A 57,267-nucleotide genomic window follows, 5' to 3' on the forward strand; every position below is an offset into this window, starting at 1 on the left:
TTGGCGGCACCGGCATGCTGGGCGGCCAGGTGGCCACCGAACTCGTGAGCCGCGGGAAACAGGTGCGGGCCCTGGTGCGGCCCGGGTCCGATGCCTCGAAGCTTGAGGTTGCAGGCATCGGGATAGCCCGCGGGGACATGATGGATCCCGAATCGCTCAACCGGGCCATGGCCGGAGTGGATGCCGTGGTCACTTCCGCCGCGGGGTACACGAGGCACAGCAAGGGCGACACACCTGAGATCGACACTGTTGGCAACTCCAACCTGGCGGAGGCGGCAAGCCGCGCCGGTGTCCGGCGGTTAGTGCTCACCAGCATCCTCACCTGTGACCAGAGCACCGGGGTCCCCCACTTTTGGCACAAAAAGCTGATGGAGGACCGGCTCGAGCAGCTTGGCGTGCCGTTCGTGGCGCTGCGGCCAGGTGCGTTCCTGGACCAGGTCACCCGGTTTGGCGGTGATCCAGTGGCCAAGCACAAGGTCATGTGGTGCGGTTCTCCCGGGATCCCGCTGACTTTCGTGCTGACTCCGGATCTGGCTGGTTACCTTGCCGATGCGGTGGACGCGCCCGGAGTGGACGGGCAGCGGATCGACATCGGGTGGGACCGGCCCATCGGCATGCGGGACTTCGCGGAGATTGCCGGCCGGATGACCGGCAATAGCATCCGGGTCCGCTCCGTACCCATGCCCGTCCTGCGCGCTGCAGGTTTCGTTCTGGGCCCGGTCAACCCGATGGTCAAGGACCTGGCGGCCATGATCGCCTGGTTCCAGAGCGGCCGCTACGTGGCTGACCCCACGCGGCAGCGGGAAGTCTTCGGCGCCCCGCCCACCGCCGAAGACGCTATCCGGCGGCTCATCGGCATCCTCGGCCATCCGGTCAAAGCCTGACGAGGACCCGGGGAAACCTGCCGTTCCACACAGCAACGCGAGGCCACCTTCGTGACCTCGCGCCGACTGCTGATGTTCTTGACTTAGCCCGCTGAGATCACGTGGGTGGCGTGGTCGTAGCGGAAGGTGACCGGGCCGCCGTCGTGCTCAAACGGAATATTGGCGCCGGGGGACGCCCCGCCCGCGCCATAATTGACCTCCCAGGAACGGTTGAGGGCCGCCTTGAACTCGTAGCTGCCCGCGGGCAGGCTGGGCACGGCCAGTTTCCAGACGAGGTCGGCCGGGTCCAGGGTGAGCTGGGCCTGGTTACACGCCGGTTCCCAGTCCGTTGCACAGCCCAGTTCCGTGTTCATGCTCCCCGCGGCGGCAACCGCCGAGGGCTGCTGCGACGCATATACAGCACTGATCACATGCGTGCTGTTGTCATAGCGGAACGTCACCGGGCCGCCCGGGTGGTCAAGTGCGATGTCGGCTCCGCCGGCCGAGCCGCCGGCTCCGTAGCTCACATCCCAGGTGCCATTGAGCGCTGCCTTGTACTCGTACTGCCCCTTGGGCAGGTCCACGGTCAGGCGCCAGATGTTATCGGCGGGGTCCAGGGTCATCATTGCCTGTTCGCAGGCTGGCTGCCATGCTTCCGCACACCCCATCAGCTGGTTCATGGATCCGGCCACCGTGACCGAGCCCGGTTGCGGAGCATCGCCCACGGTCACCGTGCGAACCTCGCTGACCACGCTGTAGCCGTGGCCGGCCATGGAGGCGCGGTACTGCACCAGGGTGCCGTCTGCCAGTTCCGACACGTCATCCGTGGCCGAGTAGACGGGGGAGGAATCGTCCGTGCCCACCGCCGTCCACCCGCCGCCGGCAACGCTGCGCTCGAAGGCCACCACGTGGCTGGCCTTCTCCGGGTCGGCGGTGGCGCTGAGTTCCACAGAGCCCTGGACGCTGCTGCCCTCCGTCGGCTTTTGGAGGGTGAGGAGCGGGGCGGGAACACTTGCGGTCCGGGCCTGGCTTGTGGCAGTGTGCCCGCCGTTGTCCAGCACGGTGGCACGGTACTCGACGCCAGTGCCGGCATCCAGGTCCGCCACATCATGGAACACCTGGTATGGGGCCGTGTCGTCGGTGCCGATCGGGTGCCAGTCTCCGCCTGCCTTCTTCGCTTCGAAGGTGACCTGGTAGAACGAGGAACCGCCGACGTCGGCCGTTACCTTCAGGCGCCCGTTGTCACCGGGCGCCGCGGCCGGCTCCTGGAGGGCGACGGCGGGGGCGGCCTTGGAGTGCGGAATCCGGCCGGAGGACTGGTACACAACGGCGGACAGCGGCGGGACGGTGACCGTGAGCTTGCCGTCTGCCGAGGTCTTTGCCGCCTCTGCCGCGTTACCGTACACGCGGGTGTAGTTTCGCTTGGTGATGTAGGTGGGAACCTCCGCCGTCTGCGCCTGTTCGCTGTTGTTCAGTGCTACCACATACTCGCGCTGGTCCTCTGCATCGGTCCGGGAGAAGGCGTAGATGCCCGGGCCCCCGGACGCGTAGCGGTGCTGGTGGGCACCGTCCCGCAGGGCGGGGTGCTCCTTCGTCAGGGCGGCAAGCTCGCTGATCTTCACGTAAAGCGGGTGGCTGGTGTTGAAGTTGTCCGTCGCGTGGGTGGCGTCGGTTCCCAGCAGGTTGTCGTCGAGGTATTCAGGAACCTGGCTGGCGAACAGGGTCTGCCGGGCATCCTGGTCCCCGCCGGGGCCGGTGAAGCCCTGCTCATCGCCGTAGTAAATCACCGGGTTGCCGCGGGAGAAGTACATAAGCTCGTGGGCCAGCTGGTCACGCGCCACCTGTTCGGCGTCGGCTGAGCCGGGATTATCGGAGGCGATGAAGCTGCCAATGCGGCCCATGTCGTGGTTGCCCAGGAAGGTGGGCAGTTGGTAGACGTTGGAATCGGCGTCGGTGTACCAGTCGTCCCCCGCGAAGAAGGTTTCCAGGTACCGTGTGTCCTGGCTCTTCGAGGCGAAGTTGCGGGCGGCGTCCTGGAAGGGGAAGTCCAGTACTGACTGCATCTGGTTGCGGGTGGTGAACTGCGAGGTGAAGCTCTTGGTGGTATCAAAGACCTCGCCGAACATAAAGAACTCGTCCTTGCCCTGTTCCTTGGCATAGTTCAGGACATCGGGGCCGAAATCCTGCCAGAACTCGTTGTTGACGTGCTTCATGGTGTCGATCCGGAAGCCGTCCACACCGAAGTCGGCGATCCAGGTTTTGTAGATGTCCTTCATGCCGTCCACCACGGTGGGGTGCTCGGTGAAGAGGTCATCGAGGCCGAAGAAGTCGCCGTAGTAGGCGTCCTCACCGGCAAAGGTGGTGTCACCTCTGTTGTGGTAGAGGCTGGGATCGTTCAGCCAGGCCGGAACCTTGAGCTCCTCTTCGCCGGGCTCAAGGACCGGTGTGTAGGGAAAAGAAGTGGCTTCGTCGAGCTTCGGGAAGTTCCCGGTCCCTGCGTAGTCGCGGTCATCGAACTCTTCGCCGGACGCTGTTTTGTACGGGACCGCATCCTTGGAAACGTAGCCTTTGCGGGCACCTTCCTGATAGCCGATGACGTCCGCTGTGTGGTTGGTGATGATGTCGAAGTACACCTTCATGCCCCGGGCGTGCGCCTCATCAATGAGCGCTTTCAGTTCGGCGTTGGTGCCCAGGTGCGGATCGATCTGGGTGAAATCCGTGATCCAGTAGCCGTGGTAGCCGGCGGACTTGTCTTCCGGCTGGACGGCCTTGTTCTTGAAGCTGGGTGTAAGCCAGATGGACGTGGTGCCCAGCCCTTGGACGTAGTCGATCTTGTCCAGGAGGCCTGCAAGGTCCCCGCCGTTGTAGAAGCCCTTTTTGGTGGGATCAAACCCCGACACCATAGGGTCGGAGCCCAACCCTCCCTGGTCGTTGGCGGTGCTGCCGTTGCTGAACCGGTCAGCCATCACAAAATAGAAGTTTTCGTCGGTGACCGGGGCGCGGAGGGAATGAAGGGCCGATGCCGGGCCGGGATCTTTTGGGCCAGGGGCGGCGGTCGCTGGAAGAACGGCCGCGGATATTGCGACTGCTGCAGCGAGGAGGCCCGCTGCCGCGCGGGCCGGGGGTGTGGTGTGGACTGCTGTTGTTCGGGCGCGTGGGGGCACGCTGGGTGCGGTGCGGAATACCAAGGGGTGAGACCTTCCTGGAGAGCGGCGTTGCTGTACAGGCTTGCGGTGCGCAAGGTTCTGCGGCGGGGAGACCGGTTCGCAGTGCAGAAGGCTGCGCTGTGAACCACGTCACAACTGTAAGCGCTTGCACCGGATAACTCCAGCGTTTAGGTAACACTCCTGGGAATGAGGATCCGCCCCTCAACCAACGCATGCGCGGGCTCAACCGGCCCGTAAATGGACGTTCCCCCTCATGGATGAGGGCGACGGTCCCAAGATCAGCCGGCAGGGACCAGGGCGGTGGGCGAGGGCGCCTGCACGTCGTGAATCATAGGGCCTGGCAGGCCGCTGATCGGGTCCAGGGCAAAGGTCGCGATGTTGTCTGAGCGTTCATGGGCTACGTGAAGCCATTTTCCCCGGACCAGATGATGGCGTGGCCAGTCACCGCCGCTGGCTATGTCCTTCACCGGCAGGAGTTCACTGCCGCCCGCGCTGACCTCCAAGGTGCTGATGATGTTGGTGCCGCGGACGCCGGCATAGGCGTAGTTGCCATCCTGGCTGAGGCAGATCTCGGCGGCGGAGTCGCCGGACTGTCTGCCGCCGGAAGTGGCCGGGCCCCGGAATACCAGCTCAAAGGTGCCCGCTTCCGGCCTGACCACGAAGACCTCCACTGAATACTCGGAGACCACAAAGACGTTGCCAGTGGAATGCTGCACTAGGTGGCGCGGGCCGCTGCCAAACGGGAGGGCCACTTCATGGTCCACCACGAGGCCGGTACCGGGGACGTAGTTCCAGATCCGAAGAGTGTCGTGGCCTAGGTCAGTGGTCATGATCCGCCCGTCCTGAAGCATCAGGCTGGCGTGGGCCCGGCTTTGCCGCGGCTCGCCGGGGTCGACGATGGCGTGCGGATCAGCCGACGGTGCCGCTGGGAACCGCCCCGTTATCCCGCCGTCGGAATCCAGCTCATAAAGGAGGACCTGGCCGTCGCCCCAGCAGGCGGCGGTTACGAATCGGCCCTGCGGGTCGGCGGCAACGTGGCAGGTGGCCTCACCGGCGGGCTGCGCTTCCCCCTTGGGCTCAAGGCCAAAGTCTCCGGTCCGGCGGTAGGCCTGGATCATCTTGCGCTGCTCGGCCACGGCGTAAACGACGGGCAACGTGGGATGCACAGCAACGAACGACGGCGACTGCGCCTTTACGGCCGTGCCCAGCCACTCAAGGCTGCCGTCCTGGTGTGCGCGGAGCGCACCGATGCCCTCGGCGCGGCCACCTCCGTCGGGGGTGTACGTGCCGGTCCAGATGATGGTGTTGTCCGTGGCGGAGGTCATGGTTACATCCTGCCAATAATTTTGCTTCCTTCGCGTGCAACCCGGGCTCCGATAGCATGGAATTTCCAGTCACGGCGGAAGGAAGTGGGTCCGGTTACCGCTGTATCAGCTGCGGGTTCACCCTTCCACTGCTGTCCGGTCCGCTTGGCCTAGATACGTGCGGGGTGCCCATCGGCTCGCCGAAAGGGTGTCCCATGCCAGTCCCTGAATCGCCAACTGCTTCCCTTACTTTTGCGGCAGTCGCTTCTACCTTGCGGAGTGCCGGCTGCGTTTTCGCCGAGGAGGAAGCGCAACTGCTCTTCGCCGAGGCTTCCGGCCCGGCGCAACTGGCCGACTGTGTCCGGCGCCGTGCCGCCGGTTTGCCGCTGGAGTACATCCTGGGCTGGGCAGAGTTCGCGGGCCGGCGCATCAAGGTGGGGCCGGGTGTCTTTGTTCCCCGCCGCCGAACGGAACTCCTGGTCAAGGAGGCGGCGTCCATTCTCAACGCCGCTGGTGTTTCAGCCTCCGCTGTGGTGCTTGACCTCTGCTGTGGTTCAGGGGCGGTGGTCGCCATCAGGAGCATGCCGCCGGAAGCCCGGCTTCACGAGTCACGCCTTTCCCTTGACGGCGGTACTGACGGTCTTGACGTCCACGGGCGGGTGGCCGCCGCTGCCCGTAAATGGCTTGATCCTGCCGGTCATGTCCTTATCGAGACGAGCGGGCAGCAGGCAGCAGGTACAGCTTCGGTTCTCTCAGCTGCCGGGTTCGCTGTCAGGACCGCCCGCTCCGAGCAACTGGACGGCACGGTTGTTGTCGGCACGGTTGTTGCCGGGACGGAGCCCAGGTAGTTCCCGGGTCTTCCCTGCGCGGCACGCGACTGCTGACCCTTCATTCCCTGGGGTGGGGTGGTGGTGGGGGTTTGAAGTAGTGGTTTTGTTGGGGTTTTTGGGTGGGGTCGATGTGGGGTGGCGGGATGAAGGTTGGGGTGCCGTGGGTGGTGGTCATGGTCCATTGTTCTTTGTGGATGAGGTGGTGGTGGTGTGTGCATAGGAGTGTGCCGTTGTTTGTGGTGGTGTGTCCGCCGTGTGACCAGTAGGTGATGTGGTGGGCTTCGCACCAGGGTGCCGGGATGGTGCAGTTGGGGAAGGTGCAGCCTTGGTCGCGGGCGGTGATGGCGAGGCGTTGGGCGGGGGTGAAGAGGCGGGTTTTGCGGCCGAGGTCGAGGATTGGGGTTACCCGCAAATCGTGGACAGTTGATCAGGCGGCTTGTGCCGGCTGAGGTTTATTGCTGGTGAGGAACTGTTCGTGTTCCACTGGCGTGGTGTAGCCCAGGGCTGAGTGGAGCCGTGAGCGGTTGTAGAACTCCTCGATCCAGCGTCCGGTTTCCCGGATCGCGTCCTGCCTGGTTGCCCACCGGCGCCGGTCGTAGAACTCGGTCTTCAGGGTGGACCAGAACGATTCCTGCATCGCGTTGTCCCAGCACACGCCTGTCCGCCCGACGGACTGCCTGATGCCCAGTCCGGAGCAGACGGCGTTGAGCTGGGACGAGGTGTACTGAGTGCCCCGGTCGGCATGGAACACGACCCCGGCCGGGCCGCCACCGCGCAGGATGTAGGCCATCCGCAGCGCCCGCTCCACCAGGCTGGTGGTTTGGACCGAGTCCATTGCCCATCCGATCACGCGCCGGGAACAGGCATCCCTGACAGCACACAAGTACACCCAGCCTTCACCGGTGCGCAGGTAGGTGATGTCCGAGATCCACACCGTATCCAAGGCCCCGGTATCCCACTTCCTGGCCACCAGATCCGGGATCGAATGCACCCGCGCGTCACCGATCGGCGCTACCGGCCGGAACCCGCCGCGGCGAGATCCCTTCCAGACCCTGCCGGCGCATAGAGGCGGCCACACTCTTCCGGTCAACGCCGGTCCCGTTCCTGGCCAACGCGGCCTGCACCCGCGGCGCCCCATAGGTCCCGTACGATTCGGCGTGAGCCCTCCGTACCATGGCGTCAAACTCCGCCCGCTCTGCGATCCTCGCCGGTGACTCTGACTCACGGCGCCGGCGCCAGGCGTAGAACCCGGAGCGGGACACCCGCAAAAGCCTGGCCATCCGCTGGACCGGGTAATTAGCCTTCTCGGCCTCCATCAGCTCGAAGCATTCCGATTCTGCTGCTTGGAGGCGAAGAAGGCTGCGGCTTTTCCCAGGAACTCGTTATCCATCCGCAACTGCGCGTTTTCCCGGCGCAAACGCTCCAGCTCAGACTTCTCCGTCTCAGCCGCCGCGAACTCCTCAGGAGCCGCCAACCGGGCCCGTTCCTGGGCAACCCACCGGCCCAGCAACTGCTCACCCAGGCCCAACTCCCGGGCCACCGGCGCGACCGGTCTGCCCGTATCGATGACAAGGCGCGCAGCCTCCCGCCGATACTCCGGAGTGAATTTACGTCGTGTCGTGCTCACAAGAACACCTTCCCGCAGAATCCCAGGATCCCGCTACTTCAGGTGTCCACCAACAGAGGTTAACCCCAGGATTTCGCCGTGGGTTCCGAGGAGGGCGGGGATGATGTCGGCGTCGCAGGCGATTTTGCGGAGGGTCGAAGCGGCGACGGGGCCGGTGAACACGAACGCCCCGGTCCCGGCCCCTGTGCCTGTGCCTGTGGGGGTTCGTGTGCCGGTGCCGGTGTCTGTGTCTGTGTTTGTCCTGGGGCCGGCGCCGGCGCCGGCGCCGTTGTCGTTGTCGTTGCCGGAGTCGGGGAGGTGGGGGAAGAGGTCCTGGTAGTTGATGGTGGCGATGATCTGGGGCCGGTTGCCGCCGGTGGTGGGCAGGTTGTTGGTGGTGAGGGCTGCTTTGACGGCGGAGACGAGCCCGTCGAGTTGTTGCTGCGGGCGGGTCCGCCGTTCCAGGTTCCGTTCCTGGCCCACGTCCCGGTCCGGGTCCGGGTTTGTGCCGTTGCTGGTGGTGCTGGCACTGGTGTTGGGGGTGGTGGTGCGGGGGTTGGTGGCGGTGTTCATGACGGTGAGGAGGTGTTCGTATTGGTCGGTGGTGGCGAAGATTTCGAGGTGGTGCAGGCCGTGGCGGGGTTTGCGGATGAACGCGCCCTGGGTGTGGCGGAGGGCTTCTTCGGTGGGTTCGGTGCCGTCGGCGTCGATGGTGTCGGTCCAGCGTTGGGCCAGGCGGGTGAGGAAGTCGGGGTCGGCGGCAGCTGCGGTGGTGGTGAGGTGGTGTTCGATCCGGTCCAGGGTTTCGGTGCTGGTGTGGTGCTTTAGCCGGTCCAGGGTGGCGGTGATGATGGTCGCGGCGTGCGAGGAGACCACCGGTCCGGCCGGCAGGTCTGGTTCGGTGGAGGTCTCTGCAGGGTTCCCGGTGCGGGTGTTGGTGGGGGTCAGGGCGGCGGCCAGGTGCTCGTGTGCCGGTGGGGTGGGTTCGCCGGCGAGGGTGGTGCCGGGCAGTGCCTGGTGGGCAAGGGCGAGGCGGCGGCGGGCTTCCCGGATGGGGATCCGGAGCCGGAGCCGGAGGAACTCGGCGGTGTTCCTGCACCCATCATCGGCCGGGGATGTCACTACAGGGGATGTCACCGGGCTGCCCAGCTCCGCGCGTGTGGGCTGAGCGGTGGGCGCGGGCCAGTTGGCGTCTGTTTCGTTCAGGGTCTCGACACCGTTAGCGTCCCAGCCGGTCACCCACCCCCGGCCGGTACTGCCCGGTCGACCCGTCCTGCCCTGGCCGGCCCGGGCGGCGGCAGCGGCGGTAATTGCTTGGGTGCGGGTCCGGTCTACGGTGGAGGCGGCGATCAGCTGCAGGTACTCCACGGTACGGGACAGGGTTTCGACCTGCCCGGCGAAATCCGCCGCCTGAACGTAGTCAGCCGATGCCAACCCATCCCCGGCAGCAACAGCAGCGGCCGCCAGTTGGTTTCCGAATGCGGCCAAGTCAGGCCGTTCCCCACGGGCACCAATGGCTGTTGATCTTTCAGCCGCGGCGGTGCCTGCCACCGGTGGGGGCACAGCGACAGCGGGTGAGGTCGCGGGTTCAGCCGCGGCAGCGGCTCCGCCACAGGGCTCGGATTCGCGGGCAGTGACGTTGGCCGGGACGGCGTGAAGGCGACTGGACTGCCTAAGCCGTGCGCCGGCGTCGTACGCGCCGTGTATGCGATCACCACGAAGGGCGCGGGGAAGCGCAGCGGCGGACCCGCCGAACTCCACAAGCTGATCCCCAATGGCTTCCATGAACCTATTCTGCTGTGGGGGTCTGACAATCTGTTGCGGTGGGTCATTAGCCACGTGACGTCCGTTGCTTCGGCCAGCCAAAGTGCGGACGATGAAGGCATGCGCAGAACCAGTAGTCCCTCCCGCCGGCGCCTGTGGGCTTGTAGTCGAGGGGACGGACGGGTGGTTCACCGCAGGCTCCGCGGGACATTATGACCTGGGCCTGCTCAAGGGAAACCAAGGCAACCAGGTCTATGAGATACCTGCCGGGGTGGATCTCTCGAAGTACCCATCGGTGGACCTGTGGTGCGTGCAGTTCAGCGTATCCTTCGGCGCTACTGAACTTGTGGCCTGAGGACTGGACCCGTCAGCGGCAGCAGAAACGTCGCTGGCCGCCACGTCCCCCAAGGATCGCGACGGCCAGCAAGGCGATTCAGTTGTAACACAAGGATTCAGTGCCCCCGTGTCAAGAAGGGACAACCCCGTAATGAACGGGACTCCCGGTGTCAGTCAGGACTTGGAACCAGTCTCGCCGGAGGTGCCCAGGTTGGTGGTTTCCGGGTGCGTGCTGTGGGCGGGGATGTGGTCCTCGCCGAGCTCATCCGCGTCGCCGAGGGTTCCGGAGGTTCCGGCGGCGCCGGTAGTCCCGGCGACACCCGAGGTTCCGGCCGCAGCCGTACCAAGGGTGGCTGACGTACCGAATGTGTCCGTTGTTCCGGCGGTGCCCGTAGTACCGAACCCGCCGGAAGTACCCGGAGTACTGGTGCCGGAAGCACCGGTGGACGTGGCGTCGTCGGACTTGCCGTCGCCTGAAGAACCGTCACGGTGCATCGCAGAGCCGATCACGGTCCCTGCCCGGCGTGCCGCCTCGGTCAGCTGATCCGCAACTTCGGGCGCCTTTTCCTTGATGGCTTCAGTAGCAACAGCTACTTTTTCCTGGACAGGTTTGCTGTCCCAGATGCCCGCAGCGCGGGCCTTGAGCTTGTCGTACGCAGCACGGCCGGACCGCGACCCGAGGACGTAGCCGGTGGCAATTCCAACACCCAAAAGAAGTTTGTTTTTCACGATGAACTCCTGCTCCGTGAGAAGGTTTTCAGTTCCGGCCGTATGGCCGGGAAAGTGAAAACCGGCCTGGGGGATTGTGGTCCCCAGGCCGGTTTCCTGGCTTGCGCGCCGTGTTAGCCGCGCACGCTGCGCTTGGTGATCATGCCGTACACCAGCAGCACGATGAGTGCGCCGCCGATGGCCAGCAGCCACGTCTGCAGGGAGAAGAACTCCTGCAGTCCGGTGCCGAAGATCATTCCACCGATCCAGCCGCCGAGGAGGGCCCCAACGACGCCGAGGACGAGGGTGATGAGCCAGCCGCCACCCTGCCTGCCCGGAAGGATCGCCTTAGCGATCGCACCAGCAATAAGTCCGAGAATCAGAAATGCAATAAATCCCATTTTTCGTTCCTCTTCCTAAGTAAAGGAGGCCTCCGGATCCCGGAAGCACTTCATCCTTCTGCCTCAATAGTAATCATGCTTACTATCTATTTGCCAACCCCATGGAGCAGAAAAACCGCACTTCAGGGCTGTTTAATGCCCTGTTACGTCGGAATCATGGCCTGCATCCGGGCCTTCGTCAAGGATGGATAATTCCGCGAGATCCTGCGGATCCAGGGCGAAGTCGAAGATGTCCAGGTTCTCCCTCATCCGGTCCGGATTGGCAGTTTTCGGAATCGTTACAAGTCCGTGCTGAATGTGCCACCGCAGGACCAGTTGGCCGGGTGTTTTTCCATGTTTTTCGGCCAGTTGGGTAAGGATGGGAGCGGTCAGCAGTCCGGCCCCCGATCCGCCCAGCGGACTGTATGACTCGGTGACAATCCCGTGCTTTTCATGGAACTCCCGTTCGGCCGTCCGGGTGACGGCCGGCGTGAGCTGGATCTGGTTGACTGCCGGGACCACCCCGGTCTGGGCCATCAGCCGTTCCAGGTGGGCGGGCTTGAAGTTTGAGACCCCGATGGAGCGGACCTTGCCCTCAGCCTGGAGCCGTTCAAACGTTTTCCATGTGGAGATGTATTCGTCGCGCGCAGGCAGCGGCCAGTGGATCAGCAGCAGGTCCACGTAATCCAGCCCCAGCCGCTTCAGGCAACCCTCAAGGCCTTCCAGGGCCCGGTCGGCGCCCTGGAACTGGCCGTCCAGCTTGGTGGTGATGAAGAGCTCTCCACGGTCCACGCCGGTGGCCCGGATGCCGTTGCCCACACCTCGTTCGTTGCCGTATTTCTCGGCGGTATCGATGTGCCGGTAGCCGGCTTCCACAGCCTGCACGACGGCGGTGGCCGCCTGGTCGTCGTCCAGCGGCCAGGTGCCAAGACCCACCTGCGGGATGGAGTATCCGTCATTGAGTTTGATGAGCGGTGCAAGTGTCATTTGAACAGTCTCTCCCGTACGGCCGCGCCGTCCTAGCTGTATTGACCACGGAGGTTAGTGACGGTCGGCGTGGTTTGGTGACATGAAGAAGACCTCCGGGTGGAGTGGGGCTTGTCTAGAGTCCAATTCCACGCACGGAGGTCTTCATGTCCCACCCTAACGCTCTTCTGACCCCTCGTGGACGGCTGCAGCTCGCGCAATGTGTCGTTGACCAGTGTTGGAGTCTTCGCCGGGCCGCGGAGCGGTTTCAGGTCTCAGTGCCCACTGCTGCGCGTTGGGCCCAGCGCTACCGAGAGCGCGGTCCAGCTGGGATGGAGGACCGCTCCAGCCGCCCGCACTCTTCTCCCCGGCGCACGGCAACCCGTACGGAGCGGCGGATCATCGCCATCCGCGTGAACCGGCGCTGGGGGCCGGCCAGGATCGGCTATCTGCTGGGAATCCACCCCTCCACCGTGCACCGCGTCCTGTCCCGCTACCGGCTGGCGAAACTGACCTGGCTGGACCGTGGCACCGGACGAGTGATCCGCCGCTACGAACACGACAGGCCCGGGGACCTGATCCATGTCGACATCAAGAAACTCGGCCGGATCCCGGACGGCGGCGGACACCGTGCCCTCGGCAGGGCCACCGGGCGCCGGAACAAGGCACGGACTCCATCCAACCGCCGACCCGGCTACCACTACCTCCACAACGCCGTCGATGACCATTCACGCCTCGCCTACACCGAGATCCTCACCGACGAGACAAAGGAAACCGCAGCAGCCTTCTGGCAGCGCGCCAACGCCTGGTTCCAAGCCCAAGGAATCACGGTCCAGCGGGTCCTGACCGACAACGGGAACTGCTACCGGTCCCGAGCCTTCGCTCAAGCCCTGGGCCCGGACATCAAGCATAAACGCACCCGCCCCTACCGCCCACAAACCAACGGCAAAGTCGAACGCTTCAACCGCACCATGCTCGAGGAATGGGCCTACATCCGCCCCTACCGCTCAGAGACCGAGCGTGTCGCCGCTTTCCCCAACTGGCTCCACGCCTACAATAACCACCGAGCCCACACAGCACTCAAAGGTCAGACACCGGCCAGCCGCGTCACCAACCTCTCAGGTCAATACACCTAGCCCCCAAAAGCCCGGAGAATATTTTCCGCGTTGTGGTTCAGCACTGCCCGGGCGGTGTCCGATACCTTGTCCGGGCCCTTCTGCCGGGCCACGAAGTCGACGAAGCGCTGGACTGCCTGGCCTGCCTTGGCCGCGTCGCCGTCCTCCACAGCCTTGGCTGCCTGTTGGATGCTGGCCATGAGCTGGCTGGCTACTGGCCCGTCAACATCTCTCGATTCCACCAGGTCCTCCAGGGCGTGCTGCAGTGCCTTCACGCTGCCCGGCAGCCACGCGGCGCGCAGGGGCACGTCGGCGAAGTACATGTCGGAGGCGAGGTAGAAGTCAGTGTAGGAGGGCTGGTTGTAACTGGTGTTCTGCCGGGCAACCTCTGCACGGTACTGCGGGTCGTGCATCAGCGTGTAGAGCTTGTGGTTGGTCACCTCGGTGCTGAGGTACATCCGCAGTGCTGAGCTGTCCGCGGTCCGGAGCAGCAACTCCTCCCGCCAGTCACCCACCACGTCGGCTACCAGGCTGGGATTGCCCTTCGTACCGTTGTTGGTAAGGGTGCCCGTGGCGGTCAGGAGCCGGCCACGCTTCCAGTCGTCGATAGTGGGAGTCTGGGTTCCGGAACCGTTCACGATCTGCGTGGTCATGTCCGCACCCCACTTGATGTTCATGTTGGTGCCGGGCGCAGCGATGGAGAGTTTGTCGCCGTCGGCCGATTGCATGCCAATGGCCCAGTTCTCGATGCCGGGGACTGCCGGATCAACGTCACCGATCATGCCGCGGCCGGTGTCCCTGCCGGAGTAGGCGCCGAAAAGTACTTCGCCGTTGGCGGCATCGCGCATGGCATAACCGTAGGGAGCGTAGGTTCCGCCTTCGTGGACTGTGAAGATTTCCTTGCCCGGACGTGCCGGATCGATGTCGGTGACGTGCATGGCGTCGCCGTGGCCCAGCCGGGCTTCTTCGCCTGGCATGGCGCTGCCGGGAGGCATTGTGTCGAAGGAGCTGTAGAGCAGCGACCCGTCGTCGTCGATCGTTGCGGAGCCGTAGACGATTTCCTGCTTGCCGTCGCCGTCCACATCCGAGGCGCTGAGGGAGTGGAAACCCTGCGTCGTGAGCTTGCCGAACTCAGGATCAGTGCCGTCCCGGCCATGGGGGCCGTCATTGAACGGGTTGGTCATGGGCGTCCAGCCGGAGTCGATGTTCCACACGGGGGAGAGGCTGGTCCCGTCCCAGGTGTAGGTGGCCAGGGTGGTGCGGGTGTAGTAGCCGCGGGCGAAGACCGCCGCCGGTTTCTTGCCGTCCAGGTACGCTACGCCGGCGAGGAACCGGTCCACCCGGTTGCCTGGTTCGATGCGGGCCATGGCGTAGTCGCCCCACATGAGGCCGTCGTCGTGCCGGCCGGGCTCATAGGCGACTGTCTTGAGTTCCTTGCCGGAGGCACCCTCGAAGACAGTGAGGTACTCCGGGCCCGAGACGATGAAGCCCTCGAAAGCCCGCAGGTTGTTCCGCCCGCTGCGGGAGGGGGCATAGACATCCAAGAAGTAGTCGGTCAGTGCCTCGGCGTCGGGCTGGGACAGCGGGTACTGGTACTGGGGTGAAATGCCAAACGCTTCCTCCAGCGTGGCCGGCCAATTGACTGCCTTCACTTCAGGGTGCCCGGCCCAGCCCTGGAAGGTCTTCACCATGTGCTGGTAGTAATGGGCAGCGCTCATCCGGTAGTCGTCAGAGTTTGAGTAGCCGGCTTCGATATCTGACTGGAGCAGGGAGACAAAGCCTTCAGAGGCGACGCTTCCGTCGGCGTTGAAGTTGGTGCTCTTGGTTCCCGGCGCCGTCTTCATCATCAGCTCGGCGCGGCCGTCGCCGTCGAAATCGTTGACGAGCAGCTGGGTGTAGTGGGCGCCCGAGCGGATGTTTACGCCCAGATCGATCCGGTTGAGAAGGGTACCGTCCGCCTTGTAGGTGTCCACGTAGGTGTTGCCGGTATAGCCGGCCTGGGAGACGTCCTTGGAGTTGTTGGGGTCCCACTTGACGATGAACTCGTACTCGCCGTCGCCGTCTACGTCCCCGATGGACGCGTCGTTCGCGGCGTACGTGTACGCCTGCCCGGCGGGGGTGACGCCGTCGGCCGGCTTCTTCAGCGGAATGTCCTTGAAGTTGCCGCCCCAGGACGTGGCGGTTGCGCTGCGGTCCAGTTCAACGCCGCCGACGACGGCCCTCACCTGATACTTCGAAGCGGCGGTTCCGGCGGTGTCCAGGAAGTTGGTGCTGTCCGTAACCGTCGCCAGCTTCTGGCCATCCCGGTAGACGTTGAAGTCCGTGCCCGTGAGCCCGGTGGCGGAGGAACCTGTGGCCTCGTGCCCGAGGAGGCGCCAGCTGAGGAACACACCCTCGGAGGTTCCGGCGGCCACCAGGCCGCGGTCGAGGTGGTCCAGCTGGATGCCGGGGCTGCCGGGCTTGGGGGAAGGCCCGACGGCGGAAGCGGGGGCGGTGAGGCAGCCGAAAGTCAGTGCGATGCCGACGGCGCCCACTGACAGGAGGCGCGCAGGGGTCCTTTTGGGATTCATCAGTGAATCCTTTCAATTTCGAGACGGGAAAACGCTTCCCCAGTAATTTAGAGTGGGGGAAGGCGCAAAACAAGCCTTGTCAGGACGGCGCAGGCACGGTATTTAGAACGTTGTAGAAGGTTCGGTGGACAAGTGGCTGAACGTGGTCCGCTCAGGCGCCCGTGCGGGCCCATTTGGTCAGGCGGTCGCTCAGAGCCATGAAGCCTTCGTCCAGCACCTGCAGTTCCGGGTTGGCGTCGTACCACTGCACGATTTCGCGGGCCCCGTCTGCGAAGGGAATGGTGGCCGCATAATCCGGTACCAACGACTTGATCTTGGTGTTGTCGAAGACCACCGAGTGGGATCGGTCGCCGAGCAGGTTGCTACCCAGCTCCGCGCTGTGGGCGGCGATCGTTTCCGACGCCACGTGGACCAGCTCCGGTTCGGCCACGCCCGCGGCCCGGGCGAACAGCCGGTAGATCTGGTTCCAGGGCAGGTACTCGTCAGACGTGATGGTGTAGCTCTCGCCCACGGCCTGCGGCCTGCCAAGCAGCCCCACGAAGGCCTTGGCGAAGTCGCGGCTGTGGGTAAGGGTCCAGAGTGAGGTGCCGTCGCCGTGCACCATGACCGGAAGCCCTGCCCGCATCCGGTAAATGTCGGTCCAGCCACCCACCATGGCGATCTTGGTGCGGTCATAAGTGTGCGACGGGCGCACCACCGTCAGCGGAAAGTCCTCGTCCCGGTAAGCCCTGTAAAGGAGTTCCTCACAGGCGATCTTGTCCCTTGAGTATTGCCAGAAGGGATTTTTCAGCGGTGTGGATTCACGGATCGGCAGGCGGGTGGGTGGCTTCTGGTACGCCGAAGCGGAGCTGATGAAGACGTACTGCCCGGTACGGCCCCTGAACAGGTCCAGGCTGGCCTGCGCCTGCTGGGGAGTGTAGGCAATAAAGTCCGCGACGGCGTCGAACTCCCGCCCGCCCAGCACCTCCCGGACGGAGGCCGCATCACGCAGGTCGGCGCACAGCACCTCGGCCCCTTCCGGGACCGGCCTCGTGGACCGGCCCCGGTTGAGGATGGTCAGCCGGTGGCCCAGCGCGACGGCGCGTTCAGACGCCGCCGCGCTGATCACCCCGGTGCCGCCGAGAAAGAGGATGCTTCTCGGTGCCACGGTATCGGCCGCAGGGAGTGGGGTTACCACGCGTAATCTTCCGGAGCCGTTCGGTGTCCCGGGAAAATATCGTCCAGCCGCTTGAGGGCGTCCGCGTCCAGGCTGACGTCAAGGGCGCGGATGGCGGCGTCCAGCTGTTCCTGCGTCCGCGGACCCACGATCGGAGCCGTCACCGCAGGCTGGTGCAGCAGCCAGGCCAGTGCCACGTCGCCGGGCTCGCGCCCCAGTTCGTCGGCAAAGTCCTCGTACTGGCGGATCTGGTCCTCATGCTTCTTCAGCGTTTCGGCAGCACGTCCTTCGGTGCGGCGGACGCCGTCGCGCTCCTTCTTCAGCACCCCGCCGAGGAGGCCGCCCTGGAGCGGCGACCACGGGATGAGCCCAAGGCCGTATTCCTGCGCGGCCGGGATGACTTCCAGTTCCACCTGGCGCATGAACAGGTTGTAGATGGACTGCTCGCTCACCAGCCCGGTGTAGTGCCGCCGCCGGGCGGCTTCCTGGGCCTGGGCGATATGCCAGCCGGCAAAGTTGCTGCTGCCGGAATACAGGATCTTGCCCTGCTGCACTGCCACCTCGATAGCCTGCCAGATTTCATCCCACGGGGTGTCCCGGTCGATGTGGTGGAACTGGTAGATGTCGATGTAGTCCGTCTGCAGCCGCTTCAGGCTGGCGTCAAGCGCGCGGCGGATGTTCAGCGCGGAGAGCCTGGACTCGTTGGGCCGGTCCGTCATGGTGCCGTAAAGCTTGGTGGCCAGCACCGTGTGTTCGCGGCGCTCGCCGCCCTTGGCAAACCAGCGGCCGATGATTTCCTCGGTCCAGCCCCGGTGCCCGGCGCCGCCGTAGACATTGGCCGTGTCGAAGAAATTGATGCCGTTGTCATGGGCCGAGTCCATGATGCTGTGGGCATCCGCTTCCTCTGTCTGCGGGCCGAAGTTCATGGTGCCAAGGCAAAGGCGGGAAACTTTCAGGCCGGAGCGGCCAAGGTGGGTGTACTGCATTCTTGAATCCTTTCGGTGGCCGGGCCTGTCGAGACCCGTCTAAAGCTGCGTGAAGGAGGCGGCGGCGGGATCGGAACCGAGGCGCGCTCCCGACTCAAGGTCCGTGATGGCCGCAAGTTCATCCTCGGAAAGAGTGAGGGCTGCGGCGGCAAAGTTTTCCCGGATCCTGGCGGGCTGGCTGGACTTGGGGATGACGATGTTTCCGGCAGCCAGCTGCCAGGCGAGTACCACCTGGGCCGTGGTTGCGTTGTGCGCGCCGGCGATGCTGGTCACTGCGTTTCCGTTGAGGTCGGCGCCGCGTCCCAGCGGGCTGTAGGCTTCCACCGCGATGCCCAGTTTCCGGCACTTGTCGGCCAGTTCCGCCTGCTGGTAGCTGGGGTGCAGCTCGATCTGGTTTACGGCCGGGACAATCTCGGCAGACTCCAGCAGGTTGTCCAGGTGCCCGGCCAGGAAGTTGGAGACGCCGATGGCGCGGATCTGGTTGTTTTCGTACAGCCGTTCCATCTCCTTCCAGGCCTGCACGTACAGGTCCTGCGAGGGGACCGGCCAGTGGATGAGGTACAGGTCCACATAATCGAGGCCCAGTGCTTTGCGGCTGTTTTGGAATGCCTCCTGGGCGCGGTCCTGTTCGCCGTTCCGGAGCTTGGTGGTGACAAAAATGTCCTCGCGCGGAATGCCCGTGGCCGCGATCGCCGCTCCAACACCGGCCTCGTTGCGGTAGGCGGCGGCCGTGTCGATGTGGCGGTATCCGGCCTCGAAGGCGTCCTCGACGGTCCGCTGTGTTTCTTCCGGCGGTACCTGGAAAACACCGAAACCAAGCTGGGGGATCGTGACGCCGTTGTTCAGTGTCAGCTCTGACATGGGTGCTCCTTAGTGGTCCTGGTGCCTGCGCGGGCCGGCCTGTTAATGCGTGCGGTTGCTCGCTGCCGAGAAAGCGGTTTCTGTTGGCTCGGTATTGAGCCTATGCACTATTTGGCGTCATGTCAGCAGGAAAGGCTGATCCTGTTTTTCCTAGGACTGCCAGTCCTACCTTCGTTGTAGGAAGAGGCCTTGCGTGCCGGGCACAATGGACACCATGGGTCAAAGCGCCGAGTTTGGAAAATTCCTCAAGGCCATGCGGTCCCGGTTGAGCCCGGAAGACGCTGGAGCAGGTCCCACCACGGGTGCCCGCAGGGTTCCCGGCCTGCGGCGTGAGGAAGTGGCGCGGCTGGCTGGAGTCAGCACCGATTACTACGTCCGGCTGGAACAGGGCCGGAACATCCACCCCTCACGGACCGTGCTGGAGGCAGTGTCGCGGGCGCTCCGCCTGGACAGCAGCGAGCACGCACACATGGTGGACCTGCTGGAGAACTGCTCAAACGCTCCCCGCGCAGGCAGTCCGGCCGTGCAGGGGGTCCGGCCGGCACTGCGGCATCTCCTTGAGGCTGTGGGGGATGTACCGGCCATGGTGCTGGGACGGCGCAGTGACGTCCTGGCAGGCAACCGGATGGCCTTCCTCCTCTTCACGGATTTTTCGGCACTCCCGGCAAGCGAACGGAACCTCACCCGCTGGCTCGTCCTTGATCCGGCCGCCAAGGCGCTGTTCCGGGACTGGAAAACCGTGGCCGCGGAAGCTGCCGGTGCGCTTCGGCTTGATGTCGGGCGGCACCCGAACGACCCCCAGGCGAACCAGCTGGTGGGCGAGCTCGCGGTGAACAGCGAGCACTTCCGGCAGTGGTGGGCCGGGCACCGGGTGGCGACCAGGTCAGCCGGCACCGTCAGGCTGCACCACCCCGCGGTCGGCGACCTGGAACTGAACTTTGAAAACCTCGTCCTTCCGGACGACCCGGACCAGACGCTGCGGGTGTATTCCGCGCGGCCCGGATCGCCGTCGTCGGACGCGCTTGCGCTGCTGGGCAGCCTGGGCGCCGGCCCGGGGCCGGTGCAGGAGCGCGGCATTGCCAGCCCGGCCCCGGCTGTTGCCGAAAACGGCGAGGCACCCTGAGTGCGGCATCGCTGCTGTACATGTGTCCAGGCCGGGGCGGCAATTCTGGCCAGCCGCCCATTGGGGCGCAGGTGCCCTGTTCCTAGGCTGGAGAAACAAGTTTTTCGCCACCAAGGATGGTCTCAAAGATGAAACGCATCGCCCTGCTCAAGGAGCGCCAGGCTGGTAACGCCGGCACCGCCACGTCCACGGGTTCGCACTGCCCGGTGTCAGGCCTCTGGAGCCCGGACCGCGACCCCCACACCGTGCTGTCCTTCTTCGAAGGCCACGTGTTTCCCGCATTCGACGGCGTCCCCACCGTTTGGCGCCGACGTTCAGCCGGCGCGGTCCCGGCCCGCTAAGTCCCGCTTAAACCACAACTGACCCGCAGTAACGTCGCCAAAACATGATCGCGGCGTTACTGCGGGTCAGGTGGGTGCGGTTACTGGTCTTCGAGGCGGAAACCGAGCTTCATGGTGACCTGCCAGTCGGCGATTTTGCCCTCTTCCAAGTGGCCGCGGATTTCCTTCACCTCGAACCAGTCGAGGTTGCGGAGGGTCTGGGATGCTTTGGCGATGCCGTTGCGGACGGCCTCGTCCACTCCCTGGTCCGACGTGCCGACAATTTCAGAAATGCTGTACGTGTGGTTGGACAACTTCGCTCCTCGTGATCATCGTTGCTCCCGGTTGCGGGCCGTTCTTGAAGACTAGTAGGACTCCAAGAGCCTTGACCACCCTTTATGCCCCTCAAGTCAGCCACGTCCGTTCGGGGTCCAGTCGCCGAGGAAGGTTTCCCTGGTGAACCTGGCAGCCTCTTCGGGGCTCAGCTGGGGGTGGAACTCGTTGACATAGGCGCCGGGTCCGCTGTTGTTGAATTCGGCAAACCGGCCCTCGGTCCAGGAGTGGCCGCTCATGTCGGCCCACCCGCGGACGGCGATGTGGCTGCCGAGGACTGAATCCCGGATCACGGCCATGGGGTGGGCGTCCGTTCCCACAGCCCTGGAAGTGGCAACGGAACTGGTGGTCAGGGGAACGACAGCCCCGCCGGCGCCCTAACACTCCACGGCCGCCCGGGTTACTTCGCCTCGAGTACCAGGTTCTTAAGATCGTCCAGGGTCTGCTGCATGTGCGCGTCCATGGCCTCGCGCGAGCGCCCGGCATCACGGGACTCCAGCGCATCGGCGATGTTCTGGTGATGCCCGATGGCGTGTACCTGGATCTCGCGCACGGCTGACGTCTCGGTCCGCCTCTTTTCCAGGACCCGATGAAGCGGTTCGAAGAGAACGGCCACAAATACGTTCTCGGAGGAATGCAGGATCAGGTCGTGGAACGCGAGGTCCGCTTCCACGAAGGCGGCGACGTCGTTGACCTCGTGGGCGGCGCGCATGGCTGCCACGTGGCCGTAGAGAGTCTGGATATCCACGTCGCTGATGCGCCCCGCAGCGAGTTCGCACGCCCCTGTCTCCAGCATGCGGCGGAGCTCGATGAGCTGGACGGAAGCTTCCCCTTCGTTCTTGCCCTCGGAGGCTGCGCGCAGCACCGCCTCCAGCGAGGTCCATCGGTTAAGCGGGTTCACAAAGGTGCCGCGGCCGCGCTCGACGCTGAGGATCCGCTGTGCTTCAAGGGTTTTCATCGCCTCGCGGACGGTCATCCGGCTGACTTCGTGGGCGGCGCTGAGCTCGTGCTCGCCGGGAACAGTGGCACCGGGCGGGAATTCGCCCGCGATAATACGGTCCAGGAGCTCATCGGCCACCTGGCCCACCAGCGACTTCCTTGCCATGCTGCCCCCGTCAGTGCCTTTGCGGATATGTCGGACAAGTCTACTTGCGCGTCTTTATGTCCTGTGCCACACTGACATCCGAATGCAAGATGTCAGACATCTTACAGCTTCCCTTAGATCAGGATCCGCCGCCCGGATTCGTACACAACGGAGTGCATGTGACGCTTGAAACAGACGTCCTGGCCGCCTACCCGGCCGAGGTCCCGATTCCCGCCGAACTGGTGGCCGGTACGCTGGCCGCCTCCAACGCGGAGACGCCGCGTGTCCTGGTAGTGCTCGACGACGACCCCACCGGAACGCAGTCCGTGGCAGATCTGCCCGTGCTCACCCGCTGGGACGTAGAGGACTTCATCTGGGCCTTCGGCCAGTCCAAGCCCGCCGTCTATGTCCTGACCAACACCCGCAGCCTGGATCCGGCCGACGCCGCCGCCCGCAATGAAGAAGTGGTCCGCAACGCCCTCGCCGCTGCCGGATCGCCGGACATACTGCGGCTCGGCTTCGTCAGCCGGAGCGACTCCACCCTCCGCGGCCACTACCCTCTGGAACCGGACGTCATCGCCGCCACGGTCGAGGCCCTCAGTGGCGAAACCACCGACGGCGTGGTCCTGGTACCCGCGTTCCCCGACGCCGGCCGGGTCACCATTGGCGGTGTCCACTACATGCGCGGCACCGGCGACGCGGCCGGCACCCTCACCCCGGTGTCCGACACCGAGTTCGCCAAGGACGCCACCTTCGGCTTCACCACCTCCGTCATGGCCAATTACGTCGAAGAGAAGTCGCAGGGCCGGTTCGCGGCGGACTCGGTGATCGTCCTGGACCTCAACATCATCCGTGCAGGCGCCACTGCGGGCGACCCCGCCGGCAGCGCAGAGACCAGCGCCAACGCCATCGCCGACGCCATCCAGGGCGCCACCAATTCCACCCCGATCGTGGCTGACATTGTCACTGAAAATGACCTCCGCGCCCTGGCCCTGGGCCTTGAAGAGGCAGAGCGCCGCGGCAAAAAGCTTCTCTACCGTGTGGGCCCGCCCTTCGGCCGTGCCAGGATCGGACAGGAAATCCGCACCGAGCTGACCGGAGCCGAAGCCTACTCCGGCAACACCCCGTCCCAGGCCGGCGGCCTCATTGTGGTGGGATCGCATGTTGGGGTCACCTCCCGCCAGCTCAAAGCCCTGACAGAGCAGCACAGCGCTGCGCGCATCGTGGAGATCGACGTCGAAAAGCTGCTGGGCGACGAAACGGAGGCCGGCACCCACCTGGACCAGACAGTGGACACCGTGGTTGAAGCCCTCCACAGCGGTGACGTCATCGTCCACACCAGCCGCCTGCTCATCAAGACCGACGACCCCGCGGAAAGCCTGCGGATCGCGCGCACCGTTTCTGCCGCCGTCGTGGCCGTGGTGAACCGGACCCTCAAGACCTTCCCGCCCCGCTTCGTCATCGCCAAGGGCGGCATCACCTCCTCCGACGTGGCGGCCCACGGCCTGGAAATCCGCCACGCCATCGTCCGGGGCCCCATGCTCCCCGGCATCGTCTCCCTCTGGGAGCCGGTGGACGGCCCCGCGAAGGGCATTCCCTACATCGTGTTCGCCGGCAACGTGGGCGACGACCAGTCCCTCGCCGACGTCACCCGCAAGCTCAGCAACACCTTCCAGTAATTCAACGGAGAACACCATGACCAGCAACTACACCGTCACCGTCCTGGGCCTCGGCGCCATGGGACTGCCCATGGCCACCCGGCTGGCATCCCAGCTGACCGTGCACGGCTTCGACATCGCCGAACCCCGCCTGAAGCTCGCCGAAGAGGCCGGCATTGCCACCTTTGCCACTGCCCGTGAAGCCGCCAAGGGGGCTGACGCCGTCCTGCTCGCCGTCCGCAACGGTGAGCAGCTCAACGATGTCCTCTTCGGCGGGAACGGCGTGGCCTCCGTCCTGGAGCGCGGCGCCGTGGTCATCCTCGGCAGCACCGTGGGTACCGAAGCCATTCCGGCCACGGTGGAGAAGCTGGCCGAATACGGTGTGGAGCTGGTGGACGCCCCGTTGTCCGGCGGCCCCAAGCGCGCCGGCGAAGGCGACCTGCTGATCGTCGTGGGAGCTTCCCCCGCGGCCCGCGAAAAGGCGGCGCCCGCCCTTGAACTGCTCGCTTCCACCCTGAGCGTGGTGGGCGACAAGCCCGGCGACGGCCAGGCCCTCAAGACCGTCAACCAGCTCCTCTGCGGCGTCCACATTGCTGCCGCGGCAGAGGCCATGGCCCTGGCCGACGCGCTCGGACTGGACCAGGCCAAGACCCTCGCCGCCCTCGAAGCCGGTGCCGCCGGCTCGTTCATGCTCTCCAACCGCGGCCCCCGCATCCTTGAGGCCTACAACGAGGAAGGCGCCGAGGTCCTCAGCCGCCTGGACATCTTTGTCAAGGACATGGGCATCGTTGGCAAGGCCACCCGCGCGGCAGGACTGGCAGCTCCGGTTGCCGCTGCTGCCGAGCAGCTTTACCTCCTGGGCCAGGCCCAGGGCCTCGCTGCCGCTGATGACTCCGCCGTCATCAAGGTTGTTGCCCCCACCAAGCGCACCCAGTAGGAAACCCCCTCCCCCCAAAGCCGTACGACGGCGGCGGTCCCCCCTCCGCCGTCGTCGTACCCACCCAGCTCGCTAAAGTTAACTGGCGATGTCAAAGGAGACACACGATGAGCGCACTAGCTCTTTTGGCCATAGCAGTGGCGGGCGTCGCCCTGCTGCTCGTGGCCGTCATCAAGTTCAAAATCCCCGCTTTCCTGGCCCTGCTGGTGGTCAGCGTGGCAGTTGCCCTGGTGGCCGGCATCCCGCTGCCGGACGTCATCAAAACCGTTACTGAAGGCATGGGCGGAACCCTTGGATCCGTAGCCATCCTGGTTGGCCTGGGCGCCATGCTGGGCAAAATGATCGAAATTTCCGGCGGCGCACAGTCCCTCGCCGGCAAGTTCACCCAGCTGCTCGGCCCCCGCCGGGTCGTCGCCGCCTTGACCTCTGCAGCCTTCCTGCTGGCCATCCCGGTCTTCTTCGACGTCGGATTCATCATCCTCATCCCCATCATCTACGGATTTGCCAAAGCCGCCGGGGTCGACCCGGTCAAGATCGGCCTGCCCGTCGGCGCCATCATGCTGGCCATCCACGTTGTTGTCCCGCCGCACCCCGGCGTCGTAGGCGGCGCCGGAATCCTCGGCGCAGACATCGGCTGGACCACCATCATTGGCCTCGCCCTCTGTATTCCCGTGGGCGTGCTGGGCTACTTCGTTGCCCGCAGGCTCAACCGCCGCGACTTCACAATGCTGCCCGCCACCGCCGAACAGTTCCGCCTCTTCGGCACCGGCACGTCACAGGTCGAGCAGGAAACTGCCCAGGGCACATCCAGCGTTGCCGTCAAGAGCGAGGTCAAGACCGCTCCCAGCCCGGCCATGATCATCACCCTGATTGTCCTTCCGATCCTCATGATCATGGTGGGAACTGTGGGCGCTGTCATCCTGCCCAAGGACACCTTCGCTTCCCAGCTGGCCGCCTTCATCGGCGCCCCGCTGATTGCGCTGCTCACGGCATTGGGCCTGGCCTACTACTTCCTGGGCATCCGCCGCGGCTGGTCCTCCCAGCACACCGGTGAGGTCATGGACTCCGCGCTGGCTCCCACCGCGATCGTCATCCTGGTCACCGGCGCCGGCGGCGTTTTCGGCAAGGTGCTCACCGTATCCGGCATCGGCACGGCCCTCGCCGAAGGCCTGCAGGCTGCCGGCCTCCCCGTTATCGTGATGGCTTTCGTCCTCGCGGCCATCCTCCGTGCATCGCAGGGGTCCGCAACGGTGGCCATCATCACCACCTCCGGCCTGCTGGCAGCCTCCGTGGCGGACGGCGGTTTCTCACCCTTCCAGACGGCACTCATCCTGGTAGCCATCGGCTTCGGGGCGCTTGGCCTCAGCCACGTAAATGACTCCGGCTTCTGGATCGTGACCCGCTTCCTGGGCCTCTCCGTGGCCGACGGCCTGAAAACCTGGACCGTGCTCACCACGGTCCTGGGACTGGCAGGCTTCACGCTCACGTTCCTGGTCTGGATCCTTACCGGCGGACTTACCGTCTGATGCGCGCCCGCCTAAACCACCTGGTCACCTCCGCCCTGCAGCACGGCTCCGCAGTCCCCGCATTCACCTGTTACGACTTCACCACGGCCCTGGCCGTGGTGGGCGCGGCCGAGGAAGCCGGCCGCGGCGTGATCCTGCTGGTGGCCCCGAAGACCGCCGCCACCGCCAACGGGCTGCGGCTGATCGCAGCGCTCCGGGGCCTGGCGGACGCCGCCGGCGTTCCCGTCGTGGTGCAACTGGACCACGCCTCAGACCTGGAAGTGATGGCCGACGCCGTCACGGCAGGGGCGGACTCCGTCCTCGCGGACGGTTCGTCCCTTCCGTACGAGGACAACATTGCGCTGGTCGTTGCGGCACGCGCGTGGCTGGGTCCCGACGTCGTGCTTGAAGCGGAACTGGGCGGCCTGGCCGGCGATGAGGACCGCGCGTTCGGTGCCGACCAGTCCGGTGTTTCCGTGGCCGGCCGCGCAGGTGGAGGACTTTGTGTCCCGCACCGGCGCGGAACTGCTGGCCGTGGCGGTGGGCAACGTCCACGGCAAGTACTAAGGGCGAGCCCCAGTTGCGCTGGGACGTGCTGCAGGACATCGCGGTGCGGACCCACATTCCCCTGGTGCTGCACGGAGCCTCCGGCATCCCCGCGGAGGAACTGGTGAAGGCGGCGTCCATGAACGTGGGCAAGGTCAACTTCAACACCGAACTCCGCACCGGCGTACTGGCCACCCTGCAGGAGCAGTTGCCGTGGCACCGGACGGATGGCGAAAACCTGCAGGGGCTCCTTGGCCACTGGAACCGGTCCGCCACTGGATTCGCCACGGCGGCACTGGTGATGCTGTCCCGCTGACGCGTCACCCCAAACCGGGCAGGAGGGAGGCCAGGATCAAGCAATGATCCTGGCCTCCCTCCTTTTTGCATTCCTGGCTGTGCAGGGAGGCGGTGTTGTTTTGCCGTCCCCCCTTCTGCTGTCTGGGCATTGCCAGCGGGATGAAGTAGTGCCAGTGTCGAACCATGACCGAGAACACGATGTCCACCGAGGATAAGTTCACCGCCGACGTCACGCTGAGGCGCAACGACGCGCAACACCGCTACGAACTGCTGGTGGGCGGCAAACTTGCCGTCCAATCCTTCTACCAGGATTTGCCGGGCCACATAGACTTCACCCACACCGAAACCATGCAGGACTTCGAAGGCCGGGGCCTGGGCAAGGTACTGGCGCACTTCGCCCTGGATGACGTGGTGGCCACAGGCAAGCGCATTGTTCCGCACTGCCCGTTCATTGCCGGCTACCTGCGGAAGCATGAGGGGTACGAACAGTTCGTCGATTGGCCGGAGGGGTGAGATAAACCACGCCGCCGTTAGATTCCGGCCCCACCGGGTAATCCATCTGCAACGAGGCAGGCCGATGGCAGGCCGGGAAGGACAGTATGGCTCATCACGGGGAACTGTTCGATGTGGCGGTTATTGGCGGCGGACCGGCGGGGTTGAGTGCCGGCGTTGCCCTCTCCAGGGCCCTGCGGTCCGTGGTGGTGATCGACGCAGGGGAACAACGGAACCTGAAGGCCGAGGGGGTGCATGGGTTCCTCAGCCGGGAAGGGATGAGTCCGAAGGATCTGGTTGCCGCAGGCCGGGAGGAACTGGCGCGGTACGGCGGGACGGCTGTCCGTGGCTCGGTAACCTCAGCCAGCCGCGACGGTGAAAATTTCGTTCTCCGCCTCGATGACGGCTCCACCCGTACCGCACGTCGGCTGCTGATCGCCTCGGGCATTACCGATGAGCTGCCGGAACTTCCTGGGGTGTCGGAACGCTGGGGGCGGGACGTCCTCTACTGCCCTTATTGCCACGGCTGGGAAATCCGCAACCAGAGAGTCGGTCTCCTGGCATCGGACTCCCACTCCGTCCTGCAGGCACTGACCTTTCGGCAATGGAGCCCCGACGTCACCCTCTTCCTGAACGACTCACTGGTGCTCAGCCAAGGGGAGGAAGAACAGTTGCAGGCCCGGTCCGTCCATGTGGTGGAGGGCAGGGTCCAGGAACTGGACATCGCCAATGACAAGCTTGCAGGGGTAACGCTCGACGGCGGGCGCACCGTCCCGTTGGATGTGCTGGCAGTCAGTCCGGCCGCCGTCAGCAACGCAAATATCCTCCAGCGGCTCGGGCTGGAACCGTGCGGCCTGGAGGAGGGGGAGGGCACCCGCCTGGAAACGGATGATGCCGGCCTCACCTCCTGTCCTGGAGTGTGGGCTGCCGGCAATGCCACCGACGTCTCCGCCCAGGTGATGACGGCGGCGGCAGCCGGCCTCAAGGCCGCCGCCGCCATCAACGCGGACCTTGTGCTCTCCGATACGCGGCAGGCCGTAGAGGATGCCAGGGCCGACGCCGACAGGTTGTAGCGCTAGCCTGCTTAGCTGGCGAGGGACTGCCCGGCCACTGTTGCGCTGAAGGCGGGATCGTCGATGGTGAAACCGCAGGCACAGCGGTAGGTCACCACGCTTCCGGAGACGGCGCCTGCGCCGAGGGGAACTACCCCTGTCCCGTCCACATAGACTGGCTGCCCCAAGGGCAGTTCGTCAGGATCGATGCGCTGCATGGGCGCGCGGCAGTGCATGCGCGAATTCAGGGTGACCAGCAGCCCCATATCCACGGGCTCGGTGGTTCCGAAGGGAGCCATAGGTCCCTCTTCGCGTTCCCCAAACGCCGTCAACTGATCTTCGGTAGCGGTGGTCATGATGTTCATCCTTGGGCTTCTTCACGAAGCTGCCGGCGTTGGCAGCTCCGCCGCGAACTGCTTGCGGAGGTTCATTTGCCCCACAAGCAAAGCATGCTTACTAATTCCCCGACAAATCGAGGCGCGCGGAAGACCCCCGCGGCTGGCCGGTCACCTGTCGCCCAGCCCCTTGGCGGTGCCGCCGCTGCCAGTGAGCGCATGCCGGAACCGGCAGGCACAAGATGGTGGTGGGTATTGTGCGGCAGGGCGGTCCCGTCGGCCAGTCAATGACTTTCCTGACGCCTGACGAACCCCGGTTTCCGGTACTGGAAAAGAAATACAACACAAAAGTTTGATTAAAAGGGTCTCCTAAGTAAGGCTTACCTTTGCAATCCAGAAAAAACTGCTGACCGAAGGAAGACGAGTGTCGCTGATGCCCCGCCTTGACGAGCCACAAGTGGATGACCCGCACAATAGCGATGTCCGAACCCAACAGGAGCCGCCGGGGCAGGATTTCGGCTCGCGGGTGGAACTCGCGCTGGGGGCAACCAACCACCTCTTCAACGCCAGGAACTCACCCCGCTACGTTGCCCAGGTGCTGCAGGGGGTCACCGCAGTTGCCACCAAACTGGAACGGACCACCCGGCCCTTCACCGGCGTCGGCCCCTCAGAAATGCAGGCCCGCGTAGGTGCCGTTGACCTTGAAACACCCCTGCCGGACACGGCAGCGGCGCTGCAGGAACTCGAATCCGTCTACCTGCGGGACGCCATCTACTTCCACGACGCGAAGTACGCGGCACACCTTAACTGCCCCGTGGTGATCCCCGCCCTGGTGGGCGAGGCAATCCTGTCCGCCGTGAACTCCTCGCTGGACACCTGGGACCAGAGTGCCGGTGCCACCATGATCGAACGGCGCCTCATCGATTGGGCAGCAGAGCGGCTGCGCCTCGGTGACAACGCGGATGGCATCTTCACCTCCGGCGGCAGCCAATCCAACCTCCAGGCCCTGCTGATCGCGCGCAACCACGCCGTTGCCGGCCTGCGCAGGGATGCGGCCCGAAGCGGCCTCCGCCTCCCTGCGCTGTTGGACACGCTGCGGATTTTCACCTCCGAGGACAGCCACTTCAGCATCCAGAAGTCCGCCTCGATGCTGGGCCTGGGGTTCGACGCCGTCATCACCGTTCCCTGCACGCCTGACCACCGGATGGACCCGGCTGCACTGGCCGAGGCCATGGCCGGGGCGCGCGACGCCGGGCTGACGCCGATGGCAGTCGTTGCCACCGCCGGAACTACAGACTTTGGCGCAGTTGACCCGCTTGCCGGCCTCGCCGCCCTGGCCCGTGCCCACGGCGCCTGGTTCCACATTGACGCCGCATACGGCGGCGGGCTGATGGTTTCGGGACGCTACCGCCACCTTTTGGACGGAACACGGCTGGCGGACTCCGTTACCGTGGATTTCCATAAGACCTTCTTCCAGCCGGTCAGCTCCAGCGCCCTCCTGGTCCGCGAGTCCGCAATGCTGCGCCACATCACCTACTACGCCGACTACCTGAACCCGGAAAGCGCGGCGCTGGCCGACATCCCCAACCAGGTGGACAAGAGCATCCAGACCACCCGCCGGTTCGACGCGCTGAAGCTGTGGCTCACGCTGCGGATCATGGGGGCTGACGCCATCGGTGCACTGTTCGACGAGGCCATCGACCTTGCCGCGCGCGTTGGCTCGCTCCTGGCAGCGGACGACGACTTCGAACTGGCCGCCGCACCGCAGCTGAGCACCCTGGTGTTCCGCTACCGTCCGCGGCTCGCCGGCGGTGGCCGCCTTTCCGAGGACACCGCGGACGACCTGAACCCGGCCATCCGCGCAGCAGTCTTCGCCTCGGGCGAGGCAGTGGTTGCCGGTACAAAGGTAGGCGGACGGCACTACCTGAAGTTCACGCTCCTCAACGCTGAGGCCACGCTCGAGGACATCGCCGACATCATCGGGCTCCTGCGGGTTACCGGCGCCGGCCTGCTGCAGAGCGAGGCGTCCGCATGAGCCGCGTTTACGACTTCGCTGCCATCGGCGTCGGGCCCTTCAACCTGGGCCTCGCTGCCCTCGCCGAGCCGGTGGAGGGCGTGGACGGCATCTTCCTGGAACAGAGCGGGTCCTTTGACTGGCATCCCGGGATGATGCTGGAACCCGCCCACCTCCAGGTGCCCTTCATGGCGGACCTCGTCACCCTGGCGGACCCCACCTCGCCGTACTCCTTCCTGAACTTCCTGAAACAGACCGGGCGCCTGTACCGGTTCTACATCCGGGAGAACTTCTACCCCCTGCGGGCGGAGTACAACCAGTACTGCCAGTGGGTGGCCGGCCAGTTGCCTTCCGTCCGTTTTGGCACAGCTGTGCTGGATATAGCGCACGACGGCGGCGTGTACCGGCTGTCCGTCACCGGTCCGGAAGGTCCGGAGGTACTTCTGGCGCGGCGGCTGGTGCTGGGTACCGGCACTTCCCCATACATTCCGGAAGCCGCTGCAGGAATCGTTGCCGAGGCGGAGGCAGGGCGCGGGGGAGTGGTCTTTCACAACGCCGACTACCTGGCGCGAAAGGCCGAACTCCAGCAGCAGCGCAGCATCACTGTCCTGGGCAGCGGCCAAAGCGCGGCCGAGATCTACTACGAACTCCTGCAGGAAGCCGATACCTACGGCTACCAGCTGAACTGGGTCACCCGGTCCGGGCGGTTCTTCCCGCTGGAGTACACCAAGCTGACCCTTGAGATGACGTCGCCCGAGTACGTGGACTACTTCCATGGCCTCCCGCAGCACCAGCGCGACCATCTCAACAAGACGCAGAAGAACCTCTACAAGGGGATCAACTCCGATTTGATCGACGCCATCTACGACCTGCTCTACACCAAGAGCCTGTCCGGCATGGTGGACACGCAGCTGCTGACCCACTCGTCACTCGCGGAAGCGCACTGGGACCCCGCGGCCGGAATCCACATCCTGCACCTGCACCACCAGGAGCAGGGCACCTCCTACACCCTGGACAGCGAAGCGGTGGTCCTGGCCACGGGTTACAGCTACCGGGAGCCTGGCTTCCTGGCAGGGGTGCAGGAACGGATCTCGCGGGACAGCGCGGGACGGTTCGCGGTGGACCGCAACTACAGCACCAGTGTTGAACCCGGCGAGATTTTCGTCCAAAACGCCGAACTGCACACGCACGGCTTTGTCACTCCGGACCTGGGCATGGGCGCGTACCGCAACTCCTGCATCCTGCGTGAGATCGCCGGCCGGGAGGTGTACCCGGTGGAGCGCAGCATCGCGTTCCAACAGTTCGGCTCCCCGGCAGGCATCGGTGCGCCGCGGGGCTTGCCAGACATTGGGACTGCACCTGCCCTTGGGACAGCAGGCGTTGAACCAGGGGTGCCGGCATGAGGTTCACGTTCCGCTGCCTTGATGCCGAGGCCGATGCGCCGCTCCTGCACCGTTGGGTGACCCAGCCGTACGCCTCGTTCTGGGGAATGCTGTCCGCCAGCGTCGAGGACGTGGTGGAGGAGTATGCCAGGATCCAGGCCAGCGGACACCACCACGCGCTGTTGGGGCTCGACGGCGGCGTCCCCGCCTTCCTGATGGAGGAGTACCTTCCGGACTCCTCGCCGCTGGCGGCCGTGTATGCCGTCCAGCCCGGAGACGTGGGCATGCACCTGCTGGTGGCGCCGCCGTCGGAAGGCCCCGAGCCCGGTTACACAGCTGCTGTCATGGACGCCGTCCTGGCCCGCTTGTTCGCCAGGCCGCAGGTGCAACGCGTGGTGGTGGAACCGGATGCGCGGAACACCAAGATCCACGCCTTGAACGGGCGGCTCGGTTTCCAGCCCGCCGGCGTGGTCACCCTTCCGGACAAGGAGGCGCTGCTGAGCTTCTGCAGCCGCTCCGACTACCAGGCCGCCCGCGCGGCACTGGACACTCTTTCCACCCCCATCCCACAGGGAGCCTCACTGTGACCGTCCACCTCGATTCCGTACCCGCCCCCAGCGCGAACACTGCCACCCCGGCCGCACCCAATGCCGCACCCCACCTCGCTGCAGACCGGTGGGACAGGGCGAACCGGCACCTGCTCCGTAAAGCGCTCGCCGAGTTCTCGCATGAACGGATCATCACGCCGGAGCTGCTTCCCGAGGAACCGGTGGATGGCGTGACCGGCCGTTACCGACTCCGCAGTGACGACGGCTCCCATGAGTACCGCTTCTCCGCCACGGTCCTGGAGCTGGACCACTGGTCCATCGACCCGGACTCCATCCGGTGCTTCCAGGACGGCACCGAAGCGCCGCTGGACGTGCTCGGGTTCATCACGGTGTTCCACACCACCCTGGGGATCAACATCCAGATGCTCCCGGTCTACCTCGAAGAGATCAGCAGCACCCTGGCCAGCCATGCCTATAAACAGTGGGCCGGCCAGCCCTCAGCCGCCGAACTCGCGGCCGGGGTAACGGGCGGACGCGACATTGCCGCCGATTTCCAGGCCATTGAACGCAGCATGACAGAGGGCCACCCCTGTTTCGTGGCCAACAACGGGCGGCTGGGCTTCGGCATCAGCGATTACCACGCCTTTGCCCCCGAGACCGGCGCGCCGGTGCAGCTGGAGTGGATCGCCGTCCACCGAAGCCACGCCGTCTTTACCTCGACTGCGGGGCTGGACTACCGGGCGCACCTGGACGCCGAACTCGGCCCGCTGGCCGGGGACTTCACGAGCCAACTGCAGCTTCAGGGCCTGGACCCGGACCAGTATTTCTTTATGCCGGTCCACCCGTGGCAGTGGGAGAACAAGCTCACCGTCACGTTCGCGGCGGAAATCGCCCGCCGGCGCATTGTCTACCTGGGCGCGGGAACGGACACGTACCAGGCACAGCAGTCCATCCGCACGTTCTTCAACACCAGCGCTCCCGCCCGAAACTACGTCAAGACCGCCATGTCCGTGCTGAACATGGGCTTTATGCGCGGCCTGTCACCGCAGTACATGAAAGCCACGCCGGCCATCAACGACTGGCTGCGGAAGCTGATCGAGGATGACGGCGCCCTGCAGCGGCGCGGGTTCACCATGATCGGTGAGATCGCTGCCCTCGGCTACCACAACGGGTACTACGAGGCAGGGTCGGCCAACGGTTCGCCCTACCGGAAGATGCTTTCTGCCCTGTGGCGGGAGAGCCCCCTGCCCCTGCTGAAGGACGGGCAGCAGCTAACCACCATGGCCTCGCTCCTGCACGTTGATTCGGCAGGCAAACCGATGGTGTCGGCACTGATCGAGCGTTCCGGACTGGCCCCCGCGGACTGGCTGCGCCGGTACTTCGAGGCCTACCTGGTTCCACTGGTGCACTGCCTTTACCAGTACGAACTGGCCTTCATGCCGCACGGCGAGAACGTCATCCTGGTCCTCGAAGACGGCGTCCCCGTCCGCGCCATCATGAAGGACATCGCCGAGGAGATCGTGGTGATGGGGGACCGGCTGGACCTGCCTGAGGAGGTGTCCCGGATCCAGGCGGCCATCCCGGACGGCGAAAAGGTGCTGGCCATCTTCACGGACATCTTCGACTGCATCTTCCGTTTCCTGGCAGCACTCCTGGAGGAGGACGGAAAGCTCGGCCAGGAGGACTTCTGGCGGACCGCAGCAGCTGCCGTGAAGGACTACCAGGGGGAACATCCGGACCTTGCCGACCAGTTCACCCGCCACGACCTGTTCGCCGCGGACTTCGAGCTGTCCTGCCTGAACCGGCTCCAGTTGCGCAACAACCAGCAGATGCTGGACCTCGCGGATCCCTCGGGCGGGCTGCAGATGGCGGGGCGCCTGGCCAACCCGTTGGCGGGGTTCGGCGGGATGCCGGATACCGGGCGGTAAGACCGGCGAAGAGCCGGGGCTGGATAGGCTTGCAGCATGACGCCAAACTCCTCCGGAACAACCGCACTCATTACCGGGGCCAGCGCGGGCCTGGGCGCCGAGTTCGCGCGCCAGCTCGCCGCCCGGGGCGCCAACCTGGTGCTGGTGGCACGAAACAAGGCCCGCCTCGAAGAAACGGCGGCGGGCCTGGAACGGCGCTACGGAATCACCGCTGAGGTGCTTCCCGCGGACCTGACGGACGACGCGGGTGTGGCCGCCGTCGTCGGACGCCTGTCCGATGTCCAGCGGCCGGTGGGCATCCTGGTCAACAACGCCGGGATCGGCCTGCTGCACAACTTCGAGGACAATCCCATCTCGGAGGAGAAAAAGCACCTGAAGCTGCACGGGGAAACGGCCATGGTGCTCACGCATGCGGCCCTCAAGGGCATGCTGGCACGCGGTGAAGGCCGGATCATCAATGTGGCAAGCATCGCCGCGTTCCTGCCACGCGGCACGTACTCGGCGGCGAAGGCATGGCTGGTGAGCTTCAGCCGCTGGGCCAACCTCGCCTACCGCAAAAAGGGCATCAGGGTCACGGCGGTCTGCCCCGGCTTCACCCATACGGAATTCCACGACCGGATGGGCATGGATAAGTCGGTGGCTCCATCGTGGGCCTGGCTGCGCGCCGAACGCGTAGTGCGGGAGGGCCTGGCCGACAACGAACGCGGGCGCGCCGTATCCATCCCTTCCAAGCGGTACAAGGTGGTGGCAGCCGTTGCGCGGGTGGCGCCGGCGAAACTAGTGGCGGGGCCCCCTCGGACGGCCAAATAAAGGGGCACGCCCAAAGAAGGGTCCCCGGCCAAGGAGTGCGGCCGGGGTACGTGACCCTGACCGCCGCACGGCCACCACCACCAGGATCCCCACCAGCGCCCCCACCAGCGTCTCCACGCCGCGCTCCAGGATCAGGACCACCGGGTCGGTGGGGGCGGCGAGTTGGGTTATCAGCAGGATGACCGGCGTGAACGACACCATGGCCAGGCCGTAGTGGCGGGTCATGAACAGTTCGGTAGTGAACTGGAAAAGGATCACCAGGAGAGCCAGCAGGACGGCCTGCTGCCCGGGGAACACCCCCGCCAGCCACCATGGTCCGGGCAGAATGACGACGGCGGTGACCGCCAATCCCAGGAACGTCCCCACGATGCGGTGGATGCCGCGGCGGACGCTGCTGGGGAGGTCCGCTCCGGCCAACGGCACGGCAGCTGCCGCCATTGCCCAATGCGGGTGGCCGCTGCCGCTCAGGACGCCCAGGGAGCCCGCGGCCCCTACCGCCAGCACATACCTGGCAGCGTGCACCAACAGTTCCCGCCGGCCGGCCGCGCGGTGCGGTTTTTTTTCGGCGCCGCGATGCCGGGAACGCCGGCGCAGCCAGCCGCTGAAGCCCACCGCCAGGGAGAACACAGCTGAACCTGTGGCGATCAGCATGGCGATATACCAGGGAACTGCCGTGGGTACGGATGCGCAGGCACCCAGGGCGAGGATTCCGAAAAACGGGCCGTTTGGCTTGAGCCGCACCCGGTCCGCATACACGGATCCCACACCGGCCAGTACGGCTTCGACTGCCACCAGCCACCAGGAATGGAGATGGTTGACGGACAGGAACAGGCCCACCGCAACTCCGCCCAGGAGCACAACGGCGGCCTGGGCCTGGTGGCGTAGCCGCAGCTGATGCTGCTCCGAGCGGCCGTACATTCCAGTCAGCGCGCCAAAGACGGCGTAGATGATGAGGTCTGTCCGGCCGGCAGCCAGAAGCAGCATTGAAGGGACAGCGACGCCCACGGCGACCCGGAGCGCGGCGAGATGGTCATTGGTGGCAGGTTCCAGCCGGTGGAGTGCGCGCACCTGGGAGAGGACGCGTTTCATGCCGCACCACCCTTTGCTGTTCCCGTTTCCGCTCGGCCTTTGGAAGCTATCACCGGTCCGGGGCGACGGTCATATCGGCCGGAGCCGCGGGACATGGAACGTCATTGTGACCGGCACAGCTAAGGCCCGTACTGCATGGTTTCCCCCAAGGAAACACGCAGGACGGGCCTGGAAAGCGGGGACTACAGGACGTGCCCCGGCTGCTGCCGGACGGCTATACGCCGGCCGGCACCTTTTCGGTCCCGCGGGCGTCTGTGACGTCCTGGGTGTCGAAGGGCATTTCGTCCAGGTCGATCAGCGGATTGTCGTCCTGGGTTGCCACCAGTTCCCTTGCTTCCGCCTGGGTATCAACGCTGGGCATGGAGCCCGGAAGCGGGCGCTGCGCTGATTCCTTCAGGAAGTAGATGGCGATGGCACCAGCCAGGGAAGTTCCCATCAGGTAGTAGGCGGGCATCATGTCGTTCCCGGTTGCACTGATCATTGCGGCAACGATGAAGGGTGTGGTTCCGCCGAAGATCGCCACTGAGAAGTTGTAGGCGATGCCCATTGCACCGTAGCGGCTGGACGTGGGGAACTGGGCCGGAAGTGCGGATGCCAGGTTGGCCACGTAGAAGGTCACCGGGAAGGCGATCAGTGCGAGGCCGGCAAGGGTGGACCAGATGTCACCGATGCCGATCAGCAGGAAGGCCGGGGTCGCCAGGACCACAGTGCTCAGGGCACCGATCCAGAGGACTGGCCTGCGGCCGATCCGGTCGGACAGCTTGCCGGCCAGCGGAATGCAGAGGCTCATGACCACCAGCACGGGAATAGTCAGCAGGGTGCCGTGCACTTCGTCGTAGCCCTTGGATTCGGTGAGGTACGTCGGCATGTAGGAGGTGAGGGCGTAGCCGGCCGTGTTGGCGGCGGCCACCAGAATCATGGCCACGATGATTGAGCGCCAGTAGGCCTTGACGATGCCCACCGGGCCCTTTGCCGCTGCCTCGTCGGACGCGGCGGCGTTTTTGGCGATGTCCTCCTGGGCATCCAGGGTGGCCTGGAATTGGGGCGATTCCTCGATCCTGCTCCGGAAATAGACGGCAATCAGGCCCAGCGGACCGGCCACCAGGAACGGAATCCGCCAGCCCCATTCCTCCATGGCAGCCTGTCCCATGGTGAGTTGAAGGGCCGAGACCAAGGCGGCGCCCAGGGCGAAGCCCAGGTAACTGCCCATATCCAGGAAGCTGGCCAGGAAGCCCCGGCGCCTGTCCGGCGCGTACTCGCTGACGAAGGTGGTGGCACCGGCGTATTCCCCACCTGTGGAAAAACCCTGGACGATTTTCAGCAGCACCAGCAGGGCGGCCGCCCACAACCCAATCTGGGCGTAGCCGGGCAGGAGCCCGATGGCGAACGTGCTCGCTGCCATCAGCATGAGGGTGGCGGCCAGGATCTTCTGCCGGCCCATCGTGTCGCCCATCCAGCCGAAGATCACTCCGCCAAGGGGGCGGGCGATGAACGTCGCGGCGAAGGTGCCGAGGAGGAACAGGGTCTGCGTCGTAGGGTCCGATTCCGGCAGGAAGACCGGCCCCATGGTGGTGATGAGGTAGCCGAAGACACCGACGTCGTACCATTCCATCGTGTTGCCCACGATGGTGCCGCCGAGTGCTTTCTTCAGCATCGGCTGGTTCACGACGTTGACGTCGGATTCCTTAAGCCGGCGGCGTGGCAGCCGCCTGGGCTTTTTGGCAGCCGTGGCAGCTGCCTGGTCTGTTCCGCTGGCGTTCCTGGCGCCTGGTGGAGAATCGGTCATGCTTCGGTCTGTGGGCATTTGGGCAACTCCTGGGGAGGTCATTTGCTTGCGACTTGTAGCTGCCCCGCTCCGGGCAGGCCTTCAATTTTACGGGAAACCCATGGTGCCAAGGCCCGGAATGGCGTAGGCTCGACCTTTTTGGGGTTGTTTGAGGGCTCTCTTTCCGAGCTGTTTTCCCGTCTTTTCCCGCGCTATTACTGGGATGTGAACGACTGGAGGGCATCGGTACCGAATATTTTCCAGTGGACGGCATTGTGGACTTATTTTCCCGGGTGACCAGCGTCCGAATGTGACCGCCCCCACGCCGCTGCCGCAGTCAATCCCGCCGTTCGATCAAGCGCCATCGATGCCCCGGCTGAAGTGCCGCCGTCGGACTCTTCAGGACCCCCGGCCAGGGGGTTCACAGGTGGCTGCCCGCTGCCTATGGTTGAGCCATGGAAAACCGTAATTCCCATATCAAACCTGAGGTGGCGGACCACCTGGCGGCGGCGATGAACGCTCCGGACCTGCCGGGCCCGGCTGTGAACGGCGTGACCGGTATGCCCCGGCAGAACACCTGGCCGGATGGCAACGGAAAGCGGCGCCACCCGAAGGAACGCGGATCCGGCAACGGCAGGATGGGCCACGAAGCCGCAGTGACGGCCGTGCACCGTACCAGCCGGCCGCAGATGCCGCACTCATCCTAGGAACGGACCTGTTCCAGGGCACGCCTCCTATTCGAGGACAAGGCCTGGCAACCCGAGGTACGGTGTCGCCAGGCCTTTTTCGTGTCCCCGGCGTATCTCCATGCCGCCGGACCGGTTCACGCCTCGCGCACAACCTCCGAGGGGTCCTTGTCCAGCCGCCAACCACGCCATACGGGATGCCGCAGCCGCCCGGGCCCGGTCCACTCGCTGTACGTCACTTCGCCCACGAGCTCCGGCTCTATCCAATGGGCATCGGCGGCGTCGGGGCGGGGGACGTCGTGGAACGGTGAGTTTTTCCTGCCGAGGCGCTCCACCGTCTGCCGGAGTTCGCTGAGTTCCCGTGTGCTGAACCCGCTGCCCACCCGGCCCAGGTACTGCAGTTTGTCGCCGTCGGGGACGCCCACCAGCAGGGAACCAACGGTGTCCTGGCGGCCGCCTTTGCCGGGCCGCCAGCCACCCACCACCACTTCCTGGGTCTGCTCGATTTTGAGCTTGATCCAGGTGCGGGTCCGCTGCCCGCTCACATAGCGGCTGTCCGTGCGCTTGGCCATCACGCCTTCGAGGCCCAGTTCCCGCGCGCTCTCCAGGATGTGCTCAACGCGGTCGTCCAGCACCAGGGACAGATCGACGGGGCAGTCAGAGGGGCGGAAGAACTGCTCCAGCCGCTGGCGCCGCTTGCTGAGCGGCAGGCGCCGGAGGTCCGTCCCGCCGTCGTACAACAGGTCGAAAAGCACCAACCGGACCGGAATGGCTGTGCGGGCCCTTGCGACGTCGGCCGGGCGGGTGAGCTTCATCCGCCCCTGCAGCAGTCCAAAGTCCGGCCTGCCGCCGGGCCCGACGGCGATGATCTCACCGTCGGCAACGAACGGCTGCCCAGGCCAGCACCCACGGTCCGTCAGTTCCGGGTAGGTCCGGGTGACGTCGTTGCCGTTGCGACTGAAAATCCTCACGGTGGATTCATCTGCGACCATGATGGCCCGCACCCCGTCCCACTTGAGCTCAAACTGCCAGTTGCTGCCTTGCAGATCAGCTGCGTCGCCGGCCGTGGCCATCATGGGTCCGAAATCCTCGGGTGGGACCGGGGAAGCAGCCGACGCCTCGACCGGTGATTCCTCTTCCGGCTCCTCGTGGTGCGGCTCCGCTGCCGGCGCTTCCTTGGGCTCCTCCTCTTTGGGAGACTCTTCCTTTCGCCCGGCGGGCGGTGGCGCATGCCGCCGCCGCCCGTGCTTGGGGTCCGTATCCATCAGGTGGATGAGCCACTGCCCCTCGGCATCCCTGCCCTGCCCGCGGCCCGTGTGGATCAGCGCGAACTTTTTGGTCCCGCCCAGCCCTCCGCCTTCCGACCCCGTCAACGTGACGATGACCTCCCGGCCGTTGATCCACTTGTGCAGCTCGTAGGTGCCGGTATCCCAGATGCTCATCTCGCCCGCCCCATACTCGCCCTTGGGGATGGTTCCCTGGAATGTGAGGTAGTCCATCGGGTGGTCCTCGGTCTGGACGGCAAGGTGGTTCTTGCCGCCGGATTCCGGGACGCCCTTGGGCAGCGCCCAGGACACCAGGACGCCCTCGTGCTCCAGTCGAAGGTCGAAGTGGAGCCGGCTGGCATGGTGCTCCTGGATGACGAACGCGTCCTCGCTGCCGGCCGCGCCGCTGAACGGTTCCGGTGTGGCCCCGGGATCGCGCATGGAACGGTACTTTGCCAGGCGGGGGTTCGTGTCCTGTCCTTCCCCTCCCTGTGCCCTCACGTCGTCGGCCGGATGACCGGAAGCCTGGACGAGGGCGGCGAACGGGTCCTTGCCGCCCTGCACCCGCCGCATGACCTCGTGGTAGTCCAGGTGTTTAAGGCGCGGCGAGCTGATCTCCCGCCAGGTCCTCGGCGCGGCCACCATGGGGGTGGGACGGCCACGCAGCGAGTACGGCACAATAGTGGTCTTCGCGGCGTTGTTCTGGCTCCAGTCCACCAGCACCTTGCCCCTGCGGAGGGTCTTTTTCATGTCGCTGACTGCCAGGACCGGGTGGTCCGCTTCGAGCGCGCGGGCCAGCTCCCGGGCAAAAGCGGAGATCTGGTCCGAAGTCTGGCTCCGGTCCAGGGCAGCGTACAGGTGGATACCCTTGCTGCCGCTGGTCACCGGCACCGGGTCCAGGCCCACGTCCTGGAGGATGGTGCGGGCCAGGAGTGCCACCTCCACGCATTCCTCAATACCCGCACCTTCACCGGGGTCCAGGTCAAGGACCAGCCGGTCCGGGTTCAGCTGGTTCCCGTGCGAATCCACCTGCCACTGCGGAACGTGGATTTCCAGTGAATTGATCTGGCCGAACCAGGTCAGGGTGGCGGGGTCGTTCACCATTGGGTAGTGGATGGTGCGGTCCTTGTGGGTGATGGCGGCCCGCGGGAGCCAGCCCGGCGCGGAGTCCTCGAGGTTCTTCTGGAAAAACACCTCTCCGGGTTTATCCGCCGTTCCCACGCCGTTCACCCACCGCTTCCTGGTGGCAGGCCTGTCGGCCGCGGCAGGGATCAGGACGTGCGCCACGGCGGCGTAGTAGGCCAGGACGTCGGCCTTGGTGGTGCCGGTCTCCGGATAGATGATTTTGTCCAGGTTGGTGAGGTTCAGCTCACGGCCGGCGACGCGGACACGCTCCTTACCGGCGGCCATGGGGCTTCACCTCCGGGGCTGCTTGATGTTCACTTGAGGGATGAGAGCCATCTGGAAAGGTGCCATCGCGTTCGGCCTGGTCAACGTGCCCGTGAAGGTCTACAGCGCCACTGAAGATCATGACATCAGTCTGCACCAGGTTCACAACGCCGACGGCGGCAGGATCCGTTACCAGCGCCGTTGCGAGGTCTGCAGCCAGGTCATCGACTACTCGGATATCGAGAAGGCCTACGAGGAAGATGGCCGGACGGTGATCCTGTCCAAGGATGAGCTCAAGTCCATTCCGGCGGAGAACAGCCACGAAATTGAGGTGGTGCAGTTCGTTCCGTCCGAACAGCTTGAACCCATGATGTTCGAGAAGAGCTACTACCTGGAGCCGGACTCTAAGTCGCCCAAGGCCTACGTATTGCTGCGGCGGGCCCTTGAGGACACGGACCGGGTGGCTATTGTCCAGTTCGCACTCCGTGAGAAGACGCGGCTGGGCGCCCTGCGGATCAAGGACGACGTGCTGGTCCTGCAGTCCCTCCTCTGGCCGGACGAGGTGCGTGAAGCGAATTTCCCTGCTTTGGACACGTCCGTCAAGATCTCTTCCCAGGAGCGGGAGATGTCTGCGGCGCTGGTGGAGTCCATGGCGGCGGACTTCGATCCGGTCTCCTTCACGGACGATTACCAGGTCCAGCTGCGCCAGCTGATAGACGCCAAACTGGAGCAGGGCGATGCCCTGGACACCGAGGCAACCTTTGGCGCGGAGGAAGGCGAGGGCGGCAAGGGCGACGTCATCGACTTGATGGAGGCGCTAAAGCGGAGCCTGGACCGGAAACGCGGGGGCGCATCAGCTGCCGCATCGGATGATGAGTCTGGGGAGGAAGAAGCAGACAGCGGGGACGGGGCAGCGAAGCCCGCCCGCAGGACATCGGGAACCAGGACATCCGGAACAAAGACAGCGGCTGCCAAAGACGAGACAAAGTCCACCGGGTCTAAGACCGCGGCCAAGTCCGCAACTGCCAAATCCGGAACCGCCAAGTCCACCACTGCCAAGTCCGCGGATACGAAATCCAGCGCCGCGAAGTCGACGGCGACGAAGTCAACCGGGACAAAGACAGCCGCAAAGACAACAGGTGCCAAGGCCGCGGCGAGCAAGGGCACGGCCGAACCTGCAGCGAAGTCGAGCACCAGCAGGGCGCGCAAGCCGGCTTGATCCAAGCGGTATTCTTCCTGTCGGCGCCTCTCCTCTGCAGGCGTGCATTCTTTACAGCCAGGGAATCTTTACAGCGGGACAAAGCGCGCCCACAATGAGTCGCATCGCAGCCTCCGCTGTGCCAACAGCGTGCTGACACCTGAACGGCCAGTAAAAGGAGCGCGGACCATGAACGATCAGACCGATACGGTTGAGGCCGACCGGGCGCTGAAACAGAAGCACCGGGCCATGTGGGCGTCGGGAGACTATCCGGCGCTGGCCAGTGAGATGCTCCCCGAGCTGGGAGCCATTCTGGTGGAAGCATCCGGCGTCAACAGCCGCCACCGGGTGCTGGACGTTGCTTCGGGTGCCGGAAACGCAGCCATACCGGCCGCCATGATGGGCGCCCGCGTGGTGGCAAGCGACCTCACCCCTGAGCTTTTCGAAGCAGGCCGCCGCGAGGCAGCGGACCGGGGCGTCAGCCTGGAATGGCAGGAAGGCGACGCCGAGGCCTTGCCTTTCGGCGATAACGAGTTCGATGTGGTGATGTCCTGCCTCGGCGTCATGTTTGCGCCCCACCATCAGGCCGCCGCCGACGAACTGATCCGCGTCTGCAAGCCCGGTGGCACCATTGGCCTGCTGAGCTGGACGCCGGAGGGGTTCATCGGCAAAATGTTTACCACCATGAAGCCGTTCGCCCCGCCGCCCCCGCCGGGTGCCCAGCCGGCACCGCTGTGGGGGAGCGAGGACCACGTCCTGGAACTGCTGGGGGACAGGGTTACCGGGGCAAAGGCGCGCAAGCAGACCCTGGCTGTCCGAAGCTTCCATCAGCCCGCCGATTTTGTCCGGTATTTCAAGTCCCACTACGGCCCCACCATCTCTATCTACAAGTACATCGGGGAGGACACGGACAAAGTGAAGGCACTTGACGAGGCGCTCACGGACCTCGCCGAATCCTTTGGAGACGCCCACGGCGATACAGCGTTCCAGATGCAGTGGGAGTACCTGCTGTTCACGGCGAAGAAGGTTGGGTAACGCCGGGAAAGTACGTGCCAACGTCCTCGTGGTCGAACCGCGGCGAGCGGGGCCGGGTTTAACAGCGGCGGCCGCCGTCGGGCGCATTCCCCTGGGGGAACATGCCCGACGGCGGCCGCCGGCACGCTGCTGTCGAAACGACGTGCTGCTACTCGGCGTCGTGGTCCGTTTCCAGGATCTGGACCAGGTGGTTCAGCGCATTGTCAGCGCCGTCGCCCTCGGCGCGGAGGACTACAACGTCGCCGTGGGAGGCGCCCAGGCTCATGAGGGAAAGGATGCTGGCAGCATCCATGGCCTCATCAGCGGGCTCGCCTTCACGGGCGATGGTGATGTCCAGGTCGTATTCTCCTGCTGCCTCGGCAAAGATGGCGGCGGGGCGGGCGTGCAGGCCCACGCGGCTGGCGACGGTTGCGGTGCGTTCTGGCATTTTTGCTCCTTTTGTCTTCCGGCGGTGCCGGATAGCTAGTGGGGTAAGTCAGGTCAGACCGTTGCGGGAACGGTCTCCACCGTATCAACGGTCTTCTTGGCTGCCCAGCGCTTGAGGGCCACAACGACCAGGGCGCTGACGATGGTTCCGGCGATGATCGAGAGCACGAACATCAGCAGGTTGCCGATGGCGAAGAACACGAAGATGCCGCCGTGGGGCGCCTGGGACGTGACGCCGAAGGCCATGCTCAGTGCACCGGTGAGGGCACCGCCCACCATGCTGGCCGGGATGACCCGCAGCGGGTCGGCTGCGGCGAACGGGATGGCGCCTTCGGAAATGAAGGACGCGCCCAGCAGCCAGGCTGCCTTGCCGTTTTCACGTTCGGCCAGGCTGAAGAGCTTCTTGTCCAGGACGGTTGCCAGGGCCATCGCCAGCGGCGGAACCATGCCGGCTGCCATGACGGTCGCCATGATCTGCCACGGGGCCTGGTTGGTGGCGCTGCCGGCGCTGAGGCCGGCCACGGCGAAGGCGTAGGCAACCTTGTTGACCGGGCCGCCGAGGTCGAAGCACATCATGAGGCCCAGGATGATGCCCAGGACGACAGCGGAGGCGCCGGTCATGCCGGAGAGCCAATCATTGAGTGCTGCGGTGAGGCCGGCGATGGGTCCGCCAAGAACCAGGAACATCAGGCCCGAGGCGAAGATGGAGGCAAGCAGCGGGATGATGACAACCGGCATCAGGCCGCGGAGCCAGCGGGGGACAGCCCAGGTTCCAATCAGGTGGGCCATGTAACCGGCCAGCAGGCCGCCCACGATGCCGCCGAGGAAGCCGGCACCCATGAATCCGGCTACGGCACCGGCCACAAAACCGGGGGCGATGCCAGGGCGGTCCGCGATGGCGTAGGCGATGTAGCCGGCCAATGCGGGGACCAGGAAGCCCATGGACAAGGCGCCGATCTTGAACAGCACCGCGCCGAGGTAGATGGCGAGGCCGCCCTCGGGAAGGTTACCGAAGTTGTTCTCCACAACCACGGTGTCCGCAACATCGGTGATGTCGTAGCCACCGAGCAGGAAGCCGAGGGCAATCAACAGGCCACCACCGGCCACGAACGGAATCATGTAGCTGACACCGGTGAGCAGGGCCCTCTTCAGCTTCTGGCCGATGTGCTCGCCCTTTTCCCTATCCGCGGTCTCGGCCTGCTCCTCAGCGCCGAAATGCGGAACCCGGCGTGCGTTCGGGTTGTCAGCCGCGGCGAGAGCCTCCTCGACCATCTTGGCGGGCTCGTCGATGCCGCGCTTCACGGGGGCATTGATCACGGGCTTGCCGGCAAAACGCTCCTTGCCGCGCACGTCCACGTCCACCGCGAAGATCACGGCGTCAGCCGCAGCGATAACTGCCGGGTCCAGCGGCTTGGCGCCGGAGGAACCCTGCGTTTCCACCTGCAGGTCCACGCCGGCTTCCTGGGCAGCGGCCACCAGCGAGTCCGCTGCCATGTAGGTGTGGGCGATGCCGGTGGGGCACGCGGTGACAGCCACGAGGCGCTTGGGGCCGGAGGAACCAGCCGCTGCACTTGCGCCCGCACCTTCCACTGCCGAAGCGCCGGACTGGCCGGAAGTGTTCAGGGTTCCCGGAGTTCCATCTGCCGGGGCTGCGGCAGCGTGGGCGGGCTTGTCCGCGAGTGCACCGTCCACCAGTTCCACAATTTCCTCCCGGGAGGAAGCGTTGCGCAGGGCTGCGGTGAAGTCCTTTTTGATGAGGGAGCGGGCCAGCTTGGAGAGCAGCTTCAGGTGCGCCTGGTCTGCTCCGTCCGGCGCTGCGATGAAGAAGATCAGGTCAGCGGGGCCATCCTTCGCACCGAAGTCCACCTTCGGGTTGAGCCGGGCCATGGCCAGGGTGGGCTCCGTGACTGCAGCTGAACGGCAGTGCGGAATGGCGATGCCGCCGGGGATGCCGGTTGCAGTCTTCTGCTCCCGGGCATAGGCATCGGCGAAGAGGCCTTCGACTTCTGATGCGCGTCCGGTGGCAGCTACTTTGCTTGCCAGGTGCCGGATCACCGTCTCAGGGGAGTTGCCCAGGTTCTGGTCGAGCTCGACCAGTTCCGTGGTGATGAGCTGGGTCACTGTCAATCCTTTCGAAGGGCCGTGATGGTAACGGCATCCGGGGTGGTTTGGTGGACTGCCGGGACAGTGGAACCCGGCAGGGAGGCGGCGGCGGCACCGTGGGCCACCGCCTGACGAAGGCAATCGGCCGGGGCGGCGCCCTGGCCGTGGGCGAGCAGATACCCGGCCAGCGCGGAGTCGCCCGCGCCCACCGTACTGACCGCGGCGACCGGCGGATGCGTGGCCAGCCACGCGCCGTCGGCCGTTACCAGGACAGCTCCCTTGGATCCGAGAGTTGCCAGCACAGCACCCACACCCGCACGAACGACGGCGGCAGCCGCTGCCGCTGCAGCCGCCGGGTCCGCTTCCAGTTCGTCAGCGGTGGCCGGGGCAAATCCGGCCGCAGTGGCCAGTTCTGCCAGTTCTTCGGCATTGGGCTTAAGGAGGTCCGGCATGCCGGCCGCGCCGCCCGTGAGGGCGGCGGCGAGAGGCTGTCCGGACGAGTCGACGGCGATGCGCGGGGCGGCGCCGTCGGCGGAAGAACGCAGGCGCTGGGCCACCGTTGCGTAAAAGTCTGCGGGGAAGCCCGGCGGCAGGGAGCCGGCCAGGACAACCCAGCTGGCGCCGCGTGAACTTTCCAGGAGCAGTTTGATCAGGGCGTCCTGCTGGTCCTCGTCCAGCACGGGCCCGGGCTCGTTGATCTTGGTGGTGACGCCACCGGGCTCGGTGAGGGCAACGTTGGTACGCAGTGGCTCGTCGATCGGCAGGGAGACGAACGGCACTGCACTTGCCCTCAGGCCGGTCAGGACCGGATCGCTGTCAGCCCCGGGGAGGACCGCCACGGATTCCAGGCCGGAGGCCACCAGGGCACGGGAGACATTGACGCCCTTGCCGCCGGATTCCTGGCTGACGGAGACGGCACGCTGTACTTCGCCGCGTTCCAGGGGGCCGGGCAGGGCAACGGTGCGGTCCAGGCTGGGATTGGCCGTGAACGTGACAATCATGCGATCACCACGTCGACGCCGGCCTCTTCCAGAGCGGCCGCGAGTTCAGGTCCGGGTTCACTGTCTGTAATCAAGGTGTCCAGATCTTTCAGGGAGGCGAACTGGACCAGGGTTTCCGTGTCCAGCTTGGAGGAATCGGCCAGCACCACAATGCGGCGTGCCGAATGGACGAAGGCTGCCTTGACGGCGGCTTCTTCAGGATCGGGGGTGCTGAGGCCAAAGCTGGCGTGGATGCCGTTGGTACCCACGAATGCGATGTCCGGGCGGATTCTTGACGCGGCGTCCACAGTGGACTGTCCGACGGCTACCTGAGTGATCCCACGGACGCGGCCGCCAAGGATTTGCAGGGCAATCCCCGGAATACTGGAGAGCTTCCCGGCGATGGGCACGGCATGGGTGATTGCCACCAGTTCGGGCCGCTGCCCGTTTGAGTCGGAAGGTTCGACGGCGGAGCGGCGGGAAAGCATGTCCGCCAGCACCTCGGTGGTGGTGCCGCCGTCGATCAGGACGCTGCCGGGAGAGTTTCGGGGTATGAGGGCCAGCGCGGCTTCGGCGATCCGGACCTTCTGGTCAGGATTTTGGATGGCGCGCTCGTTGATGCTTTCCTCGGTAGTGCTGAACCGGTCGGCCGCCACCGCCCCGCCGTGGACGCGGCGGACGGTCCCTGCGCTTTCGAGGGTGGCGAGATCCCTGCGGACAGTCTCGGTGGTGATGCGGAAGCGCTCGGCCAGGAGGGTCACGCTGACCCGGCCGCTGCCGGCAACAAGCTCGGCAATCTTTTGCTGGCGCTCCTCGGCGAACACGTACCCTCCGTTGCGTAGGTCATAAGGGGAAAGCCATGCCAGCCGGCCACTGCTGATGCGAGCAGGTTTGGCGTGACTGGCATCACATGATGTTGAGTTACTTGACTTTATCTTTGATTCTGTTGGTTTGTCAATGGAAACCCACATGAAACAAAACTCGCCTGTCCAGAGGTGCGAGATGGTTGCCGGTTTCTCGGCAGGATGTGCGAGGGGGCCTGTAGGTTGGCGCAAGCGAAAGCCGGGCCGGACCACGGGGGTCCGGCCCGGCTTTTCGGGCTCCTGGGCACCTCGTGCCCCTTCATGCTGCCGGTGCTGTCTCGGCGTTCCGGTCAGGCTAGATTCCGCCGTCACTGCTTTCGTTGCGGGTGATGCGCTCGCCCGTGTTGGGATCCACTACCGAGCGGGATTCGCTGACCCGGCGGCTGCGCCCCGGTGAAGCGAGGATGAGGGAAGCGATGAGGCCGATGACGCCGACGGCCATCAGGATGTAGCCGATGAGGACCTGGTCTACTGCCGGGATCAAGCCTGGAGCAACCGCCCAGGCGAGGATGGCGCCGAGGGCGATAAGGAAAATGGAGGATCCGATTCTCATGTGTTGCTCCTTCTGGTCGAGGATGGGCGTTGTCTTAGCCCTGATGGATACTAAGCATGCTGTCCGTTAGTCGCCACGCTACAGCTCCCGCGGGTCCTGATCAACGCTCAGCCACGTCCCGGCGCGTTTCAGATGCGTAACGGTCGTGAAGGGAGGGGCTGTTGTAGTTTTCTGTATAACCCCGTAACCCGCGCGCTCAACTTCGGGCATGTCCCGGCTGACTAGGCTGGTTCGATGGAAACAGTTGTGTGGTCCAAGCCGGAGGACCAGCGCGCCGGTACTCCTTTACTCGTCATGATGCACGGCTACGGCACGGACGAGTCCCGCATGGTCCGCCTGTTCAACTACCTTCCTTCCGAGTTCACCTTTGCCTCGCTGAGGGCGCCGATGGTTATTGGCGACCACTACGGCTGGTTCCTGCTGGACTATTTCCTGGCCAACGATTTCGCCGACGTCATCACGGTCACCAGCAAGGTCCATGGCTGGATCAGCTCGGTGAGGGATCAGCACACAAGCGTCAGCCTGATGGGCTATTCCCAAGGCATGGCGATGGCGAGCACTCTCCTGCGGCTGCATCCCCAGGATTACAGGGCGGTGGTGGGGCTGTCCGGCTTCGTCCTGAGCAACGAGCTCCTGGCGTTCACCGACTCGTTCGACACGAAGCCCCCGTTCTTCTGGGGGCGGGACAAGGCGGACCTGGTCATCAATGACGATGCCATTGCCTACACCGCCGACTGGCTCGAGAAAAACACGCTCCTGACAGCCCGGACCTATCCCGGCATGGGGCACGCCATGTCCAAGGCGGAGATGGTGGATGTCAGCGCGTTCCTGCGCCACTACGTCCTGGGGTGAAGTCCCGGAATGGAGTTCCTGCCCTATGGCGGAAACCCATTTCAGGTGAGAGTTTCGTCACAGCCCGGTGCCGGTTGCCCGATGAAAAAACAGTTGTCAGCTAAATTTGTAAGCGCTTACACTCGTGTTCGGCCGTACTAGCGCGGCGCTGAACTGGGCGGACGAGGAGGCCAGTGCGATGCAGTCAGAGTACTGCGCCCAAAAAGCGCGCCCTCGCCGCAGAGATGCTGCCCCCTGGCGGGTGCCGGCCGGCCTGCTGTACTGTGCGTCCATTTGTTCCACAGCGCTAACAGGCACATCATGGGAAGTAGCATCTGGATCAGCAAGGCCCCCGCACGCCGCAGCGTATTTCGCCGGCAGCCGGCCGCCGCACTTGCAGGTCACCCGGGCACCGAAGCCAAACACTTACCAAAGCATCCCGCTTCGCGGCTGCCTGCCGTCTGAAAGGACAACGTACTGCTGATGACTGTATCGTCTGCAACCGAAACCGCCGCCTGGACCGGTGCCTCTGCCATCCTGTTCGACCTGGATGGCGTGCTTACCCCCACGGCAACCGTACATGAGCAGGCCTGGCAGGAACTGTTTGAGGGCTACCTTGCCTCGCAGCCGCAGGTCCCCGGCTACACCGAAAGCGACTACTTTGACCACATCGACGGAAAGCCCCGCTTCGACGGTGTCCGCGACTTCCTGGCGTCCAGGGGAATCGTGCTTCCCGAAGGTCCCTTGGACGATGACCCCGCCAATGTCACGGTCCAGGGCCTGGGCAACCGGAAGAACATTATCTTCAACGACATCGTCAGCGCGGGCGTTGAACCGTTCGAGGGCTCAGTGCATTTCCTCCAGGCCGTGCTGGAACGCGGACTGAAGGTCGCCGTCGTCTCTTCCTCCAGGAACGCCCCGGCAGTCCTGAAGGCTGCCGGACTCAGCCACCACTTCGCCGTAGTGGTTGATGGCGTGGTGGCTGCCAGGGAAGGCCTTCCCGGAAAACCAAGCCCGGCCACCTACGACTATGCCGCCCACCTGCTGGAGCTGCCCAGCGGGGAGTGCGTGGTGGTGGAAGACGCAGTGTCGGGTGTGCAGGCAGGCCAGGCAGGATCGTTCCATTCCGTTATCGGGGTGGACCGCGGCGCCGGACGGCAGACACTCCTGGACGCCGGGGCAACCCTGGTAGTGAACGACCTCCAGGAATTGCTTCCCTAAGCCGCCTGCCGCTTTCCCTGCCGCCTTCCCCCGGGCGGCACTGCTGCCACCCCCGGCAGCGCCAATCCAAGTACCCCACCCCCTACGAATACCCTGTGCCGGCCCTGCCGGTTGTACAGCACACGCCAAAGGACCCCAACACCATGGCTATCATCACCGCGGACCGCGAACGGTTCCCTAACACCCCCTGGCAGCTCGTGGAAACACGCCATGAACCGGGTGACGCCGGAACGTTGGAGACGCTCTTTTCCCTGGGCAACGGACATTTGGGCATCCGCGGTGCCCACTGGGCTGCTGCGGACTCGGACCTTCCGGGCAGCTTCATCAACGGCCTGCACGAGATCTGGGACATTAAGCATGCCGAGAATGCGTTCGGGTTCGCCCGGACGGGCCAGCGCATCCTGTACATTCCCGATGCCAACAACTTCACCTTGATCATCGACGGCGAGGCCATGACCCTGGCCGCATCCGAGGTGCTGGACTACCGCCGGACCGTTGATTTCGCCACCGGAGTTTACGAGTGCCGGATCACCTGGCAGTGCCGTTCCGGCGCCGTGGTGACCACCACGGAACGAAGGGCCCTGGGATTCGCTTCCCGTGGCAGCCTGGGGATTTCGCTGCATGTGGCAACCGACCGTGACGTGTCGCTGGACGTAACCTCCTCGGTCATCAACCGGCAGGACCAGCCGGTGGAGGACCACTCCGTGCATGATCCGCGCCGCGCCGGCCGACACGCCGGACGTGTGCTGCTGCCTCTGCGGCTCGACGGCGGTGACGGCTCGCTTCGCCTCGCGTGGGAAGCCGCCGAGTCCAAGCAGCGGGTAGGCATTGCGGTGGACCACTGGATCTCGGCCGGCTACCAGCCTTTTGAAACGCAGGTGGACCAGGACGACAGCAACGTCCGCTACGTCCTGGTTGTTAGCGCTGACGTACCGTTCACGCTGGAGAAAAGCGTCAGTTATGCGGCGGGACCGGCAATCCAGGATCCCGCAGCCGATGCTGCAGCCGTGGCCGAAGCAGGCCTGCGGTCTGTCCGGGAAATTTTTGCCGAAAGCGAAGCGCACTACCGCGACTACTGGGCCACCTCGGACATTGTGGTTAACGGCGGCAACCCGGAGCTGCAGCAGGCCATCCGGTGGAACCTGTTCCAGCTCGCCCAGGCAACGGCCCAGGCCGGCGTGGCCGGCATCCCCGCCAAGGGCGTAACCGGCTCCGGCTACGAGGGCCACTACTTCTGGGACCAGGAGGTGTACCTCCTGCCATACATGACCTACACCAACCCGGAGGGTGCCCGCCAGGTCCTGGAATTCCGCCACCGCATACTGCCGGAGGCCAAGATCCGGGCCAAGGAGCTGAGCGTGGACGGCGCGCTGTTCCCGTGGCGCACCATTAACGGGCTGGAGGCCAGCGCGTACTACGCAGCCGGCACCGCGCAGTTCCACATTGCGGCTGCCATCGCGTTCGCCGCCAACCGGTACCTGTGGGCCACCGGAGACACCGCCTTCCGCGACGGGATGGGCGCCGAGTTGCTGATCGAAACGGCACGCATGTGGATCTCGCTGGGCTTCTTCGGCAAGGACGGGCTCTTCCACATCCACGGTGTCACCGGGCCGGACGAGTACACCGCCGTGGTCAACGACAACCTTTACACCAACGTCATGGCCCGCTTCAACCTCCGGGCCGCTGCCGCCCTGGAGCATGCCGGCGTCACCCAGGAAGAGCGGCAGCTGTGGGAGGCTGCCGCCGGCCGGATGCAGTTGCCGTTCGACGACCGCATGCAGGTGCATTCCCAGGACAACGACTTCATGACCCTGGAACCCTGGGACTGGACCACACCCCGCTCGAAGTACCCGCTGCTGCTGCATTTCCACCCGCTGGTGATTTACCGCCACCAGGTCCTCAAGCAGGCGGACACTGTCCTGGCGATGTTCCTGCAGTGGCAGGACTTCACGGCTGAGGAAAAACAGCGGGCCTTCGACTTCTACGATCCCATCACCACGGGCGATTCCACCCTGTCCGCGTGCGTGCAGGGCATCATGGCCGCCGAGGTGGGCTACTCGAAGGAAGCGCTGGAGCACTTCACCAACGCCGTGTTCATCGACCTTGATGACACCCACGGCAACACGATCGACGGCGTCCACATCGCCTCCACGGGTGGGGTGTGGAGTTCGCTGGTCTGCGGCTTTGCCGGCCTGCGGGACCAGGGGCCTGTACCGTACTTCGATCCGCGGCTGCCCGGCGAGTGGGATGGGCTGACCTTCCATCTGAAGATCCGGGGCCGGCTGCTGCTGGTGCAGCTGTCTAAAGACTCCATCACCCTGACCGTCCAGGACGGTGAAGCCCTCGAGGTGGATGTCCGGGGCCAGGTGCTCTCAGTTGGCAGCGACCCTGTCCAGGTGGTACTTGAGCCCGTGGCCGAGCCGGAGCCCACCGTCTTCCCGAGCGGACTTCCGACGGCGAGCATCCCGGTGGTGCGCGGCAACAGCTGAGCGCCGGCCTGCCGCGTTACCTTCCTGCCGCCGTCGTCCGTTCCATCTCAGGTGACCGGTCGAGGGGGTGGGCCAGTTCGTCGTCGGGCATGCGTGCCACGGCCATGGCCACAACCGCCATGATGGGGCACACGCCGCCCGCCACCAGGAAGATCAGCCAGATGGGCAGCACCTCCGCCGCGGGGCCGGCCAGCGCCATGGACACGGGCATCAGGGCCAGCGAGACGAAGAAATCCAGGCTGGAGATCCGGCCCAGCAGGTGCGGTGGAACCCGCCGCTGGAGCAGCGTGCCCCAGATGACCATCCCCACACTGCCGGTGGCCCCGAAGATAAAGACTGCCGCGGCAATCGCCCAGAAGCTGTCCATGATGCCGACGGCGGCCAGCGGCAGGCTGCCGGCGCCCCAGGACACCATCATCACCGTAAGGTAGCGCCGCGGCAGCCGGAGCGATGCCGTGGCCAGGGAACCCATCGCAGCGCCCACGCCCATCACGGCCAGAAGGAAGCCGAACATGCGGGAGTCGCCGCCGAGCTGGTCCCGGACCACGAACGGCAACAGGACCTCGATGGGACCAATCAGGAACAGCACCGAGATGCACGCCCAGATCAGGGTCCACAGCAGCCACGGCGTGCGTACGGTGTAGCGGACGCCTTCGCGAAGGTCCTGGATAAACGTCGACTTGCTGCGTGCGCCACCGCCTGCAGATTCCCCGTATTCCGCGCCGTTGACCGGTGCCTCCAGCGCGTGCTGGCCGAGGAAGTTGAGCACAATAAACGCCAGGAGGTGGCACAGCGCCACCGCGGTGACGGCATGCGACGGCGAGAGTGCCGCCACCAGGATGCCGGCGATGGCAGGGCCGGCTGCCTGCTGCAGGACCGGACGCATGGACCCTTCCATGCCGTTGGCCGCCAGCAGGTCCTCCGCGGGGAGGATGCGCGGCAGGATGGCCGAGTAGGCCGGGAAGAAGAAGGCAGCCCCCACACCCAGCACGAAGGCACCTGCCGCCAGGTGCCACAGCTGCAGCCACCCTGTCATCGCCAGTGCGCTGATGGCCGCGATGACTGCAAGGTTGGCACCTTCAACCGCGATGATCAGCCTGCGCTGCGGCACCCGGTCAGCAGCGATCCCGCCGGCCAGGACGAACGCCACCAGGCCTACGCTGCCGGCGGCCGCCACCATGGAAAGCTCCAGGGGGCCGCCGCCCAGGTGGATCACCTGGTAGACCATGGCCACGGCCCACATGCCTGAACCGAATATGGAGATGGCAAGCGCTGCGATCAGTACCCGGTACTCGCGGTGGGCAAAGGGGCGCAGGGCTTTGGGGGCGGGCATAAGGGTAAGTCTAGGCTTTGGAGCATCACCGGGGGAGCGCCCGCAGCCCCTTTCCGGTGCCGCTCGCCCTGCAGGTCCGCCTAGCCGGCGAGGAGGGTGCTGGCTTCCTGGCGGGTGGTGCCGGAGTCCTGGATGCCGTCGGCGATGTGGGCGAGTTCGGCGGGGATGTCGCGGCCTTTTTTGCGCATTGCGGTGGCCCAGAGCCGGCCGGCGCGGTAGGAGGAGCGGACCAGGGGCCCGGACATGACGCCGAGGAAGCCGATCTCTTCGGCTTCGTGCTGGAGGTCAACGAATTCCTGGGGTTTGACCCAGCGGTCCACGGGCAGGTGCCGTTCGGACGGGCGCAGGTACTGGGTGATGGTGATCAGGTCGCAGCCGGCGGTGTGCAGGTCGCGGAGGGCTTCGGAGATTTCCCCGCGGGTTTCGCCCATGCCCAGGATCAGGTTGGACTTGGTGACCATGCCCAGGTCCCGGCCCTGGGTGATGACGTCCAGGGAGCGTTCGTAGCGGAACGCCGGACGGATGCGCTTGAAGATCCTTGGCACGGTCTCGACGTTGTGGGCGAACACCTCGGGCCTGGAGTCGCAGATCGCGGCGATGTGTTCGGGTTTGCCGGAGAAGTCCGGGATGAGCAGTTCCACCCCGGTGCCGGGGTTCAGTTCGTGGATCTTGCGGACCGTTTCGGCGTAGAGCCAGACGCCTTCGTCTTCCAGGTCGTCCCGGGCCACGCCGGTGACGGTGGCGTAGCGCAGCTGCATGGCCTGGACCGAGCGGGCCACCTTGGTGGGTTCGAACCTGTCCACGGGGGAGGGTTTGCCGGTGTCGATCTGGCAGAAGTCGCAGCGGCGGGTGCATTCGGAGCCGCCGATCAGGAAGGTGGCTTCCTTGTCTTCCCAGCATTCGAAGATGTTGGGGCAGCCGGCCTCTTCACAGACGGTGTGCAGGCCTTCCTTTTTCACCAGGTTCTTCAGCCCGACGAACTCCGGGCCCATCTGGACCTTGGCCTTGATCCAGTCCGGCTTCCGCTCCACCGGGGTGGCCGCGTTGCGCTGCTCAATCCGCAGCATCTTCCGGCCTTCAGGTGCCAATGTCATGGTTGTTGTCCTTTGTTCGTGCGGGGTTGTCGCCCGGGGCCGGCGGTCCGGGTTGCATCGGGCGGACGGTGGTCAGCATGCGACGACGTTGACGGCGAGGCCGCCCATGGCGGTTTCCTTGTATTTGGAGCTCATGTCCTTGCCGGTTTCGCGCATGGTGATGATGACCTCATCGAGGGACACCCGGTGCGAGCCGTCGCCCCAGAGCGCCATTTTCGCGGCGTTGATCGCTTTCGCGGCGGCGATCGCGTTCCGTTCGATGCACGGGACCTGGACCAGCCCGCCGATCGGATCACACGTCAGGCCCAGGTTGTGTTCCATCGCGATTTCCGCGGCGTTCTCCACCTGCGCCGGGGTCCCGCCCATCACCTCGGCCAGGCCCGCGGCGGCCATCGACGACGCCGAGCCGACCTCGCCCTGGCAGCCCACCTCGGCCCCGGAGATCGAGGCCTGTTCCTTGTACAGCACCCCGACCGCGCCCGCGGCCAGCAGGAACTTCACCACCACATCATCCCGGTCCTGCTGCGTGGCTTGGTCCATCCCCGGCGCGAAATGCAGCGCGTAAAACAGCACCGCCGGAATGATCCCCGCCGCACCGTTCGTCGGCGCGGTCACCACCCGGCCGCCGGAGGCGTTCTCCTCGTTCACCGCCAGGGCGATCAGGTTAACCCATTCCTGCCAGTACTTCTGTTCATAGAAATCCCCGTCCTGGCTTTCACCGCCGGGCCGCGCACTTTCCTTCTTCAGCCGGTCATACCAGTCCGGGGCACGACGGCGGACCTTCAGCCCGCCCGGCAACACACCCTCACGCTTCAGCGACGTGGCCACGCAGGCCTCCATCACCGAGTAGATGTGCAACAAACCTTCCCGGATTTCCTCCGGGGTACGGCTGTCCTCCTCGTTGACCCGCATCACCTCACTGATGCCCAGCCCGGTGTTCCGGCAATGCTCCAGCAACTCCGCGGCGGTCCGGAACGGCAGCGGCAGCTCCTTCTTGGACTCATCCAGTTCCTGCTGCGCCGCGTCCTCCTCGCCCTCCCGGACAATGAACCCGCCGCCCACCGAGAAGAACGTCGCCGTATGCAGCACCTCACCCCCGGCGCCGGTGACGGTGAACGTCATCCCGTTGGTATGCCGCGGCAGGATGGTCAACGGCCGCAACACCATATCCTTCACCCCATACGGCAACGGCACAGCCCCGGCCAGCCGCAGCGTCCCGGTCTCGGCGATCGCGGCCAGCCGGGCCTCGACCTCATCGGGCAGGATCAGCTCCGGATGAAACCCCTCCAACCCCAGCAAAACCGCGGTCATCGTCCCGTGCCCGTGCCCCGTGGCCGCGAGCGACCCGTACAGGTCCACCCGCAACCCCGCCACCTCCGCCAGGACCCCGGAAGCCTTCAACTCCTCCGCGAACACAGCAGCAGCCCGCATCGGCCCCACAGTATGGGAACTCGAAGGCCCGATTCCGATGGAAAAGAGGTCGAAGACTCCAACAGCCATGACAAAAATCCTTACTAGAGGTTGGTGCTGCCGGGTTTCGACGGGCTCCACCGGTGGTTGAGCCCGTCGAATCCAGGTCAGCTAAGTGGTGCGACGCCCGGGTAGAGCGGGTGGGCTTTGGCAAGTGCCTCAACGCGGTTCCGCAGCCCGGAAAGGTCCGTGCCGGCGTCGGCCATTAAAGCCTCGGCGATGATGTTCGCGACCTCTGCGAAGGCTTCTTCACCGAAGCCACGGGTGGCCAGGGCGGGGGTGCCGATGCGTAGGCCGGAGGTGACCATGGGCGGGCGCGGGTCGAAGGGTACGGCGTTGCGGTTGACCGTGATGTCGATCGCGGCGAGCCGGTCCTCGGCCTGCTGCCCGTCCAGTTCGCAGTTCCGAAGGTCCACCAGGACCAGGTGCACGTCCGTGCCGCCCGAAATGACGTTGATGCCCTTGGCTGTGACATCCGGCCGGACCAGGCGGTCGGCCAGG

General features: G+C 65.4%; 48 protein-coding genes and 3 pseudogenes (2 of these 51 cut by a window edge). 23 read left to right on the forward strand and 28 right to left on the reverse strand.

The annotated features are described in order from the left end of the window. Positions 1-884, forward strand: partial view of an SDR family oxidoreductase gene (locus NXY83_RS02695; protein WP_258804575.1) — the 3' portion only. The gene continues 22 nt to the left of window position 1, outside the view; the window shows 884 of its 906 coding nt (coding positions 23-906); its start codon lies beyond the left edge, outside the window; the stop codon is at positions 882-884. A gap of 83 nt (positions 885-967) precedes the next feature. Here the strand turns inward: NXY83_RS02695 and NXY83_RS02700 are convergent, their stop codons facing one another. Then, positions 968-4,051, reverse strand: coding sequence for an alpha-amylase family glycosyl hydrolase (locus tag NXY83_RS02700; RefSeq protein ID WP_258804576.1), 3,084 nt, complete (start codon positions 4,049-4,051; stop codon positions 968-970). 257 nt (positions 4,052-4,308) lie between these two features. Next, positions 4,309-5,355 (reverse strand): lactonase family protein, encoded by a 1,047-nt coding sequence (locus NXY83_RS02705; protein ID WP_258804577.1) that lies wholly within the window; start codon positions 5,353-5,355, stop codon positions 4,309-4,311. A gap of 194 nt (positions 5,356-5,549) precedes the next feature. Between NXY83_RS02705 and NXY83_RS02710 the strand changes: the two genes are divergently transcribed. Beyond that, positions 5,550-6,182, forward strand: a complete 633-nt coding sequence (locus tag NXY83_RS02710) for a putative protein N(5)-glutamine methyltransferase (protein ID WP_258804578.1) — start codon at positions 5,550-5,552, stop codon at positions 6,180-6,182. 40 nt (positions 6,183-6,222) lie between these two features. On the opposite strand, the pseudogene NXY83_RS02715 reads toward NXY83_RS02710, so the two are convergent. The 3 genes and pseudogenes from NXY83_RS02715 to NXY83_RS02725 all read right to left on the reverse strand — a co-directional run. Next, positions 6,223-6,561: pseudogene (locus tag NXY83_RS02715) on the reverse strand (HNH endonuclease signature motif containing protein); the annotation flags it as partial. Between the two features lie 30 nt (positions 6,562-6,591). Beyond that, positions 6,592-7,791 (reverse strand): annotated as a pseudogene (locus tag NXY83_RS02720) (IS3 family transposase). Positions 7,792-7,824: 33 nt separating this feature from the next. Then, positions 7,825-9,555: a 13E12 repeat family protein gene (locus tag NXY83_RS02725; RefSeq protein WP_258804579.1), complete on the reverse strand. Its 1,731-nt coding sequence runs from the start codon at positions 9,553-9,555 to the stop codon at positions 7,825-7,827. Between the two features lie 91 nt (positions 9,556-9,646). Between NXY83_RS02725 and NXY83_RS02730 the strand changes: the two genes are divergently transcribed. Next, positions 9,647-9,889 carry a DM13 domain-containing protein gene (locus NXY83_RS02730; protein ID WP_258804580.1) on the forward strand — a complete coding sequence of 81 codons (243 nt, stop codon included), beginning with the start codon at positions 9,647-9,649 and terminating at the stop codon, positions 9,887-9,889. A 155-nt stretch (positions 9,890-10,044) separates the two neighbouring features. Here the strand turns inward: NXY83_RS02730 and NXY83_RS02735 are convergent, their stop codons facing one another. From NXY83_RS02735 to NXY83_RS02745, 3 genes are all read right to left on the reverse strand, one after another. Next, a complete protein-coding gene (locus tag NXY83_RS02735; RefSeq protein ID WP_258804581.1) occupies positions 10,045-10,599 on the reverse strand; it encodes a hypothetical protein in 555 nt (184 codons plus the stop codon). 113 nt (positions 10,600-10,712) lie between these two features. Beyond that, the gene (locus tag NXY83_RS02740; protein WP_079598656.1) at positions 10,713-10,979 is read right to left on the reverse strand and encodes a GlsB/YeaQ/YmgE family stress response membrane protein; all 267 of its coding nucleotides are present in this window, start codon (positions 10,977-10,979) and stop codon (positions 10,713-10,715) included. Between the two features lie 132 nt (positions 10,980-11,111). Next, positions 11,112-11,945 carry an aldo/keto reductase gene (locus NXY83_RS02745; RefSeq protein ID WP_258804582.1) on the reverse strand — a complete coding sequence of 278 codons (834 nt, stop codon included), beginning with the start codon at positions 11,943-11,945 and terminating at the stop codon, positions 11,112-11,114. Between the two features lie 146 nt (positions 11,946-12,091). Between NXY83_RS02745 and NXY83_RS02750 the strand changes: the two genes are divergently transcribed. Continuing rightward, a complete protein-coding gene (locus tag NXY83_RS02750; RefSeq protein WP_258804583.1) occupies positions 12,092-13,060 on the forward strand; it encodes an IS481 family transposase in 969 nt (322 codons plus the stop codon). On the opposite strand, the gene NXY83_RS02755 is transcribed toward NXY83_RS02750, so the two are convergent. The 4 genes from NXY83_RS02755 to NXY83_RS02770 all read right to left on the reverse strand — a co-directional run bounded on the left by NXY83_RS02755 (position 13,057) and on the right by NXY83_RS02770 (position 18,612). Next, positions 13,057-15,609: a rhamnogalacturonan lyase gene (locus NXY83_RS02755; RefSeq protein ID WP_258804584.1), complete on the reverse strand. Its 2,553-nt coding sequence runs from the start codon at positions 15,607-15,609 to the stop codon at positions 13,057-13,059. The two genes, NXY83_RS02750 and NXY83_RS02755, sit on opposite strands and share 4 nt — an antisense overlap. Before the next feature lie 151 nt (positions 15,610-15,760). Continuing rightward, positions 15,761-16,786: an SDR family oxidoreductase gene (locus tag NXY83_RS02760; protein WP_258804585.1), complete on the reverse strand. Its 1,026-nt coding sequence runs from the start codon at positions 16,784-16,786 to the stop codon at positions 15,761-15,763. Further along, positions 16,780-17,751 (reverse strand): aldo/keto reductase, encoded by a 972-nt coding sequence (locus NXY83_RS02765; protein WP_258804586.1) that lies wholly within the window; start codon positions 17,749-17,751, stop codon positions 16,780-16,782. The genes NXY83_RS02760 and NXY83_RS02765 overlap by 7 nt, the downstream gene beginning before the upstream one ends. 39 nt (positions 17,752-17,790) lie before the next feature. Then, complete coding sequence (locus NXY83_RS02770) at positions 17,791-18,612, reverse strand: aldo/keto reductase (protein WP_258804587.1); 822 nt, start codon at positions 18,610-18,612, stop codon at positions 17,791-17,793. Between the two features lie 214 nt (positions 18,613-18,826). Here NXY83_RS02770 and NXY83_RS02775 point away from each other — a divergent pair, with 214 nt between their 5' ends. Next, positions 18,827-19,735 carry a helix-turn-helix domain-containing protein gene (locus NXY83_RS02775; protein ID WP_258804588.1) on the forward strand — a complete coding sequence of 303 codons (909 nt, stop codon included), beginning with the start codon at positions 18,827-18,829 and terminating at the stop codon, positions 19,733-19,735. Positions 19,736-19,863: 128 nt separating this feature from the next. Then, the gene (locus NXY83_RS02780; protein WP_258804589.1) at positions 19,864-20,076 is read left to right on the forward strand and encodes a hypothetical protein; all 213 of its coding nucleotides are present in this window, start codon (positions 19,864-19,866) and stop codon (positions 20,074-20,076) included. Between the two features lie 80 nt (positions 20,077-20,156). Here NXY83_RS02780 and NXY83_RS02785 read toward each other — a convergent pair whose 3' ends face one another. From NXY83_RS02785 to NXY83_RS02795, 3 genes are all read right to left on the reverse strand, one after another. Next, entirely contained in the window at positions 20,157-20,369 is a 213-nt protein-coding gene (locus NXY83_RS02785) for a dodecin (protein ID WP_258804590.1), read from the reverse strand. A gap of 96 nt (positions 20,370-20,465) precedes the next feature. Then, complete coding sequence (locus NXY83_RS02790; protein ID WP_258804591.1) at positions 20,466-20,687, reverse strand: hypothetical protein; 222 nt, start codon at positions 20,685-20,687, stop codon at positions 20,466-20,468. Positions 20,688-20,788: 101 nt separating this feature from the next. Then, positions 20,789-21,493, reverse strand: coding sequence for a FadR/GntR family transcriptional regulator (locus NXY83_RS02795; RefSeq protein WP_258804592.1), 705 nt, complete (start codon positions 21,491-21,493; stop codon positions 20,789-20,791). A gap of 158 nt (positions 21,494-21,651) precedes the next feature. Between NXY83_RS02795 and NXY83_RS02800 the strand changes: the two genes are divergently transcribed. From NXY83_RS02800 to NXY83_RS02825, 6 genes and pseudogenes are all read left to right on the forward strand, one after another. Further along, positions 21,652-23,151 (forward strand): four-carbon acid sugar kinase family protein, encoded by a 1,500-nt coding sequence (locus NXY83_RS02800; protein ID WP_258804593.1) that lies wholly within the window; start codon positions 21,652-21,654, stop codon positions 23,149-23,151. A gap of 16 nt (positions 23,152-23,167) precedes the next feature. Next, positions 23,168-24,067 (forward strand): NAD(P)-dependent oxidoreductase, encoded by a 900-nt coding sequence (locus tag NXY83_RS02805; protein ID WP_258804594.1) that lies wholly within the window; start codon positions 23,168-23,170, stop codon positions 24,065-24,067. A 107-nt stretch (positions 24,068-24,174) separates the two neighbouring features. Then, positions 24,175-25,593, forward strand: a complete 1,419-nt coding sequence (locus tag NXY83_RS02810; RefSeq protein ID WP_258804595.1) for a GntP family transporter — start codon at positions 24,175-24,177, stop codon at positions 25,591-25,593. Further along, positions 25,593-26,434, forward strand: a pseudogene (locus NXY83_RS02815) (class II fructose-bisphosphate aldolase). The gene NXY83_RS02810 and the pseudogene NXY83_RS02815 overlap by 1 nt, the downstream one beginning before the upstream one ends. Before the next feature lie 164 nt (positions 26,435-26,598). Continuing rightward, a complete protein-coding gene (locus NXY83_RS02820; RefSeq protein WP_258804596.1) occupies positions 26,599-26,928 on the forward strand; it encodes a GNAT family N-acetyltransferase in 330 nt (109 codons plus the stop codon). 86 nt (positions 26,929-27,014) lie between these two features. Next, positions 27,015-27,980, forward strand: a complete 966-nt coding sequence (locus NXY83_RS02825; protein WP_258804597.1) for an NAD(P)/FAD-dependent oxidoreductase — start codon at positions 27,015-27,017, stop codon at positions 27,978-27,980. An 11-nt stretch (positions 27,981-27,991) separates the two neighbouring features. On the opposite strand, the gene NXY83_RS02830 is transcribed toward NXY83_RS02825, so the two are convergent. Next, complete coding sequence (locus NXY83_RS02830; RefSeq protein ID WP_258804598.1) at positions 27,992-28,315, reverse strand: hypothetical protein; 324 nt, start codon at positions 28,313-28,315, stop codon at positions 27,992-27,994. A gap of 412 nt (positions 28,316-28,727) precedes the next feature. On the opposite strand from NXY83_RS02830, the gene NXY83_RS02835 reads away from it, so the two are divergent. The 5 genes from NXY83_RS02835 to NXY83_RS02855 are packed head-to-tail and all read left to right on the forward strand — an operon-like array spanning position 28,728 to position 34,976. Then, positions 28,728-30,329 carry a pyridoxal phosphate-dependent decarboxylase family protein gene (locus NXY83_RS02835; RefSeq protein WP_397427614.1) on the forward strand — a complete coding sequence of 534 codons (1,602 nt, stop codon included), beginning with the start codon at positions 28,728-28,730 and terminating at the stop codon, positions 30,327-30,329. Continuing rightward, positions 30,326-31,711: a lysine N(6)-hydroxylase/L-ornithine N(5)-oxygenase family protein gene (locus NXY83_RS02840; protein WP_258804600.1), complete on the forward strand. Its 1,386-nt coding sequence runs from the start codon at positions 30,326-30,328 to the stop codon at positions 31,709-31,711. Before NXY83_RS02835 ends, NXY83_RS02840 begins: the two co-directional genes overlap by 4 nt. After that, entirely contained in the window at positions 31,708-32,277 is a 570-nt protein-coding gene (locus NXY83_RS02845) for a GNAT family N-acetyltransferase (RefSeq protein WP_258804601.1), read from the forward strand. Before NXY83_RS02840 ends, NXY83_RS02845 begins: the two co-directional genes overlap by 4 nt. Beyond that, positions 32,274-34,166 carry an IucA/IucC family protein gene (locus tag NXY83_RS02850; protein ID WP_258804602.1) on the forward strand — a complete coding sequence of 631 codons (1,893 nt, stop codon included), beginning with the start codon at positions 32,274-32,276 and terminating at the stop codon, positions 34,164-34,166. The genes NXY83_RS02845 and NXY83_RS02850 overlap by 4 nt, the downstream gene beginning before the upstream one ends. 36 nt (positions 34,167-34,202) lie before the next feature. Then, positions 34,203-34,976, forward strand: a complete 774-nt coding sequence (locus tag NXY83_RS02855) for an SDR family NAD(P)-dependent oxidoreductase (protein ID WP_258804603.1) — start codon at positions 34,203-34,205, stop codon at positions 34,974-34,976. Here NXY83_RS02855 and NXY83_RS02860 read toward each other — a convergent pair. Further along, positions 34,944-36,065 carry an FUSC family protein gene (locus NXY83_RS02860; protein WP_258804604.1) on the reverse strand — a complete coding sequence of 374 codons (1,122 nt, stop codon included), beginning with the start codon at positions 36,063-36,065 and terminating at the stop codon, positions 34,944-34,946. The two genes, NXY83_RS02855 and NXY83_RS02860, sit on opposite strands and share 33 nt — an antisense overlap. Positions 36,066-36,279: 214 nt before the next feature. Then, the gene (locus NXY83_RS02865; protein WP_258804605.1) at positions 36,280-37,869 is read right to left on the reverse strand and encodes an MFS transporter; all 1,590 of its coding nucleotides are present in this window, start codon (positions 37,867-37,869) and stop codon (positions 36,280-36,282) included. Positions 37,870-38,285: 416 nt separating this feature from the next. Between NXY83_RS02865 and NXY83_RS02870 the strand changes: the two genes are divergently transcribed. Beyond that, positions 38,286-38,537, forward strand: coding sequence for a hypothetical protein (locus NXY83_RS02870; protein ID WP_258804606.1), 252 nt, complete (start codon positions 38,286-38,288; stop codon positions 38,535-38,537). Between the two features lie 116 nt (positions 38,538-38,653). Here NXY83_RS02870 and NXY83_RS02875 read toward each other — a convergent pair whose 3' ends face one another. Continuing rightward, positions 38,654-41,191 carry an ATP-dependent DNA ligase gene (locus tag NXY83_RS02875; protein WP_258804607.1) on the reverse strand — a complete coding sequence of 846 codons (2,538 nt, stop codon included), beginning with the start codon at positions 41,189-41,191 and terminating at the stop codon, positions 38,654-38,656. A 40-nt stretch (positions 41,192-41,231) separates the two neighbouring features. On the opposite strand from NXY83_RS02875, the gene NXY83_RS02880 reads away from it, so the two are divergent. Both NXY83_RS02880 and NXY83_RS02885 read left to right on the forward strand, forming a co-directional pair. Beyond that, complete coding sequence (locus NXY83_RS02880; protein ID WP_258804608.1) at positions 41,232-42,389, forward strand: Ku protein; 1,158 nt, start codon at positions 41,232-41,234, stop codon at positions 42,387-42,389. Positions 42,390-42,557: 168 nt separating this feature from the next. Further along, a complete protein-coding gene (locus NXY83_RS02885) occupies positions 42,558-43,403 on the forward strand; it encodes a class I SAM-dependent methyltransferase (RefSeq protein ID WP_258804609.1) in 846 nt (281 codons plus the stop codon). A gap of 148 nt (positions 43,404-43,551) precedes the next feature. On the opposite strand, the gene NXY83_RS02890 is transcribed toward NXY83_RS02885, so the two are convergent. The 5 genes from NXY83_RS02890 to NXY83_RS02910 all read right to left on the reverse strand — a co-directional run bounded on the left by NXY83_RS02890 (position 43,552) and on the right by NXY83_RS02910 (position 48,328). Next, positions 43,552-43,830: an HPr family phosphocarrier protein gene (locus tag NXY83_RS02890; RefSeq protein ID WP_258804610.1), complete on the reverse strand. Its 279-nt coding sequence runs from the start codon at positions 43,828-43,830 to the stop codon at positions 43,552-43,554. A 53-nt stretch (positions 43,831-43,883) separates the two neighbouring features. Continuing rightward, complete coding sequence (locus tag NXY83_RS02895) at positions 43,884-45,950, reverse strand: PTS fructose transporter subunit IIABC (protein ID WP_258804611.1); 2,067 nt, start codon at positions 45,948-45,950, stop codon at positions 43,884-43,886. Between the two features lie 2 nt (positions 45,951-45,952). After that, positions 45,953-46,933, reverse strand: a complete 981-nt coding sequence (locus NXY83_RS02900; RefSeq protein ID WP_258804612.1) for a 1-phosphofructokinase family hexose kinase — start codon at positions 46,931-46,933, stop codon at positions 45,953-45,955. Continuing rightward, positions 46,930-47,736 carry a DeoR/GlpR family DNA-binding transcription regulator gene (locus NXY83_RS02905; RefSeq protein WP_258804613.1) on the reverse strand — a complete coding sequence of 269 codons (807 nt, stop codon included), beginning with the start codon at positions 47,734-47,736 and terminating at the stop codon, positions 46,930-46,932. Before NXY83_RS02905 ends, NXY83_RS02900 begins: the two co-directional genes overlap by 4 nt. A gap of 334 nt (positions 47,737-48,070) precedes the next feature. Beyond that, complete coding sequence (locus NXY83_RS02910) at positions 48,071-48,328, reverse strand: DUF6458 family protein (protein ID WP_258804614.1); 258 nt, start codon at positions 48,326-48,328, stop codon at positions 48,071-48,073. Between the two features lie 234 nt (positions 48,329-48,562). Between NXY83_RS02910 and NXY83_RS02915 the strand changes: the two genes are divergently transcribed. The 3 genes from NXY83_RS02915 to NXY83_RS02925 all read left to right on the forward strand — a co-directional run bounded on the left by NXY83_RS02915 (position 48,563) and on the right by NXY83_RS02925 (position 52,869). After that, on the forward strand, positions 48,563-49,180 hold the full coding sequence (locus NXY83_RS02915; RefSeq protein ID WP_258804615.1) for an alpha/beta hydrolase: 618 nt from the start codon (positions 48,563-48,565) through the stop codon (positions 49,178-49,180). Positions 49,181-49,642: 462 nt separating this feature from the next. Continuing rightward, positions 49,643-50,380, forward strand: coding sequence for an HAD family hydrolase (locus NXY83_RS02920; RefSeq protein WP_258804616.1), 738 nt, complete (start codon positions 49,643-49,645; stop codon positions 50,378-50,380). Between the two features lie 143 nt (positions 50,381-50,523). Beyond that, positions 50,524-52,869 (forward strand): glycoside hydrolase family 65 protein, encoded by a 2,346-nt coding sequence (locus tag NXY83_RS02925; protein WP_258804617.1) that lies wholly within the window; start codon positions 50,524-50,526, stop codon positions 52,867-52,869. Between the two features lie 16 nt (positions 52,870-52,885). Here NXY83_RS02925 and NXY83_RS02930 read toward each other — a convergent pair whose 3' ends face one another. The 4 genes from NXY83_RS02930 to glyA all read right to left on the reverse strand — a co-directional run. Continuing rightward, the gene (locus NXY83_RS02930) at positions 52,886-54,202 is read right to left on the reverse strand and encodes an MFS transporter (RefSeq protein WP_258804618.1); all 1,317 of its coding nucleotides are present in this window, start codon (positions 54,200-54,202) and stop codon (positions 52,886-52,888) included. An 80-nt stretch (positions 54,203-54,282) separates the two neighbouring features. Beyond that, positions 54,283-55,296: a lipoyl synthase gene (gene lipA / locus NXY83_RS02935; protein ID WP_258804619.1), complete on the reverse strand. Its 1,014-nt coding sequence runs from the start codon at positions 55,294-55,296 to the stop codon at positions 54,283-54,285. Between the two features lie 72 nt (positions 55,297-55,368). Further along, the gene (locus NXY83_RS02940) at positions 55,369-56,796 is read right to left on the reverse strand and encodes an L-serine ammonia-lyase (protein ID WP_258804620.1); all 1,428 of its coding nucleotides are present in this window, start codon (positions 56,794-56,796) and stop codon (positions 55,369-55,371) included. A gap of 77 nt (positions 56,797-56,873) precedes the next feature. Further along, positions 56,874-57,267, reverse strand: the 3' portion of a protein-coding gene (gene glyA, locus NXY83_RS02945; RefSeq protein WP_309484118.1) for a serine hydroxymethyltransferase. 935 nt of this gene lie beyond the right edge of the window; only the last 394 of its 1,329 coding nucleotides appear in the window; its start codon lies beyond the right edge, outside the window; its stop codon occupies positions 56,874-56,876.

Source organism: Pseudarthrobacter sp. NS4 (assembly GCF_024758005.1).
Lineage (GTDB): Bacteria > Actinomycetota > Actinomycetes > Actinomycetales > Micrococcaceae > Arthrobacter.

Bases quoted from the DNA above. Each gene is read 5' to 3' on its own strand.
- NXY83_RS02820 (WP_258804596.1), top strand. From the start codon at position 26,599: ATGACCGAGAACACGATGTCCACCGAGGATAAGTTCACCGCCGACGTC.
- NXY83_RS02845 (WP_258804601.1), top strand. From the start codon at position 31,708: ATGAGGTTCACGTTCCGCTGCCTTGATGCCGAGGCCGATGCGCCGCTC.
- NXY83_RS02810 (WP_258804595.1), top strand. From the start codon at position 24,175: ATGAGCGCACTAGCTCTTTTGGCCATAGCAGTGGCGGGCGTCGCCCTG.
- NXY83_RS02890 (WP_258804610.1), bottom strand. From the start codon at position 43,830: ATGCCAGAACGCACCGCAACCGTCGCCAGCCGCGTGGGCCTGCACGCC.
- NXY83_RS02925 (WP_258804617.1), top strand. From the start codon at position 50,524: ATGGCTATCATCACCGCGGACCGCGAACGGTTCCCTAACACCCCCTGG.
- NXY83_RS02915 (WP_258804615.1), top strand. From the start codon at position 48,563: ATGGAAACAGTTGTGTGGTCCAAGCCGGAGGACCAGCGCGCCGGTACT.
- NXY83_RS02730 (WP_258804580.1), top strand. From the start codon at position 9,647: ATGAAGGCATGCGCAGAACCAGTAGTCCCTCCCGCCGGCGCCTGTGGG.
- NXY83_RS02885 (WP_258804609.1), top strand. From the start codon at position 42,558: ATGAACGATCAGACCGATACGGTTGAGGCCGACCGGGCGCTGAAACAG.
- NXY83_RS02745 (WP_258804582.1), bottom strand. From the start codon at position 11,945: ATGACACTTGCACCGCTCATCAAACTCAATGACGGATACTCCATCCCG.
- NXY83_RS02855 (WP_258804603.1), top strand. From the start codon at position 34,203: ATGACGCCAAACTCCTCCGGAACAACCGCACTCATTACCGGGGCCAGC.
- NXY83_RS02750 (WP_258804583.1), top strand. From the start codon at position 12,092: ATGTCCCACCCTAACGCTCTTCTGACCCCTCGTGGACGGCTGCAGCTC.
- NXY83_RS02835 (WP_397427614.1), top strand. From the start codon at position 28,728: ATGCCCCGCCTTGACGAGCCACAAGTGGATGACCCGCACAATAGCGAT.
- NXY83_RS02765 (WP_258804586.1), bottom strand. From the start codon at position 17,751: ATGCAGTACACCCACCTTGGCCGCTCCGGCCTGAAAGTTTCCCGCCTT.
- NXY83_RS02930 (WP_258804618.1), bottom strand. From the start codon at position 54,202: ATGCCCGCCCCCAAAGCCCTGCGCCCCTTTGCCCACCGCGAGTACCGG.
- NXY83_RS02900 (WP_258804612.1), bottom strand. From the start codon at position 46,933: ATGATTGTCACGTTCACGGCCAATCCCAGCCTGGACCGCACCGTTGCC.
- NXY83_RS02725 (WP_258804579.1), bottom strand. From the start codon at position 9,555: ATGGAAGCCATTGGGGATCAGCTTGTGGAGTTCGGCGGGTCCGCCGCT.
- NXY83_RS02710 (WP_258804578.1), top strand. From the start codon at position 5,550: ATGCCAGTCCCTGAATCGCCAACTGCTTCCCTTACTTTTGCGGCAGTC.
- NXY83_RS02755 (WP_258804584.1), bottom strand. From the start codon at position 15,609: ATGAATCCCAAAAGGACCCCTGCGCGCCTCCTGTCAGTGGGCGCCGTC.
- NXY83_RS02775 (WP_258804588.1), top strand. From the start codon at position 18,827: ATGGGTCAAAGCGCCGAGTTTGGAAAATTCCTCAAGGCCATGCGGTCC.
- NXY83_RS02860 (WP_258804604.1), bottom strand. From the start codon at position 36,065: ATGAAACGCGTCCTCTCCCAGGTGCGCGCACTCCACCGGCTGGAACCT.
- NXY83_RS02795 (WP_258804592.1), bottom strand. From the start codon at position 21,493: ATGGCAAGGAAGTCGCTGGTGGGCCAGGTGGCCGATGAGCTCCTGGAC.
- NXY83_RS02880 (WP_258804608.1), top strand. From the start codon at position 41,232: ATGAGAGCCATCTGGAAAGGTGCCATCGCGTTCGGCCTGGTCAACGTG.
- NXY83_RS02870 (WP_258804606.1), top strand. From the start codon at position 38,286: ATGGAAAACCGTAATTCCCATATCAAACCTGAGGTGGCGGACCACCTG.
- NXY83_RS02790 (WP_258804591.1), bottom strand. From the start codon at position 20,687: ATGGCCGTGATCCGGGATTCAGTCCTCGGCAGCCACATCGCCGTCCGC.
- NXY83_RS02875 (WP_258804607.1), bottom strand. From the start codon at position 41,191: ATGGCCGCCGGTAAGGAGCGTGTCCGCGTCGCCGGCCGTGAGCTGAAC.
- NXY83_RS02825 (WP_258804597.1), top strand. From the start codon at position 27,015: ATGGCTCATCACGGGGAACTGTTCGATGTGGCGGTTATTGGCGGCGGA.
- NXY83_RS02770 (WP_258804587.1), bottom strand. From the start codon at position 18,612: ATGTCAGAGCTGACACTGAACAACGGCGTCACGATCCCCCAGCTTGGT.
- NXY83_RS02830 (WP_258804598.1), bottom strand. From the start codon at position 28,315: ATGACCACCGCTACCGAAGATCAGTTGACGGCGTTTGGGGAACGCGAA.
- lipA (WP_258804619.1), bottom strand. From the start codon at position 55,296: ATGACATTGGCACCTGAAGGCCGGAAGATGCTGCGGATTGAGCAGCGC.
- NXY83_RS02805 (WP_258804594.1), top strand. From the start codon at position 23,168: ATGACCAGCAACTACACCGTCACCGTCCTGGGCCTCGGCGCCATGGGA.
- NXY83_RS02865 (WP_258804605.1), bottom strand. From the start codon at position 37,869: ATGCCCACAGACCGAAGCATGACCGATTCTCCACCAGGCGCCAGGAAC.
- NXY83_RS02920 (WP_258804616.1), top strand. From the start codon at position 49,643: ATGACTGTATCGTCTGCAACCGAAACCGCCGCCTGGACCGGTGCCTCT.
- NXY83_RS02780 (WP_258804589.1), top strand. From the start codon at position 19,864: ATGAAACGCATCGCCCTGCTCAAGGAGCGCCAGGCTGGTAACGCCGGC.
- NXY83_RS02705 (WP_258804577.1), bottom strand. From the start codon at position 5,355: ATGACCTCCGCCACGGACAACACCATCATCTGGACCGGCACGTACACC.
- NXY83_RS02740 (WP_079598656.1), bottom strand. From the start codon at position 10,979: ATGGGATTTATTGCATTTCTGATTCTCGGACTTATTGCTGGTGCGATC.
- NXY83_RS02910 (WP_258804614.1), bottom strand. From the start codon at position 48,328: ATGAGAATCGGATCCTCCATTTTCCTTATCGCCCTCGGCGCCATCCTC.
- NXY83_RS02940 (WP_258804620.1), bottom strand. From the start codon at position 56,796: ATGGCTGTTGGAGTCTTCGACCTCTTTTCCATCGGAATCGGGCCTTCG.
- NXY83_RS02840 (WP_258804600.1), top strand. From the start codon at position 30,326: ATGAGCCGCGTTTACGACTTCGCTGCCATCGGCGTCGGGCCCTTCAAC.